56 protein-coding genes and 1 pseudogene (2 of these 57 running past the window's edge) are annotated in these 57,671 nt (G+C 44.5%); 18 read left to right on the top strand and 39 right to left on the bottom strand.

Features of this window, described 5'->3' with window-relative positions; translation table 11 throughout:
- Positions 1–693, top strand: partial view of an SGNH/GDSL hydrolase family protein gene (locus PATL_RS02565; RefSeq protein WP_011573411.1) — the 3' portion only. Its footprint begins 24 nt before the window's first position; 693 of the gene's 717 nt are visible here — the last part of the coding sequence; its start codon lies off the left edge, out of view; the stop codon is at positions 691–693.
- 60 nt (positions 694–753) lie between these two features.
- Here the strand turns inward: PATL_RS02565 and PATL_RS02560 are convergent.
- Positions 754–1,266: pseudogene (locus PATL_RS02560) on the bottom strand (AAA family ATPase).
- Positions 1,267–1,413: 147 nt separating this feature from the next.
- Between PATL_RS02560 and PATL_RS02555 the strand changes: the two are divergent.
- The 3 genes from PATL_RS02555 to PATL_RS02545 are packed head-to-tail and all read left to right on the top strand — an operon-like array spanning position 1,414 to position 4,907.
- Positions 1,414–2,418, top strand: a complete 1,005-nt coding sequence (locus PATL_RS02555; protein WP_011573410.1) for an aspartate carbamoyltransferase — start codon at positions 1,414–1,416, stop codon at positions 2,416–2,418.
- 54 nt (positions 2,419–2,472) lie between these two features.
- Positions 2,473–3,768, top strand: a complete 1,296-nt coding sequence (hemL, locus tag PATL_RS02550; protein ID WP_011573409.1) for a glutamate-1-semialdehyde 2,1-aminomutase — start codon at positions 2,473–2,475, stop codon at positions 3,766–3,768.
- 44 nt (positions 3,769–3,812) lie between these two features.
- The gene (locus tag PATL_RS02545; protein WP_011573408.1) at positions 3,813–4,907 is read left to right on the top strand and encodes an adenylate/guanylate cyclase domain-containing protein; all 1,095 of its coding nucleotides are present in this window, start codon (positions 3,813–3,815) and stop codon (positions 4,905–4,907) included.
- A gap of 362 nt (positions 4,908–5,269) precedes the next feature.
- Here the strand turns inward: PATL_RS02545 and PATL_RS02540 are convergent, their stop codons facing one another.
- The 3 genes from PATL_RS02540 to glnK form a co-directional block, all read right to left on the bottom strand.
- Positions 5,270–6,190, bottom strand: coding sequence for a Dyp-type peroxidase (locus PATL_RS02540; protein WP_011573407.1), 921 nt, complete (start codon positions 6,188–6,190; stop codon positions 5,270–5,272).
- Positions 6,191–6,490: 300 nt separating this feature from the next.
- Positions 6,491–7,759, bottom strand: a complete 1,269-nt coding sequence (locus tag PATL_RS02535) for an ammonium transporter (protein ID WP_011573406.1) — start codon at positions 7,757–7,759, stop codon at positions 6,491–6,493.
- A gap of 20 nt (positions 7,760–7,779) precedes the next feature.
- Positions 7,780–8,118, bottom strand: coding sequence for a P-II family nitrogen regulator (glnK, locus tag PATL_RS02530; protein ID WP_006992692.1), 339 nt, complete (start codon positions 8,116–8,118; stop codon positions 7,780–7,782).
- Positions 8,119–8,625: 507 nt separating this feature from the next.
- Between glnK and PATL_RS02525 the strand changes: the two genes are divergently transcribed.
- The gene (locus PATL_RS02525; RefSeq protein ID WP_232283280.1) at positions 8,626–9,420 is read left to right on the top strand and encodes a hypothetical protein; all 795 of its coding nucleotides are present in this window, start codon (positions 8,626–8,628) and stop codon (positions 9,418–9,420) included.
- 16 nt (positions 9,421–9,436) lie between these two features.
- On the opposite strand, the gene mrcB is transcribed toward PATL_RS02525, so the two are convergent.
- A complete protein-coding gene (gene mrcB, locus PATL_RS02520) occupies positions 9,437–11,782 on the bottom strand; it encodes a penicillin-binding protein 1B (protein ID WP_011573404.1) in 2,346 nt (781 codons plus the stop codon).
- Positions 11,783–11,911: 129 nt separating this feature from the next.
- Complete coding sequence (gene hrpB / locus PATL_RS02515) at positions 11,912–14,392, bottom strand: ATP-dependent helicase HrpB (RefSeq protein ID WP_041713210.1); 2,481 nt, start codon at positions 14,390–14,392, stop codon at positions 11,912–11,914.
- Positions 14,393–14,493: 101 nt separating this feature from the next.
- Here hrpB and thpR point away from each other — a divergent pair, with 101 nt between their 5' ends.
- Together thpR and purU are read left to right on the top strand one after the other, a co-directional pair.
- Entirely contained in the window at positions 14,494–15,024 is a 531-nt protein-coding gene (gene thpR, locus PATL_RS02510) for an RNA 2',3'-cyclic phosphodiesterase (RefSeq protein ID WP_011573402.1), read from the top strand.
- Positions 15,025–15,127: 103 nt separating this feature from the next.
- Positions 15,128–15,982, top strand: a complete 855-nt coding sequence (gene purU / locus PATL_RS02505) for a formyltetrahydrofolate deformylase (RefSeq protein ID WP_011573401.1) — start codon at positions 15,128–15,130, stop codon at positions 15,980–15,982.
- 42 nt (positions 15,983–16,024) lie between these two features.
- On the opposite strand, the gene PATL_RS02500 is transcribed toward purU, so the two are convergent.
- On the bottom strand, positions 16,025–16,594 hold the full coding sequence (locus PATL_RS02500) for a hypothetical protein (protein WP_041713205.1): 570 nt from the start codon (positions 16,592–16,594) through the stop codon (positions 16,025–16,027).
- Positions 16,595–16,878: 284 nt separating this feature from the next.
- Here PATL_RS02500 and PATL_RS02495 point away from each other — a divergent pair, with 284 nt between their 5' ends.
- Genes PATL_RS02495 through PATL_RS02485 form a run of 3 tightly spaced genes read left to right on the top strand, consistent with a single transcriptional unit; the run spans position 16,879 to position 19,177 of the window.
- A complete protein-coding gene (locus PATL_RS02495; protein ID WP_011573399.1) occupies positions 16,879–18,147 on the top strand; it encodes a porin in 1,269 nt (422 codons plus the stop codon).
- A gap of 1 nt (position 18,148) precedes the next feature.
- Positions 18,149–18,577 (top strand): hypothetical protein, encoded by a 429-nt coding sequence (locus PATL_RS02490; protein ID WP_011573398.1) that lies wholly within the window; start codon positions 18,149–18,151, stop codon positions 18,575–18,577.
- Between the two features lie 21 nt (positions 18,578–18,598).
- Positions 18,599–19,177 (top strand): paraquat-inducible protein A, encoded by a 579-nt coding sequence (locus PATL_RS02485; protein ID WP_041713202.1) that lies wholly within the window; start codon positions 18,599–18,601, stop codon positions 19,175–19,177.
- A gap of 130 nt (positions 19,178–19,307) precedes the next feature.
- Here PATL_RS02485 and PATL_RS02480 read toward each other — a convergent pair whose 3' ends face one another.
- The gene (locus tag PATL_RS02480) at positions 19,308–20,804 is read right to left on the bottom strand and encodes a catalase (RefSeq protein WP_011573396.1); all 1,497 of its coding nucleotides are present in this window, start codon (positions 20,802–20,804) and stop codon (positions 19,308–19,310) included.
- Positions 20,805–20,936: 132 nt separating this feature from the next.
- Entirely contained in the window at positions 20,937–22,118 is a 1,182-nt protein-coding gene (locus PATL_RS02475; RefSeq protein ID WP_011573395.1) for a sensor domain-containing diguanylate cyclase, read from the bottom strand.
- A gap of 516 nt (positions 22,119–22,634) precedes the next feature.
- On the opposite strand from PATL_RS02475, the gene PATL_RS02470 reads away from it, so the two are divergent.
- Positions 22,635–24,050 (top strand): S41 family peptidase, encoded by a 1,416-nt coding sequence (locus PATL_RS02470; protein WP_011573394.1) that lies wholly within the window; start codon positions 22,635–22,637, stop codon positions 24,048–24,050.
- Between the two features lie 102 nt (positions 24,051–24,152).
- On the opposite strand, the gene rpsQ is transcribed toward PATL_RS02470, so the two are convergent.
- The 11 genes from rpsQ to rpsJ are packed head-to-tail and all read right to left on the bottom strand — an operon-like array spanning position 24,153 to position 29,080.
- The gene (gene rpsQ / locus PATL_RS02465) at positions 24,153–24,404 is read right to left on the bottom strand and encodes a 30S ribosomal protein S17 (protein ID WP_011573393.1); all 252 of its coding nucleotides are present in this window, start codon (positions 24,402–24,404) and stop codon (positions 24,153–24,155) included.
- On the bottom strand, positions 24,404–24,595 hold the full coding sequence (gene rpmC / locus PATL_RS02460; RefSeq protein ID WP_006992676.1) for a 50S ribosomal protein L29: 192 nt from the start codon (positions 24,593–24,595) through the stop codon (positions 24,404–24,406). Before rpmC ends, rpsQ begins: the two co-directional genes overlap by 1 nt.
- Positions 24,595–25,005: a 50S ribosomal protein L16 gene (gene rplP, locus PATL_RS02455; RefSeq protein ID WP_006992675.1), complete on the bottom strand. Its 411-nt coding sequence runs from the start codon at positions 25,003–25,005 to the stop codon at positions 24,595–24,597. The genes rpmC and rplP overlap by 1 nt, the downstream gene beginning before the upstream one ends.
- Positions 25,006–25,007: 2 nt before the next feature.
- Positions 25,008–25,706, bottom strand: coding sequence for a 30S ribosomal protein S3 (rpsC, locus tag PATL_RS02450; protein WP_006992674.1), 699 nt, complete (start codon positions 25,704–25,706; stop codon positions 25,008–25,010).
- Between the two features lie 9 nt (positions 25,707–25,715).
- A complete protein-coding gene (rplV, locus tag PATL_RS02445; protein WP_006992673.1) occupies positions 25,716–26,048 on the bottom strand; it encodes a 50S ribosomal protein L22 in 333 nt (110 codons plus the stop codon).
- 10 nt (positions 26,049–26,058) lie between these two features.
- On the bottom strand, positions 26,059–26,334 hold the full coding sequence (rpsS, locus tag PATL_RS02440; protein WP_011573392.1) for a 30S ribosomal protein S19: 276 nt from the start codon (positions 26,332–26,334) through the stop codon (positions 26,059–26,061).
- A gap of 15 nt (positions 26,335–26,349) precedes the next feature.
- Positions 26,350–27,174 carry a 50S ribosomal protein L2 gene (rplB, locus tag PATL_RS02435; RefSeq protein ID WP_006992671.1) on the bottom strand — a complete coding sequence of 275 codons (825 nt, stop codon included), beginning with the start codon at positions 27,172–27,174 and terminating at the stop codon, positions 26,350–26,352.
- Positions 27,175–27,188: 14 nt separating this feature from the next.
- On the bottom strand, positions 27,189–27,491 hold the full coding sequence (gene rplW, locus PATL_RS02430) for a 50S ribosomal protein L23 (RefSeq protein ID WP_006992670.1): 303 nt from the start codon (positions 27,489–27,491) through the stop codon (positions 27,189–27,191).
- Positions 27,488–28,093, bottom strand: coding sequence for a 50S ribosomal protein L4 (rplD, locus tag PATL_RS02425; RefSeq protein ID WP_006992669.1), 606 nt, complete (start codon positions 28,091–28,093; stop codon positions 27,488–27,490). The genes rplW and rplD overlap by 4 nt, the downstream gene beginning before the upstream one ends.
- An 18-nt stretch (positions 28,094–28,111) precedes the next feature.
- A complete protein-coding gene (gene rplC / locus PATL_RS02420; RefSeq protein WP_011573391.1) occupies positions 28,112–28,750 on the bottom strand; it encodes a 50S ribosomal protein L3 in 639 nt (212 codons plus the stop codon).
- An 18-nt stretch (positions 28,751–28,768) separates the two neighbouring features.
- Entirely contained in the window at positions 28,769–29,080 is a 312-nt protein-coding gene (gene rpsJ / locus PATL_RS02415) for a 30S ribosomal protein S10 (protein WP_006992667.1), read from the bottom strand.
- Positions 29,081–29,438: 358 nt separating this feature from the next.
- Between rpsJ and PATL_RS02410 the strand changes: the two genes are divergently transcribed.
- From PATL_RS02410 to PATL_RS02390, 5 genes are all read left to right on the top strand, one after another.
- A complete protein-coding gene (locus PATL_RS02410; RefSeq protein WP_011573390.1) occupies positions 29,439–31,649 on the top strand; it encodes a GspE/PulE family protein in 2,211 nt (736 codons plus the stop codon).
- 154 nt (positions 31,650–31,803) lie between these two features.
- A complete protein-coding gene (locus PATL_RS02405) occupies positions 31,804–35,145 on the top strand; it encodes an amidohydrolase family protein (RefSeq protein WP_011573389.1) in 3,342 nt (1,113 codons plus the stop codon).
- 146 nt (positions 35,146–35,291) lie between these two features.
- Entirely contained in the window at positions 35,292–36,314 is a 1,023-nt protein-coding gene (locus PATL_RS02400) for a GGDEF domain-containing protein (protein WP_011573388.1), read from the top strand.
- 273 nt (positions 36,315–36,587) lie between these two features.
- Complete coding sequence (gene fusA / locus PATL_RS02395; protein WP_011573387.1) at positions 36,588–38,675, top strand: elongation factor G; 2,088 nt, start codon at positions 36,588–36,590, stop codon at positions 38,673–38,675.
- 181 nt (positions 38,676–38,856) lie between these two features.
- Positions 38,857–40,515, top strand: coding sequence for an amidohydrolase (locus tag PATL_RS02390; protein WP_011573386.1), 1,659 nt, complete (start codon positions 38,857–38,859; stop codon positions 40,513–40,515).
- Positions 40,516–40,611: 96 nt separating this feature from the next.
- Here the strand turns inward: PATL_RS02390 and PATL_RS02385 are convergent, their stop codons facing one another.
- The 15 genes from PATL_RS02385 to PATL_RS02310 form a co-directional block, all read right to left on the bottom strand.
- Positions 40,612–41,490 (bottom strand): MBL fold metallo-hydrolase, encoded by an 879-nt coding sequence (locus tag PATL_RS02385; RefSeq protein WP_011573385.1) that lies wholly within the window; start codon positions 41,488–41,490, stop codon positions 40,612–40,614.
- A 78-nt stretch (positions 41,491–41,568) separates the two neighbouring features.
- The gene (locus PATL_RS02380; RefSeq protein WP_041713199.1) at positions 41,569–41,784 is read right to left on the bottom strand and encodes a DUF1653 domain-containing protein; all 216 of its coding nucleotides are present in this window, start codon (positions 41,782–41,784) and stop codon (positions 41,569–41,571) included.
- A 123-nt stretch (positions 41,785–41,907) separates the two neighbouring features.
- Positions 41,908–42,978, bottom strand: coding sequence for a DNA polymerase IV (gene dinB, locus PATL_RS02375; protein ID WP_011573383.1), 1,071 nt, complete (start codon positions 42,976–42,978; stop codon positions 41,908–41,910).
- A 95-nt stretch (positions 42,979–43,073) separates the two neighbouring features.
- Entirely contained in the window at positions 43,074–43,307 is a 234-nt protein-coding gene (gene nqrM / locus PATL_RS02370) for a (Na+)-NQR maturation NqrM (protein ID WP_011573382.1), read from the bottom strand.
- A gap of 34 nt (positions 43,308–43,341) precedes the next feature.
- Complete coding sequence (locus PATL_RS02365; RefSeq protein ID WP_011573381.1) at positions 43,342–44,367, bottom strand: FAD:protein FMN transferase; 1,026 nt, start codon at positions 44,365–44,367, stop codon at positions 43,342–43,344.
- An 87-nt stretch (positions 44,368–44,454) separates the two neighbouring features.
- Positions 44,455–45,681 carry an NADH:ubiquinone reductase (Na(+)-transporting) subunit F gene (nqrF, locus tag PATL_RS02360; protein WP_011573380.1) on the bottom strand — a complete coding sequence of 409 codons (1,227 nt, stop codon included), beginning with the start codon at positions 45,679–45,681 and terminating at the stop codon, positions 44,455–44,457.
- 24 nt (positions 45,682–45,705) lie between these two features.
- Positions 45,706–46,314, bottom strand: a complete 609-nt coding sequence (nqrE, locus tag PATL_RS02355) for an NADH:ubiquinone reductase (Na(+)-transporting) subunit E (RefSeq protein ID WP_006992654.1) — start codon at positions 46,312–46,314, stop codon at positions 45,706–45,708.
- A gap of 4 nt (positions 46,315–46,318) precedes the next feature.
- Positions 46,319–46,951, bottom strand: a complete 633-nt coding sequence (locus PATL_RS02350; protein WP_006992653.1) for an NADH:ubiquinone reductase (Na(+)-transporting) subunit D — start codon at positions 46,949–46,951, stop codon at positions 46,319–46,321.
- Between the two features lie 11 nt (positions 46,952–46,962).
- Complete coding sequence (locus PATL_RS02345) at positions 46,963–47,724, bottom strand: Na(+)-translocating NADH-quinone reductase subunit C (protein WP_011573379.1); 762 nt, start codon at positions 47,722–47,724, stop codon at positions 46,963–46,965.
- The gene (locus tag PATL_RS02340) at positions 47,714–48,925 is read right to left on the bottom strand and encodes an NADH:ubiquinone reductase (Na(+)-transporting) subunit B (RefSeq protein ID WP_011573378.1); all 1,212 of its coding nucleotides are present in this window, start codon (positions 48,923–48,925) and stop codon (positions 47,714–47,716) included. Before PATL_RS02340 ends, PATL_RS02345 begins: the two co-directional genes overlap by 11 nt.
- Positions 48,926–48,928: 3 nt before the next feature.
- The gene (locus PATL_RS02335) at positions 48,929–50,269 is read right to left on the bottom strand and encodes a Na(+)-translocating NADH-quinone reductase subunit A (protein WP_041714191.1); all 1,341 of its coding nucleotides are present in this window, start codon (positions 50,267–50,269) and stop codon (positions 48,929–48,931) included.
- Positions 50,270–50,746: 477 nt separating this feature from the next.
- Positions 50,747–51,928, bottom strand: a complete 1,182-nt coding sequence (fabV, locus tag PATL_RS02325) for an enoyl-ACP reductase FabV (RefSeq protein ID WP_011573376.1) — start codon at positions 51,926–51,928, stop codon at positions 50,747–50,749.
- Between the two features lie 95 nt (positions 51,929–52,023).
- Positions 52,024–52,194: a YqaE/Pmp3 family membrane protein gene (locus PATL_RS22315; protein WP_006992648.1), complete on the bottom strand. Its 171-nt coding sequence runs from the start codon at positions 52,192–52,194 to the stop codon at positions 52,024–52,026.
- 97 nt (positions 52,195–52,291) lie between these two features.
- Positions 52,292–52,606 carry a transcriptional regulator BolA gene (gene bolA, locus PATL_RS02315; RefSeq protein ID WP_011573375.1) on the bottom strand — a complete coding sequence of 105 codons (315 nt, stop codon included), beginning with the start codon at positions 52,604–52,606 and terminating at the stop codon, positions 52,292–52,294.
- A 45-nt stretch (positions 52,607–52,651) separates the two neighbouring features.
- Positions 52,652–53,284, bottom strand: coding sequence for an alpha-ketoglutarate-dependent dioxygenase AlkB family protein (locus PATL_RS02310; protein ID WP_011573374.1), 633 nt, complete (start codon positions 53,282–53,284; stop codon positions 52,652–52,654).
- 25 nt (positions 53,285–53,309) lie between these two features.
- On the opposite strand from PATL_RS02310, the gene PATL_RS02305 reads away from it, so the two are divergent.
- Positions 53,310–54,464 carry a methyltransferase gene (locus tag PATL_RS02305; protein ID WP_011573373.1) on the top strand — a complete coding sequence of 385 codons (1,155 nt, stop codon included), beginning with the start codon at positions 53,310–53,312 and terminating at the stop codon, positions 54,462–54,464.
- Positions 54,465–54,477: 13 nt separating this feature from the next.
- A complete protein-coding gene (locus PATL_RS02300) occupies positions 54,478–55,074 on the top strand; it encodes a peptidylprolyl isomerase (RefSeq protein ID WP_011573372.1) in 597 nt (198 codons plus the stop codon).
- Here PATL_RS02300 and PATL_RS02295 read toward each other — a convergent pair.
- The 4 genes from PATL_RS02295 to epmA all read right to left on the bottom strand — a co-directional run.
- Positions 55,060–55,548 (bottom strand): GNAT family N-acetyltransferase, encoded by a 489-nt coding sequence (locus PATL_RS02295; RefSeq protein WP_157043385.1) that lies wholly within the window; start codon positions 55,546–55,548, stop codon positions 55,060–55,062. The genes PATL_RS02300 and PATL_RS02295 overlap by 15 nt on opposite strands.
- 49 nt (positions 55,549–55,597) lie before the next feature.
- Positions 55,598–56,047, bottom strand: a complete 450-nt coding sequence (locus PATL_RS02290; RefSeq protein ID WP_011573370.1) for a hypothetical protein — start codon at positions 56,045–56,047, stop codon at positions 55,598–55,600.
- Between the two features lie 122 nt (positions 56,048–56,169).
- The gene (locus tag PATL_RS02285) at positions 56,170–57,306 is read right to left on the bottom strand and encodes a GGDEF domain-containing protein (protein WP_011573369.1); all 1,137 of its coding nucleotides are present in this window, start codon (positions 57,304–57,306) and stop codon (positions 56,170–56,172) included.
- Positions 57,307–57,390: 84 nt separating this feature from the next.
- A protein-coding gene (gene epmA, locus PATL_RS02280) for an elongation factor P--(R)-beta-lysine ligase (RefSeq protein WP_011573368.1) crosses the window boundary here: on the bottom strand, positions 57,391–57,671 show its end. 703 nt of this gene lie beyond the right edge of the window; 281 of the gene's 984 nt are visible here — the last part of the coding sequence; the start codon falls outside the window, past its right edge; its stop codon occupies positions 57,391–57,393.

Here is a 57,671-nt window from a genome sequence, read left to right as displayed (position 1 = left end):
TTTCTCGCTTTACTGTTCATCGTACAGGGGAAATACGTTAGGCGAGTAACGCCTAAATTACCCGAGCCGGAGGGATGTCGAGAAGGCACATTCGGCAGTGGCCCCCCGTTGTCGCTATTGATCATTGGCGACTCAGCCGCCGCTGGAGTCGGGGTTGAATTACAGCGATACGCCTTGGCGGGCAACATGTTAAATACTCTTGGGCAACATTACCAAGTTGCTTGGAAGCTCATGGCGAAAACGGGGAATACTTCCGCAGAATTACTGAAAAAAATCCAACACATTGAATCTACTCAAGCGTATGAAACGGTCGTTATCTCTATTGGCGTGAACGACGTAACTGGGCTTACATCGTCTCGTAAATGGTTAAGCAATCTTGCTTTCATCTCCCAAGCCTTACAGGATAAATTCGGCGCAAAGCGCGTACTTTTTTCAAGCCTGCCACCTATGCATTTATTTCCAGCTTTACCCCAGCCCTTGCGTTGGTGGTTGGGCGTTAGAGCCAAGCACTTAAATGATCTTGCAGAAAAATTCTGCCAAACCAATCCCCAATGTCATTTTGTCAGTGCCCCCTTCCCCATCGATCAGCGCTTTATCGCTGATGATGGCTTTCATCCTGGTGCCCTTGCCTATCAATTGTGGGGCGAATACTTGGCACGCGTATTACAAGAAAAACTCATTCGACATGCATGAGTAATATACGATAAAACATATATATTATCACCATACGTTACGTAATATGCCTTTCTATCGTCATTCCGCGCTATTTGCGACAATCCGTTTTTTATTACCTTGGTAAGCGTCAAACAGAGCTTTGTGCGCGGCTAATGAAAATGTATCGCTGCGGGCGGCGTAATCAGTGATCCAGTCGATCAACATCGGCAAATTTGCATCTTGCGCTTCTTTAGATGAGTATTTATGCGGCTCCCAAGGTCTGTTTCGGGCATTTTCAACGCAAGCTGCTATCGGTAAATCCATAAAAATTAACTCACTTGCATGGCCAGTAAGCTCGGCGAGTAGATCACTGTAACAGCCTTCGATAACCCAGTTTTTTTGGGTATGAATAAATGCGTTGATACTACGCATAGAGTCATCAACAGGTGCCCGCTCTGGTACTTATGTAGGTAGCCAAGCCAGCGTATCTAGATCCAGATGCGCGATGTTCAATGTACTGGCTAAGTGCTTTGCCAAAGTAGATTTACCTGATCCAGAATTACCAAATATGATAATACGTTTTGGCTCGCTAGTGTATGTACTCGTAGTCATCCTTGGAAGCCCGTTAAAATGATTGGCGATTAAAATTAATTTATCACGGCTTAATGACAAATTGACGATTCATTACAATAGATTTCGCCCTATTCATCATAAGTTTGATAAAATCCCCGCGGTTTTCTCAACATAGGCGCAGCGCAAATGAAATTCGAAGGTAGTCATATTCTTTCCGTTAATCAGTTCGACCGTGAATCGATAGAACGCGTATTCGATGTCGCTAATCAAATGGAGCCCTATGCAAAACGCCAAAAACGGACCACGGTACTTGATGGTGCGATCCTCGGAAATTTATTTTTCGAGCCTAGCACACGTACTAGAGTCAGTTTCGGTACCGCTTTTAACTTACTCGGTGGTGAGGTACGTGAAACCACTGGTATGAGTAACTCCGCATTGGCCAAAGGCGAGTCTTTGTACGATACCGCTCGTGTACTCAGTGGCTACTCCGATATCATCACTATGCGCCACCCTGATTCAGGCTCAGTCGCTGAATTTGCCCAAGGTAGTCGTGTGCCAGTGATAAATGGTGGTGATGGCGCTAACGAGCACCCTACGCAAGCCCTTCTTGATTTATATACTATTCAAAAAGAACTGCTATACCATGGCGGCAACATTGACGGCCTGCATATCGCCATGATTGGTGATCTGAAATATGGCCGAACCGTACACTCGTTAAGTAAATTACTTTGTCTGTTCAAAAATATTCGCTTTACGCTTATTTCACCCAAAGAGCTGGCAATGCCGGATGCGATTCTAAGTGCCATTGAAAATGCGGGGCACAGCTACACTATCAGTGAAACCCTAGAGGGTAACTTTGATGCGGATATCTGTTATCAAACCCGAGTGCAAGAAGAACGTTTTGGCTCACAAGAAGAGGCAAATTTGTACCGGGGGAAATTCCGCTTGAATCAGCAAATTTACACCAAGCACTTTCAATCTAAAACAGTGATTATGCATCCGTTACCGCGAGATTCACGCACGGAAGCCAATGAGTTAGACAACGATTTAAATATGAACCCAAATCTGGCCATCTTTCGCCAAACCGACAATGGCGTACTGGTAAGAATGGCGTTGTTTGCCTTGACCTTAGGGGTTGAAAATATCGTTAGCAAATTCGACAAAGAAGTGCATTGGTACAGCGGCCACTAGCGCCCTATTTATCCACTTAGCCATTTCACAAAGTAATAGAAGAAGATTAATAATATGCAAAAATCAGAACAACTTTTCGCCCGCGCTCAAAAGCACATTCCAGGTGGGGTTAACTCTCCCGTGCGCGCATTTAGAGCCGTTGGTGGCACTCCCCCTTTCATCGAAAAGGCAGATGGCCCTTATTTATACGACGCCGACGGCAAACAATACATTGATTACGTGCAGTCGTGGGGACCAATGGTACTAGGCCACAACAACCCCATTATTCGCCAAGCAGTGATTGATGCCGCGCAAAATGGTTTAAGTTTTGGTGCGCCAACTGAGGCAGAGGTTACCATTGCTGATTTAGTCAGCGAATTGGTGCCATCTATGGAAATGCTACGCATGGTCAACTCAGGTACCGAAGCCACTATGAGCGCTATTCGCCTAGCTAGAGGGTATACCAAGCGTGATAAAATCCTTAAATTCGAGGGTTGTTATCACGGTCACGCCGATGCCCTGCTGGTAAAAGCAGGATCAGGCGCGTTGACCTTTGGTGTACCTAGCTCACCTGGTATTCCAGCTGACTTTGCTAAACACACTCTGACAATGGAATACAATAATATCGACTCGGTAGTTCAAGCGTTTGAGCAATACCCAGACGACATCGCCTGTATCATCGTTGAACCCGTTGCTGGAAATATGAATTGTATTCCCCCAGTCCACGGCTTCCTTCAAGGGTTGCGTGATGTGTGTGATAAATACGGCGCAGTGCTGATTTTTGATGAAGTCATGACCGGATTTCGCGTCGCATTAGGCGGCGCACAAGCCAAATACAATATCGTGCCGGACTTAACGTGCCTCGGTAAAGTGATTGGCGGCGGCATGCCGGTAGGCGCTTTCGGTGGTAAACGCGACATCATGCAACACATCGCGCCTTCAGGCCCTGTGTATCAAGCGGGTACGCTATCTGGCAACCCAGTGGCGATGGCAGCAGGTTTAGCTGCCCTAAATCAAGTCAAACGCCCGGGCCTTTATGAAGAGTTAAGTGAAGCGACCAAAACCTTGGCAGAAGGCATAAAAGCCATCGCCAATGGACTGGGTATCCCCATGTCTGTTAACTATGCTGGCAGCATGTTTGGTCTGTTTTTCACTGATGTAGAGTGCGTCACGAACTACCAACAAGCGATTAACTGCAATACCGAGCAGTTTAATCATTTCTACCATGGCATGTTAGAAAACGGCGTTTATCTGGCACCTGCATCTTACGAAGCAGGCTTTGTATCGGCTCAGCATAGCCCTGAAATTATTCAGCAAACACTACAAATTGCTGAGAAGGTTCTGGCTGACGTAGCAAAAAAGTTCGGTTAATGTAGCTGTACCTAATCAATCGCTAGCGAAGCAATGTAAGTGTTATGTTGGAATTTATCTCTGAGTCCCTACTCGTTGTTTTGCTGGCGTTTTGTGTTGTTTGTTTAGTTGTCATCGCATTTTTACTGAAAAAGCTTAAAGCGTTAAGCCATGAAAAAATGTCTGATGTTACCCCAAAGCCTCGCGCGGTTAATCAGAAGTCTTTTGAAGAATTGCCCACCGAACGTTTCGAGCAACGAGCTGATGAAGCTTTGCGCCTGCGTCATACCTTTCAAAAATTTGTGCCAAAACAGTTTGTTGACCATTTTGCCAAACATGGGTCCAGCGTGCTTGAATTAGGCCACGCGGTGGAAGACGATGTAGCGATTTTGTTCTGTGACATTCGTGGCTTCACAGGTTTATCAGAAAATATGAGTCCGCAAGAACTGATGCGTTTTCTGAATTCATATTTCTTACGTATGAACGACCCCATTCATCTCAATGGCGGCTTTATCGACAAGTTTATCGGCGATGCCATCATGGCATTATTTGATCACCCTGATGGCTGCGACGAAGACAAAGCCAGAGATGCACTGTGTGCTGCCCTCGACTTGCGCCAAGCACTGAGTATATATAATCAACATAGACAAAACAGTGGTTATCCATCAATTGAAATCGGCATAGGCATTCACTTTGGCCCTGTGGTACTTGGCACCGTTGGCTCTGATGATCGCATGGACACCACCGTAATCGGTGATAGCGTTAACATCGCTTATCGTTTGGAGGCATTAGCCCCTATTTATCACTGCGATATCGTAGTGAGCGCACAAGCATTGCAACAAGCCGCACAGCCTGAACGTTTTAACGCTCGCTTGCTGGATTGGGTTAAAGTAAAAGGGCGAAGCAATGCCATTGAAATACACGAAGTGATTGCTCACTTACCCAAAGAGCTTCAGCAGCTAAAGTTAAGTAACATGGCACTTATCAAGCAAGGCCTGACGTATCGATTTGAGCAAAACTGGGCACAAGCCATTAATTGCTTTGAACAAGCTGCCACGCTCTCACCAGATGATTACTTACCTAAACTGCACATCAGTCAATGCCAACAATTAGCCGAGCAAAAACTACTTGCCGACTGGGATGGAACCGTTCAGCTATAGTATTAAACGGCGTTTATACCAATCCACATGAGTAAATGACCAACCAGAATTCGTCCAAGGGATTTTAAACAAGGCGTCGGTCTACAGAATAGTTGTACCCTTTCAACTAATGAGAGTGCAAAAAAAGACAGCGGAGGCATTTTTTTAAACAAGCTGAATAATGCGAGAAAGTAAAAAACAGGGCAACCAGAGTGTTGCCCCTAAAAGTCCACGGAACACATACATTTAGCCTACAAGGCGAAAGGATAATAGAAGGGTTTTATGACAAAGCCATGGCGGCTACGTTACGATATCGTGACAAGGTTAAGCCACCTTATTGACCACATTCTCGCAGGCGCTCTCGTTCTCTGACCGCCGTTTAATTAATTTGCGCGCTGCTTAATAAAGGTAAGCGATGGAGCAAAAAACGCAGCGCCAGTTTCAGCACTGGTATAATCCAAAAAGCGGTCATATTCACCGTTTTCATCATTCATGATCATATTGCGTAGCATATGCTCGAATGGCTTAGGACTGCGAGCACAACTGACAAAAAACAGCCCCTGCACATGCATATCTCCATAGGGCATGCTCTGGCGCAAAATCCGCATAGGACGGCTTTCATTGTCTGTAATCTGGGTACAATCGTAATGACTACGAGGTGATTTAAAGGCATCACTCAGGGGGCTGTTATCCGATTTTTTACGGCCCATTATGTATTCTTGATGATAGGCAGACAATTGCTCCCACTTAGCAATATTGTGACGGTACCTTTGCACATGTATGTAACTGCCACCAGCAAAGTCTGGATCGAGCTCCCCCACTAACGCGATATCTAACTTATGCATACCTTTGGGGTTGTCGTCGGCGTAAATAAATCCAGTTAAATCACGACCATCTAAATATCTGAATCCGCGTATATCTTCAATCAAATCCACATGGCTGCCAAGCAAACGCATGATTTCCATGGCAAGGGCATGGCAAATATCCGCCCTGTCAGCGCGAATTTGAATAAATAAATCACAAGGTGCGACAGGGGCACTGCGGTCATCGCAGTGCATATCAGGAAACGGCGCTAATTCGACAGGAATTAATCCCGGATAAACGTCGTGCCAATAGCTACTGCCTATGGCAACAACGCCGGTGACCATTGCCTCATAATGCTCTTCATCATAATGGGCAAATAAGTCGACAATTTGTGCGATCTTGATGCGCATGACTGAATCATCATCATCGTTCACATTGAGCAGTAAATACAGGGCATGCAAGCTTGCTTCAGCACAAATCCCTTTTTGTGGTTGTGGCATATATTTCTTAGTGTCAGTGTAGTTTTAGTCAAGCGCTGTATTCATCTAAAGGGGATACCCAATAAATATTAATACCCTCTTACATGGGGCTTGGCGCTACCGGCTAATATACGCGATTTTGCACCTTAGGCATAATCCTCTGTATTTGGACAGTAGTTGCCGAAGTGTTGGTATAAACAAAAAAGCCTCGCTGAGCGAGGCTTTTTATTTTTGCATATATCCTCCGATTCAGAGGGATTAGGTGAGTATTGTTATTATTATTGACCCACCTTTTGTGTGTTTTACTTATTTAAGCGTTGCTTAACGGCCGCTGGTAAAGTCTGGGTAGGCTTCTAATCCACATTCGCTAATATCAACACCTTCGAACTCTTCTTCTTCAGTCACTCTGATACCCATTACAGCTTTGAGGATTGCCCAAACAATCAAGCTAGCGAAGAATACCCATACGAAGATAGTCATAGCACCAACGAATTGACCAAGATAAGTCGCGCCATCATTCGTTGCAGGCACCACCATTACGCCGAAGAAACCTACCACACCGTGTACAGAGATAGCACCTACTGGATCATCAATTTTCAGCTTATCAAGGCTGATAATAGAGAACACTACAATCACACCACCAATAGCACCAATAATAGTTGCGCCCAATGCCGATGGTGTTGAAGGCTCAGCCGTAATGGCGACTAAGCCAGCCAATGCACCGTTAAGCACCATGGTTAAATCCGCTTTCTTAAACAAAATTTTAGCCAGGACTAAGGCCGCTACTGCGCCACCTGCTGCTGCAGCATTTGTGTTTAAGAACACCATAGCCACTGAGTTAGCATTAGCAATGTCGCCCAGTTTTAATACTGAACCACCGTTGAAACCGAACCAACCCATCCACAAAATAAACGTGCCCAATGTCGCCATAGGTAGGTTTGCACCTGGGATAGCGTTTACTTTGCCATCAGCAGTATATTTGCCTTTACGAGCACCCAGCAACAATACACCTGCAAGCGCTGCAGCTGCACCAGCCATGTGCACGATACCTGAACCTGCAAAATCAGAGAAACCAAAGTCATCGCCTAGGCTATATAGACCAAATACAGAGTTACCACCCCATGTCCAGCCACCTTCCATAGGATAGATGAATGCGGTCATTACAACGGCGAAAGCAAGGAAAGCCCAAAGTTTCATACGCTCAGCTACCGCGCCGGATACAATTGACATAGCAGTTGCTACGAATACAACTTGGAAGAAGAAATCTGATGCGCCCGAGTAAATCGAACCACCTTCAAAACCATCTTCACGACCAGCAAATTCGCCTAGAGTTTCAGTAACATCAACACTTTCGATGCCTGTTAAGAAGTAATCGCCGCCGTACATAATGGCGTAACCGCACACTAAGTACATAAGACAAGAAATCGCGAAAAGCGCGATATTTTTAGTGAGTATTTCGGTAGTGTTCTTTGAGCGAACTAAACCCGCTTCTAACATAGAGAAGCCAGCGGCCATCCACATTACGAGTGCGCCACACACTAGGAAATAAAACGTATCCATAGCGTATTGAAGGTGAAATGCTTGTTCCATTATTATTATCCTCTGTATCTCTAAATAGCTTCGCCGTCGGTCTCACCCGTACGAATTCGAACTGCGTGCTCTAAGTCATAAACAAAGACCTTGCCGTCACCGATTTTGCCGGTTTTAGCGGCGCCTACGATGGCCTCAACCAAACGTTCCACTTGGTCGTCTTGAACCGCGACCTCTAGCTTCACTTTTGGTAAGAAATCCACTTGATACTCCGCACCACGATATAGTTCAGTGTGACCTTTTTGACGCCCAAAACCTTTGACTTCGGTAACGGTTAACCCGTCAATCCCTATTTCAGAAATGGCTTCGCGCACATCATCTAGCTTGAATGGCTTGATGATCGCTGTGACTAGTTTCATATTGCTGCTCCCGATATTTATTATGATAATTGCGCTACGTTTGCAGAAGATAGAACAAGAGACATGCCATAAATTTTAAACTAATAAAATCATTAACTTACGTTGAAAAAGTATTAACTTAAGAACACACCCCGCACAAAACTGGTTCAATTTTGGTCAATTGCACCGAATTAGCGCACAAGGCCAGTATTAAATTTTGTATCATCACGTTTCAGTGAATAATCGCGGTTGAGTGGAAGTTGTTTGAACAGGGTATAAGCAGATATCGCGTGTAAGGAAATGGTGGTGCGCAGAATTAAACTAGGTCGAACGACACTGCGCCTTCCATCTTTACACTACCTTTACATAGCGGCTGCTGAACTTAACAGGCGATCTGTTACTCTACTCTGTTTTTAATCCATTAATGATCACGTGCTTATAACAGACCACTACCCAATGAAAGCGGATTTCAGCCCCAGCTTACCGCCAAGACCAAAAGCGAAAATGGGAACATTATGGATAATTTTAGTGTCTTTACTGTTACACATTATTATTTTCGCGCTCATTGCCCGCACGCCAAACGAAATACCGAATTTCGAAACATCACAAGACAGTACGCCTCAAATTAAGCCTATTACTGCCCGGTTGATCTTTCCCACTATCAGCGTGCCCCCTGAACCCGCACCTGAGCCTGCGCCAGTCGATAAACCTGCGTTAGAGTCAGAAACGGTACCCGAGCCTAAAGCCGGTGCCCAACTCGAAGAGCCGGCAGTGGTAGAGCAAGCCCCACCAGCGGTTGTGACGCCAGAACCTACGCCTACGCCGTTAGCTGAAATAGCGCCTAAGCCCACCCCAGAGCCTGAACCGACGCCAGAGGTAGCACCACCAGAAACGAAGAATGAAGCCAGTTTTATGCAGCAAGATCCCATGGCGCTTCCAGAAAGCAACAAGAGACCAAAGCTCGCTGAAGGGCAAGAACAAACCGTAGCGGATAAGGTTAAAGATCAACTTCACAGCTCTACCCAACAATCTATCGCGGATTTAGCAGCCGAAGAAGCCGCGCGTTATCGACGTGAGCAAACATCGCCAAGCTTGTTTGATAAGCCTGAACTTAGTCAGTTAACGGAAGACGAAAAGCTGGAAAAAGAAAACGAAGTATTGGCAGATTGCTCTAGTTACACCAACAAAGGCGTAGCAGTATTGTCAGGGTTGATGGGTGGCAACATTAAATGTACTACCACCAATGGTGCTGAATCGTTTATCCAAGACAGGCTGAATAAAACAGCCCATCTACCTGCCATGAAAGACAAAAAAAACAACTAACCTTGCGGGTCAACGCTTAGTTACCGAACAGCCTTTCCCATAGTGATTTCTTGAGTGGGCCTCGTACTTCCCCGTTACAGGTTTTTGGCACAGGAGGAAGGGCGTCCAAAATCGCCGGAACACTAATGGTATTAGCACAACCTGGGCGGCTAAGCGCACCGCTTTGCTCTTCAAAATGGGCAATACCCAACCCTTTAGGATAGCGCCTGACGAATGACTTAGGTTGCTGCAGCTTCTGGTAACCAATAAATAACTGCATAGCACCACTGGCACCGCTCAAATTAATAGGTTCGTTGTTGTCTTTCCCCATCCAACTGGTTACTAAAATATTATTATCAAATCCGCTGAACCAACTGTCACGATAATCATCTGTGGTGCCGGTTTTACCTGCCATATTGATATCGCCGAAGGTTTGTTTTATCTGTCTTGCCGTCCCTTCACGCGTCACTTTGTGTAGTGCGTAGTTTAATAAGTAAGTGGCTTTATGATCTGCTCGCTGCTCCCCTCTTGCACTAAAACGCCATAATGGCTTGTTCTTCGGAGATAAAACGGCCGTTACCGCGTGCAAAGGAATGAATCGCCCATTGTTTGCGATGGTTTGATACATCTGATTGACTTGAATAGGAGATAAATTCACCGCCCCTAACGTCATTGCTGGATAGATATCCATCGGCTCGTTCACGCCTAAACGCTCCACGGTGGCAGCAATATCGTCTAGCCCGACTTCCATGCCCAAGTTTACCGTTGGAACATTCAAGGATTGTGTTAACGCTTCCACTAAACTGACTTGACCGCGGAATTTTTTATCGGCGTTTTTCGGCTCCCACATTTTTCCATAGGTACTTTTTAAGCTAATGGGTTCGTCTTTTAACGGAGTCGCCAAATTATATTGCGCCGCACGCTCTAATGCGGTCAAGTAAATGGCAGGTTTTATCAGTGAACCGATAGCTCTTTTGGCGTCGAGTGCCCGATTAAAGCCTTGAAATTGCGGATTAACGTCACCGACGATGGAGCGTACTTCACCGCTTTTAATATCCGTTACCACCATAGCTGCTTGCAAAGCGGTCAGTTTCATACGCTTTTGCTGGGCTTTCACTCCCACTTTTAGGGCTTGTTCGGCTTTTCTCTGGGCCACAGAGTCCAAGGTCGTGAAGACTTTCAGACCAGACTCTCGCATGTTTGGGTCCGACAAAACCGTTTTTAATTCTCTGCGCACCATGCTCATAAAGGCAGGGTGCTTTCCAGAGGTTAAACTTGCCCCGGTTGCCAAATTAAGAGGTTGATTAATAGCGTATTCGTATTCGTTTCTTTGCAGTTCGTTGTTTTCAAATAGGATACGCAGTACCAAATTTCTACGCTCAATGACTCGCTCAGGATGACGTCTTGGATTGTAATAAGACGGCCCTTTTATGATACCAACCAAGGTCGCTATTTCCGCTACGTTTAATTCAGCAATCGGACGGTCGAAATAAAACAAGCTGGCTAAACCAAAACCATGTACACCTGTGTTGCCATTTTGACCGAGAAAAACTTCATTGAGATACGCTTCGATAATTTCATCTTTGCTGTAACGTGCGTCGATAATCAACGCCATTAATGCTTCTTTAGCTTTGCGTACCAGTGACTTTTCATTGGTTAAAAACAGATTTTTAACCAATTGCTGGGTCAAAGTGCTGCCGCCTTGAACCGCTCGCCCTGCGGATACATTGGCAATAAGTGCGCGTAATATAGAAAGCGGTGCAATACCATAATGTTTGTAAAAGTCTTTATCTTCAACCAACACCAACGCCTTGATAAGGGACTGCGGTACGCCGTCTAAATTGACCAACATGCGATCTTCTCGCCCACTGCTCATTAGGCGAGTCACAAGCCAAGGCTCCAAGTAAACGTCATTTAAGGCTTGGTTATTATCTAAATTGCGTAAGCTTGCAACCCGGCCATTGGCCAGTGTTATGTCCAGTGCGACTTCAGATTCTTTGCCATGAGGAAAATGAAAAGCACGACGTTGAATACGTACCCCTGAGGCCTTTAATTGATATTCTCCGGTATCGTCTGCGTGGCGTACTTTGCGATAACCAAGTAGTTCTAGTTCCTCAACTATCTCTTGAGTCGTTATCTCTTGTTTAAGCTCAAAATGCATCGGGCGCGCAAAAATTTGAGCAGGCACCTGCCATTTATTACCACTAAATTGCTTCACAATTTGTGCGTCTAAATACACTCCGTATGCAGCTACAACGGCGGTCAAAATAATGAGTAAGCGCCACCAATTGCGCTTAAGCCACGCCCAAGGGTGTAAATGCCTGAGCTTGGATGATGCCCCTGACTGGCTGGATTTAGACTTATTTTTAGCGGTTTTTTTCATAATATTTTGTAAATCACCTTAAATATCGCACCGTTACTCAAATCCCGTATTATTGAGATGAACAATGGTATTTATCTGTTGATGGATAAGAGAAAAAGAGGGAGGTTCGCTCGCGCATATCCTAGCAGTTCACTGGGTATTGCTCATCTTCTTTTTTGTCTTACTGGTAGCTTGTGCATTAGCCGGATCGTCAGGCCAAAAATGCTTTTGGTAACGACCTTTCATTTCTTTTTGTACTTCTTTGTAACTGCCTTTCCAAAAACCGGCTAGATCTTGGGTCTGCTGCAGTGGGCGACCCGCCGGTGAGAGCAAAATCATTTGTATTTTCACTTTACCTCTAGCGACACTAGGGGTGTCCGCTAAACCATAAACTTCTTGCATCCTGACAGATAGAGACGCTCCACCTACATCATCATACTGTACGCTAATACGACTGGTGCTTGGCACGGTTATTTTAGTGGGAAATAACTGATTGAGTGCCTGCTGCGAGGCGTAATCTAGTTGATTAAATAATAACGAATAAAAGTCTAATTTCGACAGTTGTTGCCAACTCAACACATCATGCAAATATGGCATTAGCCAGTGATGAAGATTGCTTAATAGCCCAAACTCACTGACATCCGGCCATTGCCCATCGGTTAAGTACTCTTTAGCCATCCGTAAACGATAGATAAGTTGCAATGCGGCGTCGTTAAAAGGCAGGCTCATCACGCCCCGCTCTTTAATTTGCTTATGCCATAAAGCAGTTATTTGCTCAACGCTCGGCTTAGCGCTGGGCATTTTCTTAAGCACAATTCGGCCCAATCGCTGCACAGATTGAGTTACGATGGCCGAGCGAGAGCTATCCCACTCGCAGCGCGTTTCAGAGTCGATAAGATGATTGAAATATTTGTCTATTTGCTGTCGACTAAGAGGCTCTGCTAGCATGATTTTAGCGTTGCTTTGCGCACTATTGGTGAGCATCATCTGCCCTACCGCTAACCATGATTGGCCCATTAGCGAGTCATGTTCACTGAGCTGAGCCCCCGTCCCATCAACAAGCCCGTAGCGACCTGAGTCACTTGCTTTAGCAATCCAGTGTGGGAAAGCAAAGCCAAGTAGTACACCTGTATCTTCTAAAGGCCAATGAGTGACATCACATGCTAGTTTTTTATGCCACTGGCGAATGGCTCGCCACAAAGGGTGACTTTTATGTTGCTGTAATAGGGTCAGTCGATCGTAACAAAGGCTGCCAGCTTGAGCCCCAAGCGGATCCTTATCTTCTAACAGCGCCGCCAAAGCGCAGGCTAAACTTCGATGCCCTGCACTGAGCTCGCTGCTCTTGAGTAACATAGTCGCAATATGCGCTTGGCTGCCAAGCGAGTGAACCTCTTTGCCATGAGGAGTAACCTGAAAATTAGCATCGATGATTTGCAAGCCCATTAACACGCTGTGAGCTTGAGCAATTTGTGCATCACTTGGCATATCAATAAGCGCAAACTCAGAAATTTGCGCCCCCCAAACGCAGGCTTCAAGTAAGAAAGGAGATATGTCGCTAGTGAGGATCTCGGCTTGGCCGTGTTCAGCTAAACGTTGGTGTTGCTCTTTGCTCCACAATCTATAACACACTCCCGGTCCTAAACGCCCTGCACGGCCAGCGCGCTGAATAGCTGATGCTTTTGAAATCATCTGACTGCGCAACTGAGTAAGCCCTTTATTTAGCTGGTAAATCGCGCCTTTTTGCATACCGCTATCAACCACAACACTCACACCTTCAATGGTTAGGCTGGTTTCAGCAATATTGGTAGCGAGTATGATTTTACGTCGCCCTTGGGGGTCGGGTAGCAACGCAGCTTCTTGAGCCGCTAAGGTTTGTTGAGAGAACAAACAATGTATTTGGCAGCCTTTGGAAAGTGATTGGGCAAGTATTTTTTCACAACGACGAATTTCAGCTTGGCCGGGTAAAAAGACCAATATGTCTCCTTGATGCTCTGCGGCTGCGAATAACGTCAAACGTGCTGTTTTATCTACAATAGAGCCCGCAGTGGCATCTGGCCGGTAGTAGGTTTCAATAGGGTAACCTCTCCCCTCACAAGCGATAGAATCAGCGTTAGGCAACAGTTTTTCTAAGCTTGAAACGTCCAAGGTGGCTGACATCACCAATAAGCGCAAGTCGTCGCGTAAGGCGTCTTTCACTTCTAGGCACAATGCCAACGAAAAGTCGGCGTGCATGCTGCGCTCATGAAACTCGTCGAAAATAACCAGACTCACGCTCGATAATTCTGGGTCATTTTGCAACATGCGGGTCAGTATGCCCTCAGTAACAATCTCGAGACGGGTCGCCTTGCTAACACGGCTATCACCACGTATACGATATCCTACTGTTTGCCCTACTTCCTCCCCCAGTTGCTTGGCTAGATAGTGGGCGATATTTCGTGCGGCAATACGCCTTGGTTGCAACATAATGATTTTTCGTGTGGCAAACGTACTGTGCTGCAATAAAGCTAATGGCACACGGGTTGACTTGCCTGCGCCTGGCGGGGCAACCAGTATGACATCATTGTTGTTCAGGCCATCGTGCAGTGCCGGTAGGGTATCTTCGACGGGTAATTGTGTGTTCACTGAAAACAAAGCGGTATCTCATGCAAATTAACGGGATAGGCCGAGCACTAGCGCCTTCGCTTAGTGTATCCTGTGGTGATTTTCATTGCAGAAGTTTTCAGGAGTATCCTATGCGCGCTTTTTTCGCTCTTACCCCACCTGGCACCACTAAGTTAGCCATAGAAACTTGGCGCGATAAAGCATTCCCGCAATTTTATAGTCCAGTCAAAGCGAGTAATTTTCACATTACCTTGGCCTTTTTAGGTAATATAAACGAATCGCAACTTGACTCTCTCAGTCAGTATATTGATGCGCACTTAAATACCCAATGCTTTTTACTCACTTTGGATTATGTTGGCTATTGGTCGAAACCCAAAGCGTTGTGGCTGGGTAACACTCAAGTTTCAAAAGAACAACTCGATTTGGTGGCATTACTACAAAAAGCGTCACCAGCGTGTGGCATTACCATGCAAAAGCGCGATTATATATCTCATTTAACATTGGCTAGAAAATGCAGTGAAAATCCACCGGCTGCGTTAATAGAGCCTAATTTTGCATTTCAAGCAACCGAACTGACCTTATATGAATCGGCTTCAAGTGCACATGGCGTCACCTACCGGCCAATACTAACCTGGCCGTTTTCACCTCGTTTCTCCTTTTGAGCACAAAATAATACAATTTGAGCTAATCCATAACGATTCGCTATTTACCTTGCTTCGCTAGCAAGGTAAAACAGGTGCAAATTTTTGAAGTGATGATTTCCCCATGGAACAAACATTAAGACTGGTCATCGATTGTCCAGATCAAGTTGGCCTTGTCGCTAGCGTGAGCCAATTTTTAGCCCAACATAACGCGACAATCGTTGAAGCAAGTCATCATACTGATTTGCAAACAGGGCGCTTTTTTATGCGTCATGAGATTTCTACTGACTCATTAACCATGGATATTGAACAGATCCGCTTGGGTTTCGCTCCGATTGCAGAAAAATACTCAATGAATTGGAAATTAGTAGATTCGAGTAAGAAACCAAGAATGGCACTACTGGCCAGTCATGAATCCCACTGCTTAATGGATTTGTTACACCGCTGGCACAGTAAAGAGCTTAACTGTGAAATCCCCTGCATTATTGCCAACCACCCGCAGATGAAACAATTTGCTGACTGGCATAGCATCCCTTTTCATTGGATAGATTTTAAATCACTCGGTAAAGAAGCGGCATTCGCTCAAATCAGTCAATTGATTAAACAATACGATATTGATTTGACGGTCCTTGCGCGCTTTATGCAAATTCTACCTGACGCTTTGTGCAAAGAGTTAGCCGGGCGAGCGATTAATATTCATCACAGTTTCTTACCATCGTTTGCCGGTGCAAAACCTTATCAACAAGCCTATGACAGGGGGGTAAAGCTGATTGGTGCTACGTGCCATTATGTAACAAGTGACTTAGATGAAGGCCCTATCATCGAGCAGGAAGTAATGCGGATTAGTCATAGTGATTCAGCGCAAGATATGGTGCGTAAAGGCAAGAATTGTGAAAAAACAGCGTTAGCGAATGGCGTTCGCTATCATTTGGAAGACAGAGTGATTATTCATCATTCGAAAACCGTGGTATTTGCTTAAGTTAACAGTAACGCTGTCAGGCGGTCATTCGCTAAAAGTACGCTAGAAGTTCGCGACGTATACCAAATTAATCTGTTTGTCTGCTCGCCCTTGACCTGCCCACGCCTGACTAGCATCGTTTGCTTGCCAAAGGGCTCGGGATACAGCAACTTCTACGTACTGTTTCTCAGAGTCCAACATAAAGCGCGAGCTCAATAACCATTGATTGCTCGCAGGAAGTTGAATATCAGCACCTTGAGAGGTTTCAAGGTTGGTGTCCATCTGGCGAACGTATCCTAAGCCTAAACTCACGCGATGATTCAAACGATAACGGGGTAAAATGGCCCATTGACGAGTGGTTGTTTTTTGATTGTGAGCGCCCCAACTCAGTTCACCTTTCACATATCCAATTTGAGTATCAATAGAAATACCCTCACCAAGTTCTTGATGGAATGTGAGTTGATAATCACGTTGATGACACCCATCGAATTTGATGCTTTTTTTATCGAAGTCTAATTCTGCACTTTGCGGTAAGGTTTGCTTTAACCATTGCAATGTTTGCTGCCAATTCAATTCTGTGGCGGCCCCCTGTGAGGCATAAACAATGGCTATAAAACAAATGATGATTCGCAATGGAGTGACTCTATCAAAAATACTCAGGATGTAACTGTAGCTCGCAAATCGCGGCAATGGGTATTGAAGTGCATTATTTAGTATTTTTTTTAATACCTAAAACACGTTATTGCCCGCTATACTAACGGTCTAACACGCTGCAAATAGGTATATCCACTGGTCATTTTGTTATCACTAAGACAAATTACCTAGATGATTCGCCAGACTACTATGTAATCATGTTATTTGAAGCTTTGGCATCAAGCCTATTACGGCCACCCTGAATTTAGAGAACATTATTAACCATGCCTAACTACACTACACTAGCTCGAAGCACGTTTACGTACTTACTACTCAGCATAGTCAGTATAGATATGGCACTCGCTGAAAGTGACATGATTAAATTCAATGGCTTCGCCACTTTGGGAGCTATTTATAATGACAGTGATGATTTGGGATTCCATACCAATTTTAAAACACCAGCCCGTAGCGGTTTTTCGTTCGCACCAGATTCGCTAATAGGTGCCCAAGCGAATATTAGCTTCACCCCCCAATGGGATGCGATTGTGCAAGCGGTCTATAGAGACAAACAAGATTCTTCTGTACTCAATTATATTGATGTGGCCTTCTTACGATACAAGTTAGACAGTCGCTGGGAGTTTCGTGCAGGTCGAATGAACACCGACATTTACTTTTTATCTGAATATAAATCAGTGGGATATGCTTACCTCTGGGCACGCCCACCTGCTGAGTTCTATAGCAAGGTCACATCCGTATCTCAGTTTGAAGGGGCTGATATCGCCTATAAGCACTCCCTAGGAAATGGCTTTTTACAGCTAAAAGCTGGATTTGGTGAGTCTGATGCCCGTATTGCTACTACGGGACGAGCATATGATATCGATTTTACTGATGTGTTAACCACTTCAGTTTCTTATCAGCAAGATAATTGGCAGCTAAGAGCTTCATATCTAAGTGCAGAAGTAGACAACTTTAGCGCAGATTTGAGCGCTTTCGATGCCGCAATCGCGCTGTTTCCACCAAGCGTTTGGCCAGGCGGCCCTGAATTACTTGATAGAGTAAGTTTCGAAAGCAAAGATCAACAATTTTTCGGTCTTGGATATCAATATGATAACGACTTATGGTTAGTGCAAACTGAATTAGGATTCATTAAATCTGACTGGGAATTAGAGCGAGATTCTGTCTCTGGTTATCTCAGTATAGGGTATCAACCTGAGGGTATTACTTATTTCGTGACCGTGTCCGCCATCGAGCCAACAAAAGATAATGTGGATGACGGTGTAGGTGAAATATCCCCATTTGCTCCTGCCGAAGTCGTGGCAACCATCCAGTCATTTGGTCCTAGCATAACGAACTTATTTAATCAGAATAGAACCAAACAACATACGTTTAGCTTAGGTACAAAATGGCAACTATCAGCGTCCTTAATTGCGAAATTTCAGATGGATTACAGCGTTATTGCTGACGATGGGTTCGGCATATGGAAAGTTAACGTTCAACCAGATTCGGGGGAGAGCGTCACAGTGACGAGCCTTAACCTGAATTGGGTATTTTAGCATGGGTCCTCTCATCACTCGTTTTTTTAGTATTGTTGCACTGATTGTCGTTTCTCACTCAAGCCTCGCCTTGGTGGTTGTAGTCGGGAAAGGTAATACCCTTGATTCGTTGAGTAAAACGCAGGTCATTGATATCTACATGGGTCGATATAATACCTTCCCAAATGGTGTAGTAGCAAAACCGTTAGATCGCACTACTGGCAGTAATGAAAAGCAGCAGTTTTATCAATTATTAGTCAATAAAAGTGAAGAGAAGATTAATGCTTATTGGGCTCGCCTTCTGTTCTCAGGCCGCGCAAGTCCACCGAGTAATTTTCCTTCAAATGATGAAATGCTTGATGAGCTTCGTCGCTCAGATAAAGCGATTGGGTATGTTCTAGAATCAGAGGTGGATGATTCGTTAAAAGTCGTTTATCGTTTCGAAGAGTAGCGCTACATACGAGACGATTTTTTGAAAAAGCACCTATCATTCGCCCTGAACATCATGGCTATCGCACTTTTTATTCCAGGCATTACCCTGCCCATGTTCGCATTAAGCATGGAAATGACCGCACTGTTAAATACTGCAGGCATGACATCCAATCTTATCGACAAAGAATTGTCTATTTTGAGCATGGTGCATGAACTTTGGGACAGTGAACGTTTTTTAGTTGCTGCCTTGATTTTTTTATTCTCAGTGTGTATTCCAATTTTAAAGACCACTTTGATGAGCATCATCTATTTTACTCGTAACCATAATTTGGCTCGCCAAGTAACGCAATTTGTGGCAACTATTGGTAAGTGGTCAATGGCTGATGTGTTCGTAGTTGCGGTCTTTTTAGCGATATTATCCACCAATCATGCAGATACCTTGTCCCAAGAAACTCTTAATTTATTTGGCTTCACCATAGGTATTGATATCAGCACCCAAACCCTATCAGCCGCGGGAGACGGCTTTTTCTATTTTGTCGGCTATTGCTTAATATCATTGCTGGCCAGTCATATAGCCACATCACCCTATACACTGCAACGCGTCGAAATCGATGTATAAAAACTAAAAAGGCCGCTAATGCGACCTTTTGTACCAATCCGCATTAATAAGTGCCCGCCTCAGAATGCGTCCAGCGGTTTTGATTAAGGCGTCGCGATGGCGTAATGGTATTAAAAGCTAACGACTTACACTATCTAACAGGTGTGTCATCGGTAATCGGTACTGCATTTGTGTCACTGTCTAGATTGTCATTCGCTAAACGCACACCTCTTGCATATTCTGGATGCACTTTTTCTAACACTGCATACCAACGCTCTTTCACCGAGGAGGAACAAGGCCCCATCGCTGCCGCGTAATTGTCGTATAAGCGCTGCTTTTGCGCATCATCAAACATTTCATACAAAGCCCTAGGCTGCACATAATCGGCATCACTCTCTTGTTGTTCGTAGCGAGCGGCATCTCCGTCAATACGCAACGGCGGTTCTTCAACGCTAGCATCAGCGACGGGCCCATTATGTTGATTTGGCTCATAGTAGGCGTCTGGGTTACCAAAGTCATTGGTGAAAAAACGCATTGAACCGTCTTTATGATAATGCTGTATGTTAGATGCCTTAGCCACATTGGCCGGTAAAGCTTCATAATGCGTCCCTAAGCGGTACCGATGAGCATCTGCGTATGAGAAAACGCGCGCCTGTAGCATCTTGTCTGGGCTATAGCCAATTCCAGGTACTACATTAGATGGACTGTAAGCTGCATTTTCAACCATCTGAAAATAGTTCTCAGGATTTTCATTCATTTCCAGCTCACCCACTTCAATAAGTGGGAAGTCAGCGTGAGGCCAAATTTTTGTGATGTCAAAAGGGTTGAAAGGTTGATTCTCTGCTTCTAACTCGGGCATAACCTGAATGTACATGGTCCATTTAGGGAAATTTCCTTCCTCTATCGCGTTATACAAGTCTTCTTGATAAGCCTCTCGGGTTTTGCCCGTTAACGCTTCTGCTTCAGCATTGGTGTAATGCTTATGGCCTTGCTGTGTTTTAAAGTGAAATTTAACCCAGTGGCGCTCAGCATCTTTATTCCACATGCTAAAAGTGTGGCTACCATAACCGTTCATGTACATCGGATTAACTGGGATCCCACGATCTGACATAAGAATAGTCACTTGATGCACGCATTCTGGCTGGGCCGCCCAGAAGTCGAACATGGCTTCAGGAGAGCGTAAATTTGCTTTGGGGTGGCGCTTTTGGGTGCGGATAAAGTCAGGAAACTTGAAACCGTCTCTTATAAAGAATACTGGGGTATTGTTACCCACCATATCCCAATTACCTTCTTCGGTATAAAACTTGAGACTAAAGCCACGTACATCACGTTCTGTATCTGCCGCGCCGGACTCTCCTGCCACTGTAGACCAACGGCTTAACACTTCAGTGGTCTTGCCTACGTTGGAGAATAATTTCGCACAAGAATATTGGCTAATATCATGGGTAACAGTAAATTTGCCTTTCAAGCCCCAGCCTTTGGCGTGAACAGCGCGTTCAGGGATACGTTCACGGTTCTGATGAGCTAGTTTTTCAATCAGTTGATAATCAGTGAGCAGCAGCGGTCCGCGTTCGCCTGCCGACCTTGAAGTGCTATTTGAGGGAACTGGTGCACCAGCACTGGTGGTTAATCTTGGTTTATCTGACATACGCTTCTCTCCATTGCTTCAATTATCAAATCTACGCTTACATAGTTTCAGTAGATCGTTATTAAGAATTGTAGCAGTGCCATACAGGAAAGTGTCATGAACAAACTAGATGGGATTAATCATGGTACTCAATCAGCCCACACAAACTCGCCCGTGCTTTAGACTAGAATGAAGAGTTAATGCGTGAAATGCCCGAGTGATAATCGGCTGCAAGACGCTATCGTCAACGTCAAGTTCACTAATACCAATGCTCACCGACGGAATAACCTCCCTTAACTGCGCATTGCTTTTTAGCTGCTCAAAGTACGAGCTAATTTTATTTGCTAAACACATGGCCTGTTTGGCTGACGTTTTTGGCAACAAAAGAACAAATTTTTCATCTTCTATTTGACCAAGGTAGTCAGAGTCGCGACACACAGTTGAGATTGATTTTGCAACTTGGTTCAATACTTCATCCGCGGTGTCCCGACCGTAATTGGTGAGTATTTGTGGGAAGCGGTCGATATCAAACGCGAGAACACTCATAGACTCGTTGTGGCGTCGTGCTGTGGCGATAAGCTTGCGTGCCGATAACTCTAGCGCATTGAGATTAAAAACAGGCGTTTCTTGCCCAGAATCCCCCCCCAAGGATTTTGCGGCTAATTCGATGTGAGCGTGCTTGTTAAAGTTAAACATCATCAGACATAAACCGAGAAGTAAGATAGCTATCGTCATCCAAAACACCACTCGTTGAACGGATCTCAAGGCATCAATTCGCTTGTTATCCTGGATCTCATATTGCCGCGTGACATCCTCAAGTTTCTGTAATAATGGTGTATACGCCATCTCCATCAATGCCTTAGCATCTAACTTCGCCCCATTCTGAATTTTCTCTAGATTCAAAGCGAAGTAGAGTTGATCACCAAATATAGTTAATTGTTCGGTAACATTATTATCAGCAGTGAAATAAAGCGCTTGTAGCTCAGCAGACAAAGGGGACGCTTGGCCTTTTTCTAATGCGCTGAAATGAGGCTCTGTTAAATGCTGATGGTTGACCTGCATTTCTCCTAAAGCCTGCAAACTGGTTTGTTTGGCTGCAATATCTTCACTGTATAGGTAAGCTGAAGCAAATAAACTCGCTCTTTGAAGCAACATGCGTTGCTGCCCGCTGATATTGACTTCGTGGGTGATCTTTGCTTGCGCTTGAATGACTCTATCTAATGTTAAAAAAACAAACACAGCAAGTAATACACCGAGTAATAAGTATACCGTACTGGATATTGCGGCGCCTCGTGGATAACCCGGTGGATAATGTGAAGAGCGATTTGTAGTCATACTTTTGTGCCTCCAAGGCATAGTGAAACGCTCAGTCGAATTTACTGCGGTGATAGAGGTTAAGTCATAGTTTTAGTGTGTTAAGTGGCAAAATTTTAGTCTGCAAAGAGCGTTTTAAACATTGGACTTTAGGTTATTCGACAAAAGTGCAAGAACGCTTGAAACAATCTATTTTGATTTAATTCGGTACTTGAAATTGGATTTTAAATTAGCGCCGGCATCAACACACTAAAATCGAAATGGATGAATAAATTTGCCTCCACAAACAATTTGTCGCGTAATAACGTTAGATTTATAAAAAGTGAGTTTTTCGTGAATTTAAAATTGCTGTGCCAACTTACATTAATAAATGTAAGTGTATTCTTAATGTCTTGCGGTGGGGGAAATGGAGGTGCAAGTTCGAGCTCTTCAACCCCCACTGTGCCTTCCTCTGAAGCACGCTGGGTATCCGGGGTCTACTAAGACGAGTCTCTATTTAAAGATAGCTGCGCCATCCCTAGAAGCGGAGTCAGCAGCGTGACGGGGGAAGCTTTTACCGATGCTGCTGGTGATGCTCTTGATGAAAAGCTTTGGCTGCGCTCTTGGACCAATAACACTTACCTTTGGTATGACGAAGTCGACGACAATAATCCGGCTGATTTCTCAACTTCAATATACTTCGAGCAACTGAAAACAGATTTTCGGTCCGACGCGGGATCATTTAAAGACAACTTTCACTTTTCTCAAAGCACAGATGAGTATTTAACCCGCACTCAACGAGGTCAGTCCTTTGGTTACGGTATCAGTTGGGAGTTTATTCAGGCGAGCGCGCCAAGACGCATTATTGTGCGCTACACACAACCTGGCTCTCCTGCAGAAAACGCTGGGATTGAACGTGGTGATGAGTTGATTGCAATAGACACTATCGATTTTATTAACACTGAGAATAATGATGACGTTGATACAATCAACGAGGCGCTTTTTCCTTCAAGCGCAGGGCAAGTGTTTCAGTTTACCTTGCAAAAGAAAAGTGGAGTTCAGCGCGACTACTCATTAACACCCAGTAATGTTGAACTTTCGCCCGTACGAAACTCGACGGTATTATCAACAGAGATAGGTTCTGTCGGTTACGTTCAGTTTGATAGCCATATTCAGAGCGCACAGGGTCCTTTAATATCCGCTTTCAATCTATTTAGCCAAAACAATGTGCAAGCCCTCATACTAGACTTGCGCTATAACGGCGGTGGCTTGCTGTCTATGGCCTCACAATTGGCATTTATGGTCACAGGAGAACAGCAAACAGACGGCCTCATCTTTGATGAACTTAAGTTCAATGATAAGCATCCGACTTTTGATCCAGTCACAGGCAGGCGACTTCAACCAACCCCATTTTATAACCGCGAAATAGATTATGAACGGAATGAGTTTACGTCAAATGCCCTACCCAGCTTGGGCTTAAATACGATATATATACTGACCAGTGGTGCAACCTGTTCAGCAAGCGAAGCGGTTATAAACGGTTTAAGAGGCATCGATGTTGAGGTGGTGATAATTGGCGATACAACATGCGGCAAACCCTACGGCTTTTATCCTACAGATAACTGTGGCACCACCTACTTCACAATACAGTTTCAAGGCAGTAATCAAAAAGGCTTTGGCGAATATTCAGACGGCTTTATTCCTACCCCTAACCCCATATTTGAAGCTGATGTGCAAGGCTGCCTAGTGGAAGATGACTTTAGTCACGCATTAGGCTCTAATGATGAACGCATGCTCAGCGCAGCGGTGAATCACTTACAAACTGGCCAATGCCCAGTACAAGCTAAAGCGAAAATAGCCGTAGCCCAATTTCCTGTCAGTCAAGGTCCGAGCATTCAAACCTCTGTTAGTATTCTCGATGCCATCATGCTTGAAAATGCCCTTAACCAACCTATTGGTGAGCCACAAAAGTAAATCCTGCGTGAATAGGATCCTTGCAAAAATATTATAAGAACACAGAAACAAAAAAGGCGCGACTCTTACGAGGCGCGCCTTTTAAATTGTATCTAAAACTGATTAAGCTTTAGTAACGATATCTACCAACATCCAGTTTTTGGACTTAGACATAGGACGACATTCACGTACTGTTACTACGTCGCCTGTGTTGCATTGGTTAGTCTCGTCATGAGCGTGTAGCTTAGTAGTACGCTTAATGAACTTACCATAAATAGGGGATTTCACTTTACGCTCTACTGCAACAGTAATGGTTTTATCCATTTTGTTGCTGACCACACGACCTTGTACTGTACGACTTGATTGTTCAGTCATTATGCAGCAGCCTTTTGAGTCAGAATGGTTTTAACACGCGCAATACTGCGACGTACTTTACGAATTTGGTCAGTTTTTTCAAGCTGGCCAGTACTCGCTTGCATACGTAGGTTGAATTGTTCACGAAGCAAGTTTAATAGCTCAGTGTTCAATTCTTCTACGCTTTTATCTTTCAGTTCTGTGGCTTTCATTACATCACCGTCCGAGTTACAAAGGTGGTTTTAAACGGCAGTTTTGACGCGGCCAATTCAAACGCTTCGCGAGCTACTGACTCTGGAACACCTTCCATTTCATATAGAACACGACCTGGTTGAATTTGGCAAACCCAGTATTCAACGTTACCTTTACCTTTACCTTGACGCACTTCAAGAGGCTTCTCAGTAATTGGCTTGTCAGGGAAAACTCGAATCCAAATTTTACCTTGACGCTTAACGGCACGTGTCATAGCACGACGAGCTGCTTCGATTTGGCGAGCAGTCATACGACCACGGCCAACGGATTTTAGTCCGAACGTTCCAAAACTCACACTGTCACCAGCGGCATAGCCACGGTTACGACCTTTGTGCATTTTACGGAACTTCATACGTTTAGGTTGTAACATAATTAGCCCTCACGCTTAGGTGAACGGCCTTTCTTCTTAGGCTGAGCTGGTTGCTCTTGCGTAAGAGGCAATCCGCCCAATACTTCACCTTTGAAGATCCAGACCTTCACGCCAATGATACCGTAAGTCGTGTTAGCTTCTGATGTTGCATAGTCGATGTCAGCACGGAAAGTGTGTAATGGAACACGACCTTCACGATACCACTCGGCACGCGCAATCTCAGCACCGCCTAAACGGCCACTTACTTGAACTTTAATACCTTTGGCACCAATTCTCATCGCGTTCTGTACTGCGCGCTTCATAGCACGACGGAACATTACACGACGCTCTAACTGACTAGCAATGCTGTCAGCAACCAGTTGACCGTCTAATTCAGGCTTGCGTACTTCAGCGATGTTAATCTGAGCAGGCACGCCGGCCAACTTAGATACATGCTTACGTAGCTTCTCAACGTCTTCACCTTTCTTACCGATTACAACGCCAGGACGAGCAGTGTGAATAGTCACACGGATGCTTTTCGCTGGACGCTCAATAACGATCTTAGAAAGAGAAGCAGTCTTAAGTGCCTTTGTCAGATACTGACGTACCTGATGATCATTAAACAAGTTATCTGCATAATCTGCAGTATTAGCGTACCAGGTAGATGTCCATGGTTTGCTGATACCCAGGCGTATGCCTGTAGGATGTACCTTCTGTCCCATTATCTTCTCCTAGTTATCAGCCACAACAACAGTGATGTGACTGCTACGCTTAAATATACGATCAGCACGGCCTTTGGCTCTTGGCTTGATACGCTTCATAGTTGGGCCTTCATCAACGAAAACTTTTGAGACAGTCAATTCATCGATGTCTGCGCCTTCGTTATGTTCAGCGTTCGCAATTGCTGACTCTAATACTTTTTTGATTAGATCGGCACTTTTCTTAGGGCTATAAGCCAAAAGTTCAAGTGCTTTTTCAACATGTAAACCGCGAATTTGATCTGCAACCAAGCGTGCCTTTTGAGCCGAGGTACGGGCATGGCGATGTGTAGCTAATGCTTCCATATTTTATCCCCTATCTCTTAGCTTTCTTATCCGCGACATGGCCGCGGTAAGTACGCGTTGGTGCAAATTCGCCCAACTTATGGCCGACCATTTCGTCACTGACGAAAACTGGAACGTGCTGGCGACCGTTATGGACCGCAATGGTCAACCCAATCATATCTGGGATGATCATAGAACGACGAGACCAAGTTTTGATTGGTTTCTTGTCGTTCTTTTCCACTGCAGCCTCAACCTTCTTCAGCAAGTGTAGGTCTATAAATGGACCCTTCTTGAGAGAACGTGGCATGGTGAATCCTCGCTGTTACTTATTACGACGACGTACGATAAGTTTATCGGTACGCTTGTTACTACGGGTTTTCTTACCCTTAGTTGGAACACCCCAAGGTGATACTGGGTGACGGCCGCCTGATGTGCGTCCTTCACCACCACCGTGTGGGTGATCTACTGGGTTCATGGCAACACCACGAACTGTTGGGCGGATACCGCGCCATCTGTTCGCACCGGCTTTACCAAGTGAACGTAGCATGTGTTCTGCATTACCGATTTCGCCAATAGTGGCACGGCAGTCTGCTAATACTCGACGAACTTCACCAGAACGTAAACGAAGAGTTACATAACCCTCGGCACGCGCTAGGATTTGAGCGTACTGACCAGCAGAACGAGCAATTTGTGCACCTTTACCAGGCTTCATCTCAATAGCGTGTACCGTAGTACCTACTGGGATGTTACGCATTGGTAAAGAGTTACCAGCTTTGATCGCAGCGTCTGAACCAGATTGAATCTGATCACCTGCTTTAGCGCCCTTAGGTGCCAAGATATAGCGACGTTCGCCGTCTGCGTACAACACCAAACAGATGTTTGCAGAACGGTTAGGATCATATTCTAAACGCTCAATTTTAGCTGGAATGCCGTCTTTGTTGCGTTTGAAATCTATAACACGATAGTGTTGCTTGTGGCCACCACCAACGTGACGTACTGTGATACGTCCGTTATTATTACGGCCACCAGATTTGCTGTTCTTTTCAAGCAAAGGAGCGTAAGGAGCGCCTTTGTGTAGATCAGGGTTAACAACCTGAACTACGTGACGACGACCAGCAGAAGTCGGCTTAGCTTTCAATAATGGCATGTCTAGTCCCCTTCTTAGCCTTCGCTGCCAGCAAAGTCGATGTCTTGACCTTCTTTAAGCACAACGTAAGCTTTTTTCCAGTCTTTACGCTTGCCGAAAGATGCACCGTGACGCTTGGTTTTACCCTTTACGTTAACAGTACGAACAGAATTAACTTCAACTTCGAACAATTTTTCAACTGCCGCTTTGATTTCTTCTTTGTTCGCATCTTTAAGCACTTTGAAAACAACAGTGTTGTTAACTTCAGCTGCAAGCGTTGCTTTTTCAGAAACATGTGGTGCTAAAACCACTTTTAAAAGACGTTCTTCGTTAATCATGCTAACGCCTCCTCTAATGCTTTCACTGCATCAGCAGTTATCAACACTTTTTCGAATGCGATCAGGCTGACTGGGTCAATGCCTTGTACATCACGTACGTCAACTTTGTATAAGTTGCGAGCTGCTAAGAACAAGTTCTCATCAACTTCAGACGTTACGATTAGTACATCACTTAGCTCAAGGCCATTTAACTTAGAAAGTAATTCCTTAGTTTTAGGCGCTTCAACTGAAAACTTTTCAACCACGATTAAACGTTCTTGACGTACCAATTCAGACAGGATGCTTTGAATCGCACCGCGGTACATCTTCTTGTTAACCTTTTGGCTGTGATCCTGTGGCTTAGCAGCGAATGTTACACCACCAGAACGCCAGATAGGACTACGGATAGTACCAGCACGGGCACGACCTGTTCCTTTTTGACGCCAAGGTTTGGCACCACCACCACGAACTTCAGAGCGTGTTTTTTGTGCTTTAGAACCCTGACGGGCGCCTGCACCGAATGCAACTACTACTTGATGTACTAGTGCTTCGTTAAATTCACGTCCAAAGGTTGCTTCGGATACTTCAAGAGCGCTTTGCGCATCTTTCAATACTAATTCCATCACTTAACTCCCCAGACGTTACGCTTTAACTGCAGCTTTGATGATGACGTCGCCACCTGGCGCTCCAGGAACATTGCCTCTTACTAGAAGAAGGTTGTTCTCTGCGTCAACACGTACTACATCCAAAGACTGAACTGTCACACGTTTATTTCCCATCTGACCGGCCATTTTTTTGCCTTTGAAGACTTTACCTGGTGATTGGTTTTGGCCAATTGAACCAGGAGCACGGTGAGACAATGAGTTACCATGTGAATTACGTTGGTGGCTAAAGTTCCAGCGCTTAATAGCACCTTGGAAACCTTTACCTTTAGAAGTTCCTGCAACGTCAACCATTTTGGTTTCAGCAAAGATTTCAACAGTGATTTCACTGCCAACTTCTATGCCTTCGCCTTCGTTGCCGTCTAAACGGAATTCCCATAAACCACGACCAGCTTCCACGCCAGCTTTAGCAAAATGACCTGCTGCTGCTTTATTTACGCGGTTCGCTTTTTTGTCGCCAGCGGTTACTTGAAGCGCTGTATACCCGTCGGTTTCGTCAGTACGTAACTGAGTAACACGGTTCGGGGTGGCTTCTATAACAGTCACTGGTATTGATACGCCGTCTTCAGTGAAGATGCGTGTCATACCAACTTTACGACCGATAAGACCAATCGCCATTGTTAAAACCCTCTCTTGTTAGCCCAGGCTGATTTGAACATCAACACCGGCAGCCAAGTCCAATCTCATCAAGGCATCTACTGTTTTATCAGTAGGCTCGATGATATCCACCAAACGCTTATGTGTACGAATTTCATACTGATCACGCGCATCTTTGTTTACGTGAGGTGAAGTAAGTATTGTATAACGCTCTTTACGGGTAGGTAGAGGAATAGGTCCACTAACCTGAGCACCGGTACGCTTCGCAGTTTCAACGATTTCAGCCGTAGACTGATCGATCAACTTGTGATCAAACGCTTTCAAACGAATACGAATTCTTTGATTTGGCATCGATTAAGCTCCAATCGAAAGAACAAAAAAAACCATCCTCGACTACCTTTTTACTTTAGGTAGGGGGATGAATGAAAAACTGCTAACCCAAAATTAGGGTCCTGTATTTAATGACGTTCGGCCGAGGCCTAAGTCAAAACCATTGCCCTTCTGGACAAGTGGGCGCGAAGTATACCTGTATCGCTTATTTTTGCAACAACCAATTGTAAAATAATAGAGATTACCTACCCATTACTTTTAATTACCTACCACGTTCAACTTTTTCCCATGAATGTAAAACAAGTGTTATCCCATTATTCACTCGGCTATAGTGTGACGATAAGTATAAATAAAAAAAACAAATTTGACGCAGGCTTCTATGGAACATCAATCGGCTTTACAAGAACTTAAGCAACTATTAGCTAATGCCCCTTCTTTAATCAGTGCTTACGACAAATTAGAGCCATTGTTGCTATCATTATTTAATGTTCAACGCATGAGTATCTTTCAGCGCAGAATGCAGCACCAAGATCTTGTTGCCCGCTTTAAAACAGGCAATGAAATACAAGAAATTAAAGTGCCCATTAGCCCGCAGTCGATTGCGGGATACGTAGCATTAAGTCAAAAGCCACTGATTGTTAATGACCCCTATAGCAGTGAAGAGCTATCTGCGATACATCCACGGCTAAAATTCGCTGATAAATTCGATAAAAGCTCTACCTTCAAAACACAGAACCTTATCTGCATACCTATTTTAAACGCAGGTGTGTTGATGGGTATTATGCAAATCATCAATAGAAACGATGGTGTCTTTCAATCGGCCGACTTAGCGTTAGCCGATAAAGTCGCACAGGCTTTAGGCAATAAGTTTCGCTATGAGCTTGGTGGAACTAGCCAGCCGTTCGATTATCTAGTCCATAGAAACGTAATAGATGAAGACACGTTGGCGAAGTATGTGCACACTAATCCTGATCACGCCCAACTCGTTCAACGATTGATGACGGAAAAGCGCATACCAGAAGACGAGATGGGTATCGCGCTGTCAGTGCATTACCAAGTCCCTTACATCGGTTATAAACCGGACCGATTTCATCTATATCAAAGCGACAGCAAATTAAATTTATCATATCTGAAACGTAACTTTGTTGCGGTGATCACCGATGCCACTGAAAAACCCACTGTGCTAATGGCGCAGCCCAGTAATGCCAATTTACTGATGGAAATTGAGAGTGCATTAGGCATTGATAGCTATGGGATCTCGGTCGCACTGCCTAACACCGTTTTACAATACTTAGGTGAAGCAAGCGGTGGTGGCGCTGGTCCTGGCGCCATGAACGAGATCCTAGATGAAATAGAAACCAGTGGTCAAGAAGCCGATGAGCAAGCTGATGATATGTCTGACGATGCACCAGCTGTAGTGCGCCTGGTCAGCCGTATTTTGCACGATGCCAAGCGACTCGATGCATCTGATATTCATATAGATGCAGAGAAAAATGCGCCAACAAGAGTTCGTATGCGCATTGACGGAGTGTGCCGCGATATCACCCAAGTGCCTGCTTCGCACCACAATGCCGTAATTGCCCGCATCAAAATCATGTCTAATTTGAACATCGCCGAGAAGCGCCTACCTCAAGATGGCAAGCTCGCCTTTAAATTATCAGGGCAAATTATCGAAGTACGCGTGGCGACGATTCCCACTGTGGCCGGGGAAGGTGTTGTTATGCGTATTCTTGCTACCGGCGGCGCACTGCCTATGGAGAAAATGAATCTATCACCAGCCAATAACCAAAGCATATTACGCATGATTGAAAAGCCCCATGGCATTTTGCTGGTCGTTGGCCCAACAGGCTCAGGTAAAACCACCACTCTACACGCTGTGCTAGGCCACATTAATACCCCTGATAAAAAAATATGGACAGCTGAAGACCCCGTCGAAATCACACAAGCAGGCTTGCAGCAAGTCCAAGTAAGTCCTCGCATCGGATTTACCTTTGCCAGCGCCCTACGCGCTTTTTTACGGGCAGACCCAGACATCATATTAATTGGTGAAATGCGTGACAAAGAGACCGCCCATGCCGGCGTCGAAGCGTCGCTTACAGGGCATTTAGTGTTCTCTACTTTGCACACCAATTCCGCCCCTGAAACCATTACTCGTCTGTTAGATTTGGGCATCGACCCCGTTAACTTTTCTGATGCCTGCATCGGTATTTTGGCCCAGCGCTTAGTGCGTACCTTGTGCAAAAACTGCAAAGAAGCGACCCCAGCATCAGACACTGATGTAGAGTTTATCACGCGCCAGTACGGTGCGGACTACGTATCCGAGCTTAGCCTCCAGCCGACCTTGATGCTGCATAAACCCAAAGGCTGCGATAGATGTGGTAACACAGGCTATAAAGGTAGAACCGGAGTTCATGAATTACTCAGCATGACACCCGCACTGCGCTCAATGGTATATAAGGAAGCACCTGTCAGCCAACTTAAAGCGCAGGCCATGGAAGATGGTATGCGCACCTTGATTCAAGATGGCATTTTAAAAGTGCTAAAAGGGGATACTGATATTGCACAAATTCAAATGCTAGCAAGTGTATAAAAAATTTATCACCTGTGAACTTAAGTTCACAATTTAGTTATTTTGGCCAAATTAAAAGTACTGAGGAAGATAGTCTTCGGTACAGATGTTTTGTATATTTTTCGCTTTCTAATAGTCGACTTTTTATAATAACTAAGCTCTCAGGGAATCACACATGTATAAGAATCTTATCAACGTCGCGCTATTTAGCACGATGCTAAGCTTAAGCGCTGACGCATTCAGTCGCGTTGAGCTTCAAAAGGCTAAGCAAAATGCACTCACAGAAGAAAGCAGCGAAGCAGAATGGGACGTATTAAATCCCCCCTTTAACTTAAACGAAGTCACCATCAATACTGATGAAACGACTTGGTCTAGTCTTGATGTTTCGCCAAATGGTGAGAAATTTGTTTTTGATATGCTAGGCGATCTATATGTCAGCTCTATCGGCGGCGGCGAGGCCACCTCGTTAACGCAAGATTTCGCATGGAATATCCAACCTACGTTCAGCCCTGATGGCAAAAAAATAGCGTTTATATCCGATCGCGGTGGCATGTCGAACGTTTGGGTGATGAACAGTGACGGCAGCAATTTAGTGCAAGTAACCAAGGAGAAGAATAACTTAATTCATTCTCCTAAATGGAGCCCTGACGGCCAATATATAGTGGCGAATAAAGGGATAATGTCTAGCCGCAGTATTCCGGCAGGCGAAATCTGGCTATATCATCACTCTGGCGGTGATGGCATGGTGCTTAAGAAACGTGTGCATGGCAACCCAGATCAAAAGAACATAGCGGACCCGGCTTTCTCCCCCGATGGGAAATACCTGTATTACACCCAAGATGTATCACCCGGTAGCACCTTTGATTATAACCGTGACCCGCTAAAATCTATCTTCGCCATTACTCGTTACGATATGAACACAGGCGAAGAAGAACGGTACATCAGCGGCACTGGGGGAGCTGTTGTTCCTACCCCCTCTCCAGACGGTAAGCAGATTGCTTTCATACGCAGAGTTAAAGAGAAAACCGGACTGTTTGTTAAAGATATTGCCACAGGTGTTGAATCCCTTCTCTACTTAAAACTTGAACGTGACATGCAAGAAGGGTTCGGCTCAGAAGGGTATTTTCCTTACTTTGATTGGATGCCCAATTCAAAACGTATCGTGTTTTGGACCGGTGGTAAATTCCACTCAATTGATGTGAAAACGCAAGCAGTTAAAGACATTCCTGTATCAGTAAAAGCAACCGTAAAATACGCAGATGCAGTGCGTTTTGACGTTGATGTGGCACCCGAAAAATTTGCGGTAAAAATGGCGCGCTGGGCGCAGAAATCCCCTAATGGGCAAAACATCGTTTTTCAGGCGCTTGGTAAGCTTTATATTAAAGAGATCAAAAGCGGTAAAGTGAAACGCCTTACTCGGCAGAACGATCATGACGAGTACTATCCTCGCTACTCTCACGATGGTAAAAAAATTGTTTTCACCACATGGAACGATAAAGACTTAGGCAGCGTGCGCACTGTATCCGCTTCCGGTCGTTCAGAAAAAGTAATCAGCAAAGAGCCTGGGCACTTTATCGAGCCAAGCTTCTCTACGGACGACAAACTGATTACCTACAATAAGAAAACTGGCGGCTATTTATTGGCCCCAGAATACTCTGTGGAACCTGGTATCTATACCGCTACGGTAAAGGGTGAAAAACACAGGCGTGTCGCCAAAAACGGTAGCGCGCCACATTTCGCTGGTGACAACAGCCGGGTGTATTTTACCGAGTCTGTATCTGGCAGTGATTACCCTGAACAACAGTTAGTCAGTGTTGACCTCAATGGCGAAGATAAACGTGAACATTTATACGGTGGTGACAAAATCGCTGAGTATCGCTTATCCCCAGATAAAAAATGGATTGCCTTCGTATATCAATATAAAGCGTACGTTGCACCTTTCACCGAGATAGGCCAAAAACAAGATATTGGCCCTAAAAGTACCACCATTCCTATTAAGCAACTCTCGGATCGCGCAGGAGAATATCTGACTTGGCGCAGCGACAGCCAAGCGATTAGTTGGTATCACGCAGCGACTTACTATGAGCGCGAGTTAAAAGAAGCATTTGCATTCGTACCCGGCGCAGCCGAAGATTTACCTGACCCTGTTACTGAGGGCATGTCACTCTCATTTGAGCAGAAAACCGATAAGCCCTCAGGTTATAAAGCACTTGTGGGCGGTACAGTTGTCACTATGCGTGACGCCAATAACCAACAAGAAATCATTGAAGATGCTGTGGTTGTTATCAAGGACAATAAGATTGTTGAAGTGGGCAAACGTGCAGACATTACTATTCCCAACAATGCTCTTAAAATTGACACCACTGGCAAAACAATTCTACCAGGCTTGATTGATGCTCACGCTCATGGCTCACAAGGCAGTAACGAGATTATCCCAGAGCAAAACTGGAACATGTACTCAGCTCTCGCCTTTGGTGTGACGACTATCCATGACCCATCAAATGACACCTCGGAAATTTTTGCTGCCAGCGAATTGCAAAAAGCTGGCAAACGCGTTGCCCCTCGCACCTACTCTACCGGTACCATTATTTATGGTGCGGAAGCCCTAGGCTATAAGGCGATTATTAATAGCTATGAGGATGCACTGACTCACTTGCGTCGCCTTAAGGATGCCGGAGCGATTTCAGTTAAAAGTTATAACCAACCTCGCCGCGACCAACGCCAGCAAATATTAGCCGCGGCCCGTGAATTAAACCTGATGGTGGTGCCAGAAGGTGGCGGTAAATATCAGCAAAATATCTCTATGTTAGTAGATGGTCATACAGGACTCGAGCATTCTCTTCCAATAGCGAGAGGCTATCAAGACTTGACGGCATTGTGGGTGGAAACTGAGTTTGGTTACACCCCAACGTTTGTAGTGTCCTATGGCGGCCTAATGGGTGAAGAGTATTGGTATGACCGCACAGAGGTATGGAAAAACGAAAGACTTCTGCGCTACACACCTAGCTTTCTGTTAGATAGGCGCGCTATTCGTCGCCCTACCGCCCCAGATAATCAATACAACCACGTATTTGTTGCACAATACGCTAAAACATTACGTGATAAAGGCGTAAGCGTACATATCGGCGCTCACGGGCAACGTGAAGGCTTAGCTGCGCACTGGGAGCTTTGGCTAATGACGCAAGGTGGTTTCACACCATGGGAAGCACTGCGAGGAGGCACTATTGATGGCGCCACGCACCTAGGCATGGGCAAGCAACTAGGAAGTATTGAAGCAGGCAAGTTAGCGGATATGATGATTATCGACGGCGACGTATTAACGGATATTCGCCGCAGCGAATATGTAACTTATACCGTAATCAACGGCCGTATATATGATGCAGCGACCATGAACGAAGTGGGCAGCAAAACCAAGCGCCCTGCTTTCTTCTTTGAAAATAACAATACACTCTTTATGCCTGAGGCAACACAACAGAGTATTCAACAAAAATCAGAGAAGCATCACTGGGTTCACTAAACCCTATGCACGGATAAGACGGTGGTTTATCTCCTAAATCACTGTCTTTTTTTACTCTTTCATTAATTCAGAGCGCAATGACATTTTCTGGACGTTATATGACAGTCTGGTAAGCTTGAAAAACAATCGGTTTACGAGCGACCTGTGTGAAAAATCACGATTTAGAGAATTCATTTAAACATCTAAAAAACACCATCCCTTTATTGCTTAAGCATAAGATCCCTGCCGTGCCGCTCAACTATGCCCTGTGGTACACCTATGCAAGTAATGAATCTGAATCCCTTAATGAAACTCTTGATCATGCTTTGCAGCGCAATTTACCCATATCAGATTCAAAGACCCGAGACTTATATCGCAAACATGTAGCGGATGAACAAGATGTAGATGTGTGGGAGCTTCGTCACTCTCTTGAAAGCATGGTGATTGAACTGTCTCAATCTGTGCAAGATACCCGCAGTGAAACACGTAACTTTAAAAGTACCATGGATACCTGCATGGACGACTTAGCGAAAGTAGAGCGAGAAGGCTTGAGTATGGAAGAGGTCATGGACTTAGTCCGGACCTTGGTCAGTCAAACCAAACAAATTCGTGGAAGTACTTTATCTTTTAGCACCGCACTTAATGATGCAGAAAGAGAAATTACGCGATTAAGAAATCAACTTGAACAAAGCCAACAAGCAGCCTTATATGACGTTTTGACTGGCCTGTGTAATCGTAGATACTTTGACGAAGAGTTAGCAGCACATGCTATGCGACCAAACATGTGCCTAATATTGGCTGACTTAGATCATTTTAAAAAGATCAATGACACCCATGGGCATGTCATGGGGGATTTGGTTTTAAAAGCCAGCGCTAAAAAACTCCAAGCTGCATGCAGAGAAGGGGCGCAAGCATTTCGCTTTGGTGGTGAAGAGTTCGCCATTATTGTTCCCAATAGTAAGCTCAGCGTTGCCAGACAAATAGCCGAAACCATGCGCAGATCTATCGAAAAAATTGGGGTTAGAGATAAACGTACATCCCAAGTACTCGGAGGAATAAGTGCTTCATTTGGTATTGCCGAAATGAAAACCGGGATGAATCCCTTGGCGCTTATTGAGGCTGCGGATAAACAGCTATATGAAGCAAAGAACTTAGGTCGAAATCGTGTAATGCCCATGTCTAACGGTTAATTGTTGTTTTCTCCATTCAGAAATTGTGCTGATTCCTTATATTCACGAGAATATTAAAATGACCTAACGTAGCCAATTTACCTGCCTAATAAATAAACAAAACACCACTTTATTCGCTGTCTTAAACCATGTAAAATCCGCGCATTCTTTTAAACGGCCGCCCAAATTCCGTAAAAAAGTGAATATTTAGATTTTTCTAAAAAGAAAATCGGCATCCTGCGGAAATATCTTGTATAATCCCGCGCAATTTTTACTCAGACTGAAGTTGAAGAAATGAAAGATTTAGCACGTTACAGAAACATCGGTATTTTCGCCCACGTTGATGCGGGTAAAACTACCACAACAGAACGAATTTTGAAGCTTACCGGTCAAATACACAAAACCGGTGAAGTACATGATGGTGAATCTACCACTGACTTCATGGAACAAGAAGCTGAGCGCGGTATTACTATCCAATCAGCTGCGGTTAGTTGTTTTTGGAAAGACCACCGTTTCAACGTTATCGATACTCCTGGGCACGTTGACTTCACTGTTGAAGTTTACCGCTCACTTAAAGTACTTGATGGCGGCATCGGTGTTTTCTGTGGTTCTGGTGGTGTTGAGCCTCAGTCAGAAACTAACTGGCGTTATGCGAATGACTCAGAAGTTGCACGTATTATCTTCGTAAACAAATTGGACCGTATGGGTGCTGACTTCTACCGCGTAGTTGACCAAACCAAAAAAGTACTTGGTGCTAATCCACTCGTTATGGTTCTACCTATCGGTATCGAGGATGACTTCGTTGGTGTGGTTGACCTTCTTACTCGCAAAGCATTCATTTGGGATGACACTGGTCTTCCTGAAAACTACGAAATCACAGATGTTCCTGCGGACATGGTTGATAAAGTAGAAGAATACCGTGAAATGTTGATCGAAACTGCTGTTGAGCAAGACGATGACCTAATGATGGCTTACATGGACGGCGAAGAGCCTTCTATGGAAGACATTAAACGTTGTATCCGTAAAGGTACGCGTACTATGGACTTCTTCCCGACTTACTGTGGTTCTGCATTCAAAAACAAAGGTGTTCAAAACATTCTTGATGCTGTTGTTGATTACCTACCTAGTCCTACAGAAGTTGACCCTCAACCTCTTACAGACGAAGAAGGTGAGCCGAATGGTAAGTACGCAATTGTTTCACCAGATGAAACATTTAAAGCGTTAGCGTTCAAAATTACAGATGACCGTTTTGGTGCTCTTACTTTCGTACGTATCTATTCTGGTACGCTTAAGAAAGGCGACACCATACTTAATGCTGCAACAGGTAAAACTGAACGTATTGGTCGTATGTGTGAAATGCAAGCCGATGACCGTAATGAGTTAACTAGCGCTCAAGCTGGTGACATCATCGCAATCGTTGGTATGAAGAGTAACGTTCAAACAGGTCACACTTTATGTGATCCTAAAGATCCAATCATCCTAGAAGCGATGGTATTCCCTGAACCAGTAATCTCTATCTCTGTTACACCTAAAGATAAAGGTTCAACTGAGAAGATGGGTCTAGCTATCGGTAAAATGGTTGCAGAAGATCCTACATTCCGTGTTGAAACTGACCAAGATTCAGGTGAAACAATCCTATCTGGTATGGGCGAGCTTCACTTGGACATCAAAGTAGATATTCTTAAGCGTACTTACGGTGTTGAATTAGAAGTCGGTGAGCCTCAAGTTGCATACCGTGAAACGATCACTCAAGAAGTTGAAGATTCTTACACTCATAAGAAACAATCTGGTGGTTCTGGTCAGTTCGGTAAAATCGATTACCGTATCAAGCCTGGTGAGCCTAATAGTGGTTTCACATTCAGCTCAGTGGTTGTGGGTGGTAATGTACCAAAAGAATTCTTCCCTGCTATCGAAAAAGGTTTTGCAAGCATGATGGAGTCTGGTGTTCTTGCTGGCTTCCCTGTGTTAGATGTTGAGGTTGAGCTTTATGACGGTGGATTCCACGCAGTGGATTCATCAGCAGTTGCATTTGAAATCGCTGCTAAAGGCGCATTCCGTCAATCAATCCCTAAAGCGGGTCCTCAGTTGATTGAACCTATCATGAAAGTTGACGTGTTCACGCCAGACGACCATGTTGGTGATGTTATCGGTGACTTGAACCGTCGTCGCGGTATGATCAAAGATCAAGAAGCAGGCGTTACTGGTGTTCGCGTTAAGGCTGATATCCCTCTTTCAGAAATGTTTGGTTATATCGGTTCATTGCGTACAATGACGTCAGGTCGTGGTCAGTTCTCTATGGAGTTCTCGCACTACTCACCTTGTCCGAACAACGTCGCTGAAAAAGTAATTGCTGATACTAAAGAGCGTAACGCTAAGAAGTAATCATTAATTACCGGTAAGCTTAAGGCCCTGCTTGTGAAAACAAGCGGGGCTTTTTTGTATCTACATGTCACTCATTTATTGCTTTCTTATAGACCTCCTAATAATTTGCATAGTTGCTAACTTTAGGCCAACGTTTGTTCTTAGATTATAGACGCATCAACTTTAAGCGAAGGTCATCACAATGAAACATTCAGTCTTGATATTGTTAGGTTATTTGTTAAGTACAGCCACATTAGCCGCACCAACACACTTAACTAATGTGCATGGTTACACCCTTAGCGATACAGAGGAGATGGTGACGTTTACCGATATGGTTTTCGATGGCGGCAGAGTGTTAGCTATTGGCGGCACGAGCTTAAAAAATACCTATCCTGATGCTGATATGATTGATGGAAAAAAGCGCGTATTACTGCCGGGCCTTATCGATGCCCATGGGCACATACTGGGTTTAGGGGAAACTCTACTCGCAGTAGATGTCAGAGATATTCCTAGTGCAAAAGCCTCCGCGCAAAAAGTGCGAGATTACGCTCAGCAAAACCCTGATTTAACATGGATATTGGGCGGTGGCTGGAACCAAGTACTTTGGGCCGATAACGCATTTCCAACCTCTGAGATGCTTGACGAATATATTCAAGACCGTCCCGTGTGGATAAGCCGAATAGATGGACACGCTGGCTGGGCGAATAGCAAAGCATTGCAGATAGCGGGAGTCACCAAAGATTCACTAGACCCACCAGGCGGCCAAATTGTCAGGGATAAAAACGGTGTGCCTACTGGTGTACTAATTGATAACGCCATGAACATGCTAGTGGAAAAAATCCCTCAAGATACCGAACAAGATTTGCAGCGCAAACTTGATGCTGCCGCAGCGCATTTGCTCTCACTGGGGATCACCAGCACGCACGATGCCGGTATTAATTATGCTACCTACCAATATTACATTAAGCGCAGTCAGCAACTCGATTTGAACATGCGCATATACGCCATGCTTGCAGCAACAGATCCTAAGCTTGCAGACATGCTCAACGCAGGTCCAATACACGACCAATACGATTACTTGTCAATCCGCAGCGTCAAAGTATACGGTGATGGTGCGCTTGGTAGCCGCGGTGCAGCCATGCTCTCTGGATATTCAGACGACCATGAAAACATTGGGCTATTACTCACCCCTATAAAGCAGCTCAAGCCATTATTTGATTTAATCATAGGCAATGGCTTTCAGCTTAATATTCATGAAATAGGTGACCGCGGTAATAGACTCGCGCTGGATCAATTTGAAGAGACTTTTTCGCGTATCAAAGGGCAGCATTTGCGTAATCGTGTAGAGCATGCACAAGTTATCGATGTGACAGACATACCTAGATTCAAAACCCTTGGAATAATTCCGTCCATGCAGCCTACACACGCCACAAGTGATATGAACATGGCCCAAGACCGAATTGGTGAAGCGCGTTTAAAAGGCGCCTATGCTTGGCAAACTTTCGAAGAACAGGGATCTATTGTTCCTTTTGGCTCTGATTTTCCTGTTGAATTGGCCAACCCATTTTTCGGCTTACACGCTGCAGTAACAAGACAGAATAGAAACAACCAGCCTGAGGCCGGTTGGATTAAAGAAGAAGCAGTAACAGTGGAGCAGGCTTTTAAAGGATTCACTTACAGCGGAGCCTATGCGGCTCACCAAGAAAATAGCATAGGTACTTTGTCATCTGGTAAGTGGGCTGATTTTATCTTAGTCGACCAGGATATATTCACTATTAGCCCACAGGATATATGGAAAACCAAAGTACTTGAAACCTGGGTTGGTGGTGTAAAACGCTATGATAGCGCCCTGAATGACTAAGCTGATGCCGTGCTTTTAGCACAGCGGTTCGCACTGCTTGTAGCATAAAAGCCAATACCTCCGACGCTTGCACCGCCAGAGGCCTATCCATAGCGACTATTGGCCGTTATAGAGTGTGGTGATCCACTTTTCTTCAGTGATGAAGTTCCACGCCCAGTCTTGCCATTTATCATCAAGACCTTCTTCGATAAGCGAGTCTAGGCTAGCGCCTTTAGATTTTCTATCCGAAACATAGTTAGCGGTTTGCTGCATCATCTCAAGTGACGCTTGATAAGCTTTCTTATCGGCTAACTCACCATGTCCAGGCATGACCTTAGTATCGTTGTTTATCATGTCGATCACGGTGGAAACGTTACTAATGTATCCTTTAACCGTGCCGCCACCGGCCAAGTCGATGTAAGGGAAACGCCCCTGAAAGAATAAATCTCCCGCGTGCAATACATTCGCCTGTTCAAACCAAACAACACTGTCGCTATCGGTGTGGCCTGCAGGAAGATGTAGCACCTTGATGGTATCGCCATTGAAGTGAAACGTCAGCCCCTGCTCATAGGTCACAACGGGTAAGGCTGCGTGTTTATGACCGTCTTCGGCGGCTAAGCGTTTACGCACATTATCATGAGCAAAAATAGTGCTTCCCTGTACTTCTTTAAAATAGGCGTTGGAACCTGTGTGATCACCATGATAATGGGTATTGATTACGTATTTCATTGGCTGCTTGGCAATATCGCCAATCGCGAGCGCAATTTTGTCAGCCAAGGGAGCGAACTGATCGTCAATAATCAAAATACCGTCATCCCCAGCCGACACACCGATATTACCTCCTGCACCAGTGAGCATGTATGTTGAGCCACTCACCGCTTGGGTGCTAATGTGTACATCGGCGAACCTATCATCATCAGCGCTTAATGTCGTGCTACCAAATAACGTTAGTGTTGCCATTGCAAAACGTAGTGCATTCACTTTTGATTTAAACATCGTACTTCCCATTATTATTCGTTGTTCATACATGAACGAAGATAGGGTAATTTACGTTCACCTAATCGGTAAGGACCATTATTCACTTTCTATAAATCTAAAACGTGGCATAGTTTGACCATTCACTTCGACCGTTTCTTCAAACATGGACAAAGGGCGGACCCAAAGGCCTCGGTCACCATACATAGGCCGATACACCACTAATTCTGAATCGTCTTCCGAATGCGTAGCGACCCCAATAACTTCATAATCGTTACCCTTGTAGTGACGATATTTTCCTACTGCAATGCTCATACTACTCTCTAAATACATGTTTTATTCACTCAGTATACAGTTGCCTGTAGCAAGGTGTAAAAAGATACAAAGTCTATTGATAGCGAAAATTAGCAAAACAGAAGAATGAAATCTGGAGAAGTATTAGCGGTTTTGCTCATGCTCAAAGTTAAACACCATTTGTTGTACGTCAGCAGTTTCGGGTAAGCCAACGGATAACCCCACTAAGCGAATTCCCCTGGTGCCACGCCGCTCTAACGCTTCACTTAGCAGTGTTTTGAAATAGGTTTTATCGAGCACTTGGTGGCGATGCTCCACTGTGGTCTGCTGAAAATCATTGAATTTTAGTTTTACGCCCTGACTTTGTATCGCGAGCTTAGGGCTTGCGGCCTCCAAACGACTCAGCAGTTTAGGATACAAGCTTTCCAGCATAGCCAAACATTCTTCATCAGTGGTGATGTCTTGGGCGAGAGTGCGCTCTACACCAACAGACTTGCGCTTACGACTAACAGACAGCTCGCGCTCGTCAATACCGTGACTACGATCCCAAATGACAGGACCAAATTTTCCAAACGCTTTTACGAATGCATCGAGTGGATAATCTCGCACGTCTTGGCAGGTAAAGAGTCCCATATTATTGAGTTTCTGTAGCGTGACTTTGCCAACACCGGGGATTTTCCCCAGTGCCAATGTTTTCACAAACGCATCTTGAGTATCTGGTGTGATCACACAGATCCCATTAGGCTTATTTTCGTCACTGGCAATTTTAGCCACAAACTTACAGGGTGCTACACCAGCAGAGGCGGTCAGTTGTGTTTCTTCGAAAATTGCTCGGCGAATATCCTGTGCAATTAAAGTGGCACTGCCCGAAAAAAGCTCACTGTCGGTTACATCCAGATATGCTTCATCTAGGGATAGTGGTTCGATTTTATCCGTGTAGCGTAAAAAAATCTTGCGGATTTGCTGAGATATCTCGCTATAAAGAGCCATGCGGCCAGGAACGAGAACCAGATCAGGACAGAGCTTACGCGCATAGGCCGTAGCCATAGCGGATCGAACGCCATACTTGCGTGCCACATAGTTACAGGTCGAAATAACGCCACGGCGGTCAGCACTCCCCCCAATCGCAAGGGGGATGTCGCGATATTGAGGGTTATCGCGCATTTCGACTGCGGCATAGTAGCAGTCCATATCGATGTGTATGATCTTACGCATCTGACAAACAACTGTATTTAAAAACAGTTATTTTGCGCGATTGTCCGCCAGAGTCAATGTAAATCTCACTGGCGGGAATTTTCTAACGACACAGCTTAAAGAATTTGGTTTTGCTTCCACTCATTCAGCTTGGCTTGACGCGCTTCTTCTCGCTCTAAGCGGGCTTTTTTGCGATCACATGGCTCTGGGCAATCACAGGCTTTATCGATACCCAAGGCGCCTAAACCACCGCAACTACCTGCTATCGCTTTACGCTGTACTAAATAGCCGAGAGACATAGCGACTGCTACGACTAGAAAAAATACGAATGCTAAGATAAAAGTACTCAAAATATCACTCCGAATTGGTCATTTTCGATTATTACTATTGGCGATTAATGAAGGGTTCAAATTTTGGCGTAGTATACTCTTTAAACTCGCCGTTTTCTCGTGTGATCATTAATACCGCTAAATCATTCTGTAACGCCACGTTAAAGGCTTCTTCCTTACCCATTACGATCAGCGCTGTCGCTAACCCGTCTGCCGTCATTGAGGACGAATGCACCACAGTCACCGCGACTAGATTGTGCGTGATAGGTGCGCCTGTACGTGGGTCTATTAAGTGGGAATATCGCACACCATCTTCTTCAAAGTAGTTGCGATAATCTCCTGAGGTTGCAATTGCGTTTGTTCCTATCGAAATAATTTCTTGCACCGCACGCTCAACCGAGACAGGTTTTTCAACAGCTATACGCCATTCTCTGCCAGTTGCTTTATGCCCTGAGACACGCATTTCGCCGCCAACCTCTACTAGGTAATCATGCAGACCCTTTTCATCCAATAACTCGGCCACGACATCGACACCATAGCCCTTGGCAATAGTAGACAGGTCAACATACAAATCAATTTCAGACTTTTGCGCGCCGTTATCAAGTAAGGTCAATTTATCTAATCCGATGCGAGCTTTGACTTCTGCCACAGTTTGTTTACTGGGGCGTTTCTCAGGTTTCGCATCAGGACCAAAGCCCCAAAGGTTAACCAATGGCCCTACAGTCACATCAAGTACGCCATGACTTAACTCGCCCAAGCGCTTCGCTTCCTGCATCACCTTCAACGTTTCTGAAGATAACGCAAAGGGTGCTTCACTCTTCCACTGGTTGAATCGTGACAGTTCTGAATTGGCGTCGTAAGTCGACATCAATTCATTTACTTTCACCAATGCAGCATCGATGTCGTCATGTAATTTTTGTTCATTTACATTATTTCTATTAACGAACTTCACATTGTAAGTCGTGCCCATGGTATGGCCCGCTAAATGTGTTTCTGTTGGCGCTTGACTGCAACTGCATAGCAGCCATATCCACAAGATTAAACCGAGGAATTTAGCCTTCCCGCTGTCACCCTTTATCATTTTTTCACCTAAATAAAAAAAGGGACCGAAGTCCCTTATTTACATGTGTTGTTAACTCGGTTTTGTTCACTATCGAGTGATAGCTAATTAACCACCGAAGTCATCAAGCATGATGTTTTCATCTTCAACACCTAAGTCTTTCAGCATACTGATAACAGCTGCGTTCATCATAGGAGGACCACACATATAGAACTCACAGTCTTCTGGAGCTGGATGATCTTTAAGATAGTTTTCCAACAATACTTGGTGGATAAAGCCTGTCATACCTTCCCAGTTATCTTCTGGTTGTGGATCAGACAAAGCAACATGCCACTTAAAGTTGTCGTTTTCCTTCTGCAACATATCGAAATCTTCTACGTAGAACATTTCGCGTAATGAACGCGCGCCATACCAGAACGAAATTTTACGATCTGTTTTAAGACGACGAAGTTGATCGAAGATATGCGAACGCATTGGCGCCATACCAGCACCACCACCGATAAATACCATCTCAGCGTCGGTCTTCTTAGCGAAGAACTCACCAAATGGGCCAGAAATAGTGGCTTTGTCGCCTTCTTTCAAGCTCCAGATATAAGATGACATTTTACCTGCAGGTAAAGACAAGTTGTTTGGCGGTGGTGAAGCCACACGCACGTTCAACATGATAATACCTTCTTCTTCTGGGTAGTTAGCCATTGAATATGCACGAATCGTTTCGTCATCCACTTTTGATTCAATATCAAAGAAGCCAAAACGTTCCCAGTCACCACGATATTCTTCAGGAACATCGAAGTCTTTATATTTAACATGGTGAGGTGGAGCTTCAATTTGAATATAACCACCGGCACGGAAAGGCACACTTTCACCATTAGGAATTTTAAGTTTAAGCTCTTTAATGAAGGTCGCTTTGTTATCGTTAGAGATAACTTCACAATCCCACTTCTTGATACCAAAAATCTCTTCAGGTAGCTCGATGTCCATGTCCTGCTTAATAGAAACCTGACACGATAAACGGCAACCTTCTTTCGCTTCACGCTTGCTTATGTGGTCAAGCTCAGTCGGTAAAATTTCACCGCCGCCTGCTTTAATGTCTACCCGACATTGACCACAAGAGCCACCGCCACCACAAGCTGACGATACGAATATGCCTGAGTTTGCTAAGGCACCTAATAACTTATCACCAGGCTGAGCAGTGATTGCTTTGTCTGGATCACCATTGATAGAAATGGTCACTTCGCCTTCTGGCACTAACTTGGATTTGGCAAACATAATGATCAAAACCAAAGCTAGAACGATGGCAATAAACATTCCTACGCCAAGATAAATGTCTAACATCTAAATACTCCTATTCGGTTTCGATTAAATTGATACGCCAGAAAATGACTGGAAGCCCAACGCCATTAATCCTGCAATCATAAATACGGAACCTAAACCACGCACGCCTTCTGGCATATCTGCATACTTAAGTTTCTCACGCACTGCCGCAAGTAATGTGATCGCTAATGCCCAACCTGCACCACTACCCGCACCGTAGAAGATACTTTCGGTGAAGGTGTAATCACGCTGAACAGCGAATGCTACGCCACCAAAAATTGCACAGTTAACAGTGATCAAAGGTAAGAAAATACCTAACGCGTTGTATAGCGCAGGGAAAAACTTATCTAGCGTCATTTCAAGAATTTGAACCAAAGCAGCGATTACACCAATGAAAGTCAAAAAGCTTAAGAAGCTCAAATCGGTGTCAGGAAAGCCAGCCCAACCTAGTGCGCCAGGCGCAAGAATGTTGGCATAAACAAGTTGGTTTACAGGTACAGAAATCGTCAATACTACGATAACCGCAACACCCAGACCCATCGCCGTTTTTACTTTCTTTGATACGGCCAAGAAAGTACACATACCCAAGAAATAGAACAACGCCATGTTTTCTAGGAAGATAGAACGGATAAATAAACTAAGATATTGTTCCACGAAATTACTCCTTAGGCTCTACTTGTTCAGGCTTAATAGTTCTGATGAACCAAATTAAACCACCGATTAAGAAGAACGAGCTGAAAGGTAAAATCAATAAACCATTACCTTGATACCAACCGCCATTTTGAATGAGTGGTAAAATTTCGAAACCGAGAATAGTACCGAAACCGAACAACTCTTTAATAGTACCGATAACAATCAATACAAACGAGTAGCCTAAGCCGTTACCAATCCCGTCAAGGAAACTGATAAATGGCGGGCTTTTCATAGCAAAGGCTTCAGCTCGACCCATTACGATACAGTTGGTGATAATCAAGCCAACGAATACCGACAGCTGTTTGGATATCTCGTACGAATAAGCTTTCAGGATTTGATCCACTACGATTACCAATGACGCAATAATCGTCATCTGCACGATAATACGTACTGATGAAGGTATCTGTGAACGGATCATAGAGATAAACAAGTTAGAGAATGCCGTTACTGCTGTAAGAGCAAGTGACATTACTAATGCCGTTTCTAACTTAGTGGTTACCGCTAATGCTGAACATACGCCCAGTATTTGCAGTGCTATTGGGTTATTGTCTAGGATTGGCCCAAACAATACCTTTTTCATTTCTTTAGTATCAGCCATTGTCTAGTCTCTCACGATTTCCATGGTTGGTTTTTAAGGTAAGGACCGAAGCCATTCTCACCCAGCCAATAATCAAGTGTATTTTGTACGCCATTACTGGTTAACGTCGCACCTGACAAAGCATCAACTTCATAAGGGTCATTCGCTTTTGCGCCCTTGGTCACATCAATAGCCACTTCGCCATTTTTATACAATTTCTTACCGTCCCACTTCGCTTTCCATTCAGGGTTCTGAACTTCACCGCCAAGACCAGGCGTTTCTTGCTGATCGTAATACACTAGCTCACGAACGGTATTACCGTCAGAGTCAACCGCTAACATGGCATACATTAAGTTCCATAAGCCACTGCCGTTAATAGGCAACACGATACGTGTTACTTCGCCGTCAGGATTAGAAATTAAATACACACTAGCAACGTTAGGGCGACGTAAAATCCCAGCGGTATCAGGCACAGGCTTGATACTTTCTTCAGGGTCACGCGCTGCTTTATACATATCATAGCCAGCTTCCTTCTCAACGTACTGGCCCGTTGCTAAATCAACAAACTTTTCTTGTACGCGATCTGCATAGGTCGCTGCGATTTGCTCTTTACTCTGCCCGGCTTCAAGTAAGCCGGCAGATTCTAAGATATTAGTTTGCTTATCTAGCTTCGCATTTGCTTGTTGTTGTGAACGTAGGCTAACCGCCGCCGTTGATACAATAACCGAACAAACTAAACATACGGCGATAACAACGCCGACCGTTTTGCCTAATGTTTCTTTTTTAGCCGACACGTGCCATCCTCCGTTTAATATTGCTTTGAGCGACGAAATAATCGAATAGTGGAGCCCATAAATTGGCAAACAAGATTGCCAACATCATACCTTCAGGGAAAGCAGGGTTGAGTACACGAATCAATACACACATTAAACCGATTAAGAAACCGTAAGCCCATTTAGCGCTATTTGTGAATGATGCTGAAACAGGATCGGTCGCCATAAAGAACATACCAAAAGCGAATCCACCGGTCACTACGTGCCAGTACCAAGGCATAGCAAACATAGCATTTGTGTCACTGCCAATAACGTTAAGCAAAGTACTGAATACCGCCCCGCCTAGCAGCACACCTAACACGATACGCCATGAAGCAATACGCATATAAATAATGAACAAGCCACCCAGCAAGATAGCCAGTGACGATACTTCACCGACAGAACCTTGAATATTTCCGAAGAATGCATCCCACCAATCAGCATTCAAAGACCAATCGGTAACATTGCCAGCAGCCGCTTGGCTTAACCAAGTCGCCCCTGAGAAACCGTCGGCAGCCGTCCAAATTGCATCGCCTGAAATTTGTGCAGGATAAGCAAAATATAGGAACGCACGACCAGAAAGCGCAGGGTTTAGGAAATTACGGCCTGTGCCACCAAAGACTTCTTTCGCAATCACCACACCAAAGGTAATACCCAGCGCCACCTGCCATAAAGGGATAGTTGCAGGCAAGGTTAATGCGAAAAGTACTGAGGTAACAAAGAAGCCTTCGTTAACTTCATGCTTACGCACAGAAGCAAACAGTACTTCCCAGAAGCCGCCCACAATAAAGGTTACGGCGTAGATAGGTAGGAAGAAGCACGCTCCGTAAAGGAACATGGCTAATCCACCGGTAGACTCAAGGCCTATTTGACCGCCAAGCGCAGTAAATAAAGCCGCTTGCCACATATCAGGCAATGACGCGCCACCGTTTAGAATAACGTTATGAGCTTGCTGACCTATGTTGTACATACCGTAGAACATTGCAGGGAACGTAGCAGCCCATACCATGATCATAATACGTTTTAAGTCGATGCTGTCACGCACGTGAGTGCCAGCTTTGTTAACTTTACCAGGGGTGTAAAAAATGGTCGCTGCGGCTTCGTAAAGCGCATACCATTTTTCGTACTTACCACCTGCTTCAAAGTTAGGTTCAATTTTCTCTAAATATGCTTTTAAACCCATGAGTTAACCCTCTTTCTCAATCTTGTCTAGACTTTCACGCAAGATCGGCCCGTAATTATATTTACCAGGGCAAACATAGGTACAAAGCGCTAAATCTTCTTCGTCTAACTCTAAACAACCTAATGTTTGAGCACTGTCAGTGTCACCAGAAATCAAATCACGCAACAATAATGTTGGTAAAATATCTAACGGCATAACGCGCTCATAGTTACCAATTGGCACCATAGAACGGTCTGAACCATTAGTGGTGGTTGTCATATTGAATAATTTCTTAGGGCTAAAATGTGCAAGGTATGCACGGGTCACAGAGTGCTGATTGGCACCTGGCTTAATCCAACCTAGGAATTCTTTTTCACGGCCTTCACTAAGAAGTGAAAGCTGAACGTGGTAGCGACCCACATAACCATGAACGCCATGGGCGTTATTACCTTGTAAAACCGAGCCTGAAATTGTGCGAACTTCGCCTTCAGTAGTTTCACCCGAGGTCAACTCACTGACACTTGCACCTAACACGGTTTTAATTAAACGCGGGTTCTTAGCAGCGGGGCCGCCTAGGGCAATAACACGCTCGTTATTCAACTTACCTGTTGTAAATAACGCACCAACCGCAATCACATCTTGGTAGTTGATATGCCAAACTTTCTTAGCCGCACCAACAGTATCTAGGTGATGAATATGCGTGCCCACTAAACCTGCAGGATGTGGTCCGGCAAATTCGTTCACGTCAGCTTTCACGTCCCCTACTGGAATATCAGCACCGGGCGCTTTACTCACAAATACCTTACCTTCAGTTAAACGCGAGATAACACGTAAACCATTGATAAAATCTGCACTACGCGGGGCAATAATAACGGCAGGATCGCCAGCTAATGGATTAGTATCCATCGCGCTAACGAATATGGAGTGAGGTTTGCTGTCAAGAGCAGGGGTTTTGCTATAAGGACGCGTACGCAGTGCAGTCCATAATCCAGATTCCACTAGATTGTGTTGCACTTTGTCGGCCGCTATAGATGACAGTTCAGATTCGGCATATTTGTCGAATTCTACTGCGTCATCACCTTCAACTTGAATAACCACTGACTGCAAAACACGTTTTGCGCCACGGTTAACTTCGATGACACTACCAGAAGCAGGTGCTGTGAACTTCACACCTGGATTCTTTTTGTCTTCGAAAAGCATCTGGCCTTTCTGCACTTTATCGCCAACCTGAACATGCATGGTTGGACGCATTCCAATGTACTCTTCACCTAGCACAGCAACCTTAGTAATCGCTGGACCGTCATGAATCTTTTGTTCTGGCGCTCCCGTAATCGGAAGATCTAACCCTTTCTTGATTTTAATCATACGCAATAGCACTACTCTAAAGTCAATACACATCACGGTTAGCCTTTCAGCTACATGCCACCCAAGTAAGCAACTTGTTGACAAAAAACCTATTCGTGATGAGTATTTTTGATGTTATTTTGTAAATGTAATCGCTTAAATAACTAACTGACGAAGTCACGTTTATTAGTTTAATTAACCGCTGTGTTTTCTCGTACTCTTTTGCAGAGATTCTGTGGATATGAATTTCCCACTTAATCTAACTCCGGAATTTTAACATTATCCCTACCGGTTCTGCCATGCCAAATGTGCTTAAGCACAATTTTTTTAGTGTATTTTATCGTCATTATCCGCTTCTTATCCACACAGAGCCACATTGCAACAAGTTGTTTACATTCATCATTGCGGAGCATGCGAATAACTCTTATTTGCATCTATTTCCTAGACATAAAAAAACCGCCTTATTGAGGCGGTTTTTTATACCAATATAGTAGACGATTAATCCCAATCGGCTAACGTATTTTGTTCTTTCTCGTAATCGACACCTTCGACATCAAAACCGAAAAGCTTTAAGAACTCATGATGATAACCGGCGTAATCACTTAGCTCATGAAAGTTTTCTTGTGTAACTTGGTCCCACAACGCTTTGATCTTAGCTTGCGTAGCCTCATTTGTTTCTTTGCCATCCATACGCAAACGGCCTTGCTCATCTAACGCGGGAGATTGTGCAAATAAACGTTCTGTGAACAAGCCTTTGATTTGTTCGATACACCCTTCGTGCGTGCCCTCTTCCTTCATCACCTTATAAATAAGAGAAATATACAAAGGCATAACAGGAATAGCTGAACTGGCTTGGGTAACAAGTGCTTTCAATGAAGATACATAGGCTTCAATGTGCTTTTCTTGGTTCTTGCTAACGATGGCTGCCGCTGCACGATCTAAATCTTCTTTCGCTTTGCCAATAGTTGCTTGCCCGTAAATCGGCCAAGTTAGCTCTTTGCCAATATAGGTATATGCTGTGGTTTTACAGCCATAGGCAAGTAGATCTGCTTCTGCCAAGGCATCTAACCATAACTCCCAATCTTCACCGCCCATGACTTTGATCGTTTGTGCAATTTCATCTTCATTGGCAGGTTCAAGAGAAATGTCATGGATTCGGTCTTTGTCCGTATCATAGGTTTTAGTGGTATAAGCTTGTCCCACAGGTTTCAAGGTAGACTTATATACTTCTCCCGTTTCGGGATCTGTGCGACGTGGAGACGCTAAACTGTATATCACCAAATCAACCTGACCCATCTCACGTTTGATGGTCTCAATTGCTTGCGCTTTTATCTCTTTAGAAAACGCATCGCCGTTTATGGTTTGGGCAAAAAGCCCTTTCTCTTTCGCTTCTTTATGAAAAGCAGCAGTATTATACCAACCTGCAGTTGCCGTTTTACGTTCACTCGGCGCCTTTTCAAAACAGACTCCCAGAGTGTTCGCGCCATAACCAAAAGCTGACACAATGCGTGAGGCCAACCCATAACCGGTTGAAGAACCAATCACTAATACATTTTTAGGTCCGCTTCCAAGGTCACCCTGAGAGGAGACATATTCGATTTGTTGAGCAACACTTGCTGCGCAACCTTCAGGGTGAGCATTTGTACAAATAAAGCCACGGATCTTTGGCTTAATAACCATATTCATTTTTCCTATAAAAAGAGCGGCGTACATTGTAAATGCCCAGAGTAATTAAACAACTCTGAGCAGATCGAACACCGATACATTAAGGGTGGTTATTTATTTTTCAGAACAAGCCATACCGCGTGGATCACGCCAGGCAGTACACCAAAAAGAGTAAGTAAAATATTCAAGAAAAAATGTGCGCTCAAGCCTACTTGGAGCAATGCCCCCAAAGGAGGTATAAAAATAGCCAAGATCAAATTAAGTGGATTGACTTTTTGCATAATAACGAACCTTATAATTTATTGTTTTAATGCGATATTGCGTAATAACCATACATGATCATTAAAAATTCGTCATATTTTCCATTATTTCACGCCTTTATGATTTAGAGCCACCAAGACAATTTGGTGAATCAGGCGATTGCTGCTGTAGCGTATTCCACTCTTCTTGGGTGTAAGTGTGAATAGCTAACGCATGAATATCATTAGCTAATTCATCGGCCAAAACTTGATTTACCGCACGGTGGCGACCAATTAAGCGCTTGCCGCCAAATTCATCGCTAACAATAACGACCTTGAAGTGGCTTTCAGAGCCCTCTGGAACATTGTGCATAAAGCTTTCATTCACGACCTCTAAATGAACTGGGGTGAATCCGGCTTGCAACTTACGCTCGATTGATTGTTGTATTGTCATTTTTTGCCCTTTGTCCGGCCTTGCCGAAGGAGTAAGTGAATTTCGTTAGCGACGCAAATTTGGTGTGACTAAACGAAATGTTAGATTAATACGTGGTGCCAGCGACTTTGTCGTTTTAGCTAAGCTGTGCAACCAATGTGTTTGGGAATTGCCAGCCATAATGAACAAACTGCCGTGCTCCAAAGGCAGCCTGTGTCTTTGCCCACTCGTTCGATGCTTCAAATCAAAATTTCGCACCTGCCCCAAACTCAACGAAGCAATAACTGGTCGAGTACCTAACTCAGGTTCGTCATCACTATGCCAAGCCATACTGTCCTGACCGTCACGATAACAATTAGCCAATACAGAGTTAAAAACGCTTTCACTGGCTTTTTCACACTGTACTTTCAGGGCATGTAATTCTTCGGTCCAAGGAATAGGTGGCAAATTGAGGCCTGAATACTGATAAAGCGCGTCCTCATCACCATACCATGCTTGCAAGCGCGGGATTTTAACCTGTTTACCGTACATTTTGATATCATCTTGTCGCCAAGCTAATGACTCAAGAAGCCGCTTGTAATAATTATCCGCTTCTTGACTGGACAAAAAATGTTGAAAATAGCGAAAGTCTCCGTCTGGCAAAGGCAGTATTTCAGCCTCATCAGAAGAACCTGACGGGAATAAACTAGATTGTTGCAAACCAACCTCGATATATAAGAATTAAATGAAAACAGAACTTACGCTTTTAGACCATAGCTACGAATTATTGAGATATCCTGCTGAAAATCAACATGTCAGCTGGCAAGCATGGGATTCAGCTGATGAATACTTGATGGAATACGTGGCGCAGAATATCACGGATCTTAATGGGCTCAATATCCATATATACAACGATGATTTCGGTGCGCTAGGCGTTTGGTTTGCTACAAATAACGCCCCCCTGTGGATAAGCGACTCTTTTGTCGCACATAAGGCTCTGGCCTTAAATCTTGAACGCAACCATCTCCCGATCGAAAATGTTAACGTCCAGAACAGTCTGTATAAAGCCAATCAAAAGGCTGATCTGGTGTTAATTAAAGTCCCTAAAACCCTCGCTTTATTAGAACAGCAACTCATTGATTTACAATCGTCAGTTACCCCTGAAACACGCATCATCGCAGCAGGCAAAGCCAATGCCATTCAAAAATCAACGTTGGCATTGTTTGAAAAGCACCTTGGGCTAACCACCACATCCTTAGCTAAGAAAAAGTCACGCTTGATATTTTGCCAATACGACGGCGTTAAGCAAAGTGTTAGCCCCTATCCTACAAAATGGAAAACCGACAACACACAATTTATAATGAGCAACCTTGCAAACGTTTTCTCCCGTCAACAGTTAGATATAGGCGCGCGGGTATTACTTGCCCATCTGCCAGATGCTAATCACAAGTGCATTGTCGATCTAGGTTGCGGTAACGGGGTGTTAGGCCTACATGTATTGCACAAATCACCGGGCGCTCACGTCATTTTTGTAGACGAGTCTTTTATGGCCATTGCTTCTGCAAAAATGAATATCGAGCAAAACATGCCAGACAAACTCGATCAGTGTAAGTTTATTGTGAGTAACTGTTTAGACGAGTGCCTATCATCAGGCGAAAATGAGGCGACAGTTGATATCGTTCTATGTAACCCCCCTTTTCATCAACAAAATACCATTACCGATCATATCGCCCTGCAAATGTTCAAAGACAGTAAGCGTATTCTTAAACATGCTGGGGAGTTGCGCGTTGTTGGCAATCGGCATTTAGATTATCCACAAACGATTAAGCGCCTTTTCGGTCACTACAAGGTACTTGCAAGTGACCGAAAATTCAGTATTTTGTCAGCAATTAAAAAGTAATTAGGAGGCCATTATGTTGCGCGCCCTGTGTATCAGCATTTTTATTATCAGTATATCTGCCGTTGCTAAGCCAAAGGACGATGGCAGCCAAATTCAAGCCGATAATTTTTATCCTAGGGTAAAAATTGAGACCTCCATGGGTGACATCACAGTTGAACTCGACCGCTCAAAAGCCCCTATCGCGGTAAATAACTTTTTACGTTACGTAGATAAACGCAGTTACGAAGACACTATTTTTCACCGAATAGTGGCTAATTTTGTAGTTCAAGGCGGAGGGTACGATGTAGATTTTGCCGAGAAGCCGTCGTTTCCAAATATAATCAATGAATCAGGCAATGGTTTGAAAAATGAAATGTACACCATTGCCATGGCACGCCAGAAAGACCCGCACTCTTCGAATAGGCAGTTTTTCTTTAATATGAATGACAACGTCAGTCTCGATCCAGGTCGTAACTGGGGCTATACCGTTTTTGGCTATGTAGTAGAAGGCACAGATATTCTCGATGCCATATCACTGGTCGAAACAGACTATGACACGACTTGGGGTTGGGCTGACGTACCTGTTGAGCCCGTACTGATTAAACGCGTAAGTGTGTTACCGCCCGTCTAACGCTTTTAAAAATAAGTGACTTGCTTCGCCTTGTGGTTCAAACCCAATTTGCTTCACAAGCGCGAAGCCAAGCTTATTTAGCAGTGCTATAGAGGGGTCGTTATCCAGTGCGGTCACCGCCGCGATTTGAGTTAATCCCAGTGCATCTTGTGCATGCTTCAATGTGGCTTTAGCAGCTTCATATCCGAAACCTTGACCATGAAACTCAGCGCAAAATGCAAAGCCAATATCTGGCCATTCCAATGTTTCCCTCTTCAACAAACCGCACATTCCCACAGGCACGTTATCCGCTGAACGTTCAACTAGGTTGAGACAATAGCCATGCTGCTCATACATGGTTAATGGTCCGGTTTGAATATAATGTTTGGCGTCATCCAGAGTGTGAATGTTTCTATCTCCTATGTACTTTATCCAGCTTGGTTCATTTACCAACCCCAGTATGAATTCCGCATCATCATCAGTTAACAGGCGCATGGTTAGCCTAGCGGTTCTCAGATGTGGGCACTTTACTGGCATGGGTTAGTTAGCCCTTAAAAGCAGCGAAATAAAATACTAGCGTGACAAGTAACATCAGCACGTAATGCATGGCGACTGTTGGACGAAGTGCAGATTTAACGTATTCAACTAGCAGCCCCATTCCCCCAGGCCGTGAAGATAACCAATAGCGGTTAAACTGCATGGGCGCAGCATCAGGGAGCATTAGCTCTGCATCTTGAGCTAGCATTAATTCAGTTTCTAACAGGCGTGTTTCTATGCGTCCTTGGAATGTCTTCCAAATGGCTTCTTGCACCCAAAAAAGTAGAATAATGGCAACAGCTAATATCTCAGTAGCAGCTAACAGTAACACCACCACCAAGGCCGTGCCGACTAATTTAATAGCCACAGCCACTTTTTCATAGCTATCATATTGATTTTGCAGAGTGATCCACTCTTGCTGATAGGCATTTCGGATATCATTGTGGGTAGGTTGCATAGCATTAAACTTAAGGAGGGGGCACGCAATTATAGGGTATGGACTTACTTATACCAACTCCAGTAAACAATTAACCCTTCAGCGAAAATTAATTGGAATTAGTATTAGATAGAAGCTATGCGCTATTCCGTGGATTCAGATCCTATACCAAACCCAAAAAAAGCCACCTGATTTTTACCTCGCTTCTTAGAGGTGTACATCATCTTATCCGCTTGTTGCATAAAATCCCCCAAAGGCTGCCCTACATATTGCGCATAACCAATGCTCACGGTGACTTTGTGGCTAGCGCGACCAAATTTTGTTCTATCAACTGATTGGCAAATACGATCTGCGATTTCCCGAGACTGCTCCGCGCATGCTTCTACTAACAAGATAACGAATTCGTCACCACCGTAACGACACACCACATCCCCTGCCCGTAACTGCTGAGCAATAAGCTGCGAAATTTCGATTAACACTTCGTCCCCAACCAAATGCCCGTCATTGTCGTTAATTTTTTTGAAATCATCCACATCGACAACTAATAGGCTCAATGGATGTTGATAACGCAAACTACGCGCGGTTTCCACTTCCAATTTATTGCTAAAATAGCGCCTATTATTTAACTTGGTCAGGGGATCTTGTACTGCCAACTCCCCCAATAAGCTGTTTTTTTCATGCAATTCCTGCAGCATTTCAAATTGATCGACGCGAGTGCGCTCAGCCAGACGCGCAATAAAAAAGGCAATCAACATGGTTGTAAAGCAAGTCAGAATCGGTGACGAAGCTTCCTCCAAAGGTAGCATTTTTAGCATACCTGCGCTAACAACAAGCCAACACGCAAACAACAAAGCATAAAGAAATATCAAATGCCCTTGAACCAACATCGCGATGACCATCATTCCCATAATGAAGGGGACAGGTCCATGGCCTTGCACGCTGGTGTATATCGAGAGCACCGTAGCGACAAAAGCGAGAAACGCAGGGTACATGAGCTCTAACAGCCCGGTCCGCCAAGAAATGTTGTTATTAGCTCGTGCAGATGGAAGCAAAAGTAAATTCACTAGGGCGTACAATACATTGCATAAATAAACCGCTAAATAAGGCATCATGTCAGGGCTATACGCCCCAGTCCCCAAACGAAGATGATGCAACAGATGCACACCAAAGCCGATTAAAGCGACGATAGAAAAATACCAAACGAGGGTTAAGTTACTTTTAATGGATGCTTGCTGGTAGGCTACAGCTAGATGCGCGGAGGGCTTGGGTACTATCTGCATATGAGTTCTGTTATACGTCTATACGGCTTCCTTTAAATAACTATAGTCGACATATACGGTTTTCGAGTGGGTGAAAGCAGAAATTTATGCATTCTGATAATTAAACGCCAGTACATGCTGAATATCTGACTTTTCTAATGCCAACATGACAAGTCTATCCACCCCAACGGCCACCCCTGAACAGTCTGGCAAGCCGGCATCAAGCGCATCTAAGAAGAGCTCATCGATAGGTACAGTAGATAAGCCTGCTGATTTTCGTTGTTGGTTGTCTCGCTCAAATCGTTGACGCTGCTCTGGGGCATTGGCCAATTCATGAAAGCCATTCGCCAGCTCTAATCCTTTATAGTAGAGCTCAAAACGCTCAG

The sequence above is a fragment of the Paraglaciecola sp. T6c genome (genome assembly GCF_000014225.1).
In the GTDB taxonomy this organism is placed as follows: Bacteria; Pseudomonadota; Gammaproteobacteria; order Enterobacterales; family Alteromonadaceae; genus Paraglaciecola; species Paraglaciecola atlantica_A.
This window is presented reverse-complemented; position numbering and strand designations above follow the sequence as displayed.

Bases quoted from the DNA above. Each gene is read 5' to 3' on its own strand.
- PATL_RS02340 (WP_011573378.1), bottom strand. From the start codon at position 48,925: ATGGGTTTAAAAGCATATTTAGAGAAAATTGAACCTAACTTTGAAGCA.
- bolA (WP_011573375.1), bottom strand. From the start codon at position 52,606: ATGACAATACAACAATCAATCGAGCGTAAGTTGCAAGCCGGATTCACC.
- PATL_RS02545 (WP_011573408.1), top strand. From the start codon at position 3,813: ATGTTGGAATTTATCTCTGAGTCCCTACTCGTTGTTTTGCTGGCGTTT.
- fusA (WP_011573387.1), top strand. From the start codon at position 36,588: ATGAAAGATTTAGCACGTTACAGAAACATCGGTATTTTCGCCCACGTT.
- rpsQ (WP_011573393.1), bottom strand. From the start codon at position 24,404: ATGACTGAACAATCAAGTCGTACAGTACAAGGTCGTGTGGTCAGCAAC.
- PATL_RS22315 (WP_006992648.1), bottom strand. From the start codon at position 52,194: ATGCAAAAAGTCAATCCACTTAATTTGATCTTGGCTATTTTTATACCT.
- PATL_RS02555 (WP_011573410.1), top strand. From the start codon at position 1,414: ATGAAATTCGAAGGTAGTCATATTCTTTCCGTTAATCAGTTCGACCGT.
- PATL_RS02365 (WP_011573381.1), bottom strand. From the start codon at position 44,367: ATGATAAAGGGTGACAGCGGGAAGGCTAAATTCCTCGGTTTAATCTTG.
- rpmC (WP_006992676.1), bottom strand. From the start codon at position 24,595: ATGAAAGCCACAGAACTGAAAGATAAAAGCGTAGAAGAATTGAACACT.
- PATL_RS02535 (WP_011573406.1), bottom strand. From the start codon at position 7,759: ATGGAACAAGCATTTCACCTTCAATACGCTATGGATACGTTTTATTTC.
- purU (WP_011573401.1), top strand. From the start codon at position 15,128: ATGGAACAAACATTAAGACTGGTCATCGATTGTCCAGATCAAGTTGGC.
- dinB (WP_011573383.1), bottom strand. From the start codon at position 42,978: ATGCGTAAGATCATACACATCGATATGGACTGCTACTATGCCGCAGTC.
- PATL_RS02540 (WP_011573407.1), bottom strand. From the start codon at position 6,190: ATGCCACAACCACAAAAAGGGATTTGTGCTGAAGCAAGCTTGCATGCC.
- rplB (WP_006992671.1), bottom strand. From the start codon at position 27,174: ATGCCATTATTGAAAGCTAAGCCGACTTCTGCTGGTCGTCGTCACGTA.
- rpsJ (WP_006992667.1), bottom strand. From the start codon at position 29,080: ATGCCAAATCAAAGAATTCGTATTCGTTTGAAAGCGTTTGATCACAAG.
- PATL_RS02405 (WP_011573389.1), top strand. From the start codon at position 31,804: ATGTATAAGAATCTTATCAACGTCGCGCTATTTAGCACGATGCTAAGC.
- PATL_RS02475 (WP_011573395.1), bottom strand. From the start codon at position 22,118: ATGACTACAAATCGCTCTTCACATTATCCACCGGGTTATCCACGAGGC.
- PATL_RS02285 (WP_011573369.1), bottom strand. From the start codon at position 57,306: ATGCAGATAGTACCCAAGCCCTCCGCGCATCTAGCTGTAGCCTACCAG.
- PATL_RS02390 (WP_011573386.1), top strand. From the start codon at position 38,857: ATGAAACATTCAGTCTTGATATTGTTAGGTTATTTGTTAAGTACAGCC.
- fabV (WP_011573376.1), bottom strand. From the start codon at position 51,928: ATGGTTATTAAGCCAAAGATCCGTGGCTTTATTTGTACAAATGCTCAC.
- rplV (WP_006992673.1), bottom strand. From the start codon at position 26,048: ATGGAAGCATTAGCTACACATCGCCATGCCCGTACCTCGGCTCAAAAG.
- mrcB (WP_011573404.1), bottom strand. From the start codon at position 11,782: ATGAAAAAAACCGCTAAAAATAAGTCTAAATCCAGCCAGTCAGGGGCA.
- rplC (WP_011573391.1), bottom strand. From the start codon at position 28,750: ATGGCGATTGGTCTTATCGGTCGTAAAGTTGGTATGACACGCATCTTC.
- PATL_RS02305 (WP_011573373.1), top strand. From the start codon at position 53,310: ATGAAAACAGAACTTACGCTTTTAGACCATAGCTACGAATTATTGAGA.
- rplD (WP_006992669.1), bottom strand. From the start codon at position 28,093: ATGGAATTAGTATTGAAAGATGCGCAAAGCGCTCTTGAAGTATCCGAA.
- PATL_RS02335 (WP_041714191.1), bottom strand. From the start codon at position 50,269: ATGATTAAAATCAAGAAAGGGTTAGATCTTCCGATTACGGGAGCGCCA.
- rplW (WP_006992670.1), bottom strand. From the start codon at position 27,491: ATGATTAACGAAGAACGTCTTTTAAAAGTGGTTTTAGCACCACATGTT.
- PATL_RS02290 (WP_011573370.1), bottom strand. From the start codon at position 56,047: ATGCAACCTACCCACAATGATATCCGAAATGCCTATCAGCAAGAGTGG.
- PATL_RS02300 (WP_011573372.1), top strand. From the start codon at position 54,478: ATGTTGCGCGCCCTGTGTATCAGCATTTTTATTATCAGTATATCTGCC.
- rplP (WP_006992675.1), bottom strand. From the start codon at position 25,005: ATGTTACAACCTAAACGTATGAAGTTCCGTAAAATGCACAAAGGTCGT.
- PATL_RS02410 (WP_011573390.1), top strand. From the start codon at position 29,439: ATGGAACATCAATCGGCTTTACAAGAACTTAAGCAACTATTAGCTAAT.
- PATL_RS02295 (WP_157043385.1), bottom strand. From the start codon at position 55,548: ATGCGCCTGTTAACTGATGATGATGCGGAATTCATACTGGGGTTGGTA.
- nqrF (WP_011573380.1), bottom strand. From the start codon at position 45,681: ATGTTAGACATTTATCTTGGCGTAGGAATGTTTATTGCCATCGTTCTA.
- thpR (WP_011573402.1), top strand. From the start codon at position 14,494: ATGCGCGCTTTTTTCGCTCTTACCCCACCTGGCACCACTAAGTTAGCC.
- PATL_RS02490 (WP_011573398.1), top strand. From the start codon at position 18,149: ATGGGTCCTCTCATCACTCGTTTTTTTAGTATTGTTGCACTGATTGTC.
- PATL_RS02480 (WP_011573396.1), bottom strand. From the start codon at position 20,804: ATGTCAGATAAACCAAGATTAACCACCAGTGCTGGTGCACCAGTTCCC.
- hemL (WP_011573409.1), top strand. From the start codon at position 2,473: ATGCAAAAATCAGAACAACTTTTCGCCCGCGCTCAAAAGCACATTCCA.
- PATL_RS02380 (WP_041713199.1), bottom strand. From the start codon at position 41,784: ATGAGCATTGCAGTAGGAAAATATCGTCACTACAAGGGTAACGATTAT.
- rpsS (WP_011573392.1), bottom strand. From the start codon at position 26,334: ATGCCACGTTCTCTCAAGAAGGGTCCATTTATAGACCTACACTTGCTG.
- PATL_RS02495 (WP_011573399.1), top strand. From the start codon at position 16,879: ATGCCTAACTACACTACACTAGCTCGAAGCACGTTTACGTACTTACTA.
- PATL_RS02385 (WP_011573385.1), bottom strand. From the start codon at position 41,490: ATGTTTAAATCAAAAGTGAATGCACTACGTTTTGCAATGGCAACACTA.
- PATL_RS02350 (WP_006992653.1), bottom strand. From the start codon at position 46,951: ATGGCTGATACTAAAGAAATGAAAAAGGTATTGTTTGGGCCAATCCTA.
- glnK (WP_006992692.1), bottom strand. From the start codon at position 8,118: ATGAAACTAGTCACAGCGATCATCAAGCCATTCAAGCTAGATGATGTG.
- rpsC (WP_006992674.1), bottom strand. From the start codon at position 25,706: ATGGGACAGAAGGTACATCCTACAGGCATACGCCTGGGTATCAGCAAA.